The following is a 56,408-nucleotide window of genomic DNA, read 5'->3' as shown; positions in this document are numbered from 1 at the left end:
ATAGAAGCTGAAGACGCCACATCGGCTAAGACTTCCTACTCGTCGGCCCTTGTACTCGGCACCATGTGCTTCAGCGGCATCCTCAATCAACGAGATTCCGTTTGCGTCGGCAATTGCAGCGAGCGAATCCATGTCCGCAGGATGCCCATAGAGGTGGACCGCAATGACCGCCTTCGTGCGTTTCGTGATCAATGAATTGACGGAGGATGGATCGATGCACAACGTAACTGGATCGATGTCAGCGAGCACCGGCTTTGCGCCCGTGTAGGCAACTGCGTTGGCAGTCGCAACGAACGTCAGGTCGGGAATGATCACCTCGTCTCCCGGACCGAGGTCCAGCGTCGCAAGGGCAAGGTGAAGTCCTGTCGTCCCATTGCTGACCGCGATTGCAAATTCTGTTCCACAATAGCGAGCGAAGACCGCCTCGAACTCATCGATGTACCGGCCCATTGAAGAGACCCATCCGGAGCGAACAGCATCCATGATGAGCTCCTCTTCGCGCTGCCCGATAGATGGCCTCGAAATTGGAATGAAGTTTTCTATCATGTTGTCCTCTAAATCGCGGCAACAAGCGCCTCGAAGCGTTGCCACTGCTCGCTTTTTGAATAACGGGTCGACACCATGTGGTAGCCGGCAGCAGCGATCGTCAGCCTAGTCTGCGGCGCCCCTTCCAACGCATCTCTGATTCGTTCTACGGCTTCGCCTGGTGACTTGTAAGTGACAATTGTCTCTCCATCACGCATTCCTTCAGGATATACTCCGTCGTCCGAAAGGAGCAACGCCGAGCTCCCCAAGGCCTCAAAGCACCGCATGTTCCCACGGTCAGGCCCCGCCATATCGATGGCACCGTTTAGCACAATCTTGGCTTTAGACATCAGATCATAGAGATCGAGGCCGAATGCAGGTGGGCGAGCGATTGCCGCCACCTTAGTCGGCCTTCGGTGCTTTCCGAGGGGTAGAAGATAGCCTAGTGGGGATTCCGCCAATCGACATAGGCGAGAGCGATCGAGGTGATAAACGATATTGTATTCACCAGACAAGGCCGCAACGGCTTCGAGCATCTTGGCGCGGCGCGCATGATGGCGCGAATACCCGCCCACGAACAGCACGTCGATGGGCCGATCCTGGCGCGCGGCGAACGAGGCAAGTTTCGGATCGTGCGCTGGCGTGAAATATTCTGTCCGATATCCTTGGTTACTTAGCTGTGCGAGAATTGACGGAAAATTGCACACCACAAGATCATAGCCTAAGAACGAAATACCCTTGAATGGGGCAGCGTGCCAAGCGACACGCTTCTTTACGCATCCGGGCAGTCGCTTAGCGAAATCTGCCTCCCAACTTGTTACGTCGAGATTGTAGAATACCTCTGTACAGTGTTCTTCAATCTGCGATCTCAAAATCTCGCTTAGAGGCGTTCGTGAACTCAAGCCATGTTCAACCGCCCAGACCCGCTGAGCCTCAGCATCAGTACCGTTGGCGAAAAATGCACATTCTAGCCTTTGATCAACCGGCAAGAGAACGTGAGCTGCTGATTCCCGAAAAGAAAGAAAAGCATCCATCATTCCTTCGAAGCCTGAACGGTGAGAGGTGAAGTCACGCAAGCGCCGGCGCAACGCTGGGTAGTAGCGGTTATTTTGGAAGATTCTCACGATGATCAGTCCAGTCTCATGGTGCGCGCAAGTCCGTTCTCTCGGTGGAGCAGCAAACTTGCCACCGCAACGGCAGTCCACAGTAAGCACTTGAGTGCCACTTGATAGCGCGGTTCACCAGCACCAAGCGGAGGCAGATTCCCCATTTGGATAATACTATCATGACGGCTGCGACCATGGCTATATAGGCAACTCCTGGAATAAGCGGGGCAAACGTCCAGCAATGCGGCAGCTCGCCAGAGAAACCGAGGTCGGACGACGCGTCTCGAGCAGCAGATCGGGGGCAAATGATGCATCGCGCTGCCCTGATGCCGCGTTGGTAGACGTCAATGCGGAATGCTCGCAATGAGCTTGTTCCGTATGCCGCTGCTTGCCAACGGAGAGCAGATTAGCGTCATGCTGGCGAGCCAGACGCTGCATTGCAGGACGAGACCGACAAAGCCAGTTATAGGCACCGCATAGCGCGCGAGCATCCCCATCCCCAACCCGGTAGTGACAACTGCTAGCATCATTCCGAACAGAAGCATCGCATGTCGAAGCGGCTGCTGCAGCGTCTGGATCAGCAGCAGCGAGAAAAGGACCCCGAGTTGCCCCACCGTATCACCGGACGTTAGGCTGATCGCGGCGCCTAGCGGACCGAGAGCCGGGATCAGGAACATCGCGAGGCCAAAGAAGATCGCAATTTGCAGCGACTTGGTCCAAAGCAGCAGCGTGCCCCTATCGCTGTAGCTTGCGTAACTCATAGCAAACGTTGCCGGCGTCACGAGACAAGTTCCGCCGATCAGCACGATTGCAAGCGTCGCGTCATATGGAATAGCTCCTGCAGTCCAGAGCTCAAAGAATTCCCGCCAGAACGACAGTAGGCCGCCCGTGATCAAGCTGACCGTAAAGGTCACGATGAACAGTCCCCTCGCATATAGGGTCCGCAGGCTGTCCCGCGCACCCACGGCGTGATCATGGCCGAGCTCCGCTGCGATCGGCAACGAGAATTGATAGCAGAGGCCGCGCAGAAAATTGGCGACGGTTCTGGTGAGCACCCATTGGGCGATCGCGGCCCGATCAGACACGAGGGCTCCGACCAGCAGAACCGAAAGATACGACATTCCGACTTCGGCGAAATTCATCACGCCGAACGGAAATGCGCCCGCGAGTTGAGCCCTGGCCCACCGCCAGGAAACGCGGCGCGGGAGGCCGCTGATAAACGGGAATTGCCGTTTCAAGTCGGAAAACAGGATGTACGCGGAGACTCCAACCTGCCCGGCAACGTACGCCAATGCCACGACCAGCAAGTTACTGGTGAGGAAAACCGCAATCACCTGTGCAAGCTGGCCAAGACCCGTCCCCCATGCTTGCACAGCGACGATGCGACCGTACAGACCGCGTGCGCGAAAGAGGGAGCTAGCGAGGTTCACCGGCAGGGTGGTCGCAAGGCCGAGCGTCACAATCGCGAACGTCAGGTCGAACCCAGGCTCTTCGCGAAAACCGAGGACACTGGCCGGATCCACCAGCATCAGCAGGATCCCGATGATGGCGATCAGACCAGCAACGACAGCGATGAAAAGTAGGAGACTGCCGGCGAAGTACCGACGCGTACGACGATCCGAGTCTGCTCGGGACTTGAACGAGAGAAATCGGTTTAGGCTCCATGCATGGAGGCCGGGATCGGCAGCCTGCACCAGACTCCCGGCTGCGAAGATGGTGAGCCACGCCGAGAGCGTTTCATGTCCCAAATATCTCAAGAAGAACGGAATGAGAACGACCTGCTGCGTGAGCGCAAGCAGAACGATCATCGAATTCGCCGACCACCCACCAAGGATGCGGCGAACGCGGTTTAGACCTATTACCGTCACGTCGCGCACGAGTGGGATAATGCGATCCGCTGGAAGCGATAAATTTGGCCAATCATTGTCCCGCTCCGAATGTGCTGTTGTTCCATCGCCGCTTAAGCCTTAGTATTACGATTGTCCCCACACAAGCGGCGAGGTGCTGATTCCAGCTTGGACGACCAAGTGTAATTGGGTAGTGACATCCGCTCTAAACGGGTAAGAGGGCTGAACGTGTCGAAGGTCGTTGCGCGAGTGGGCCACCGGGATATCACGCCGCGCGACCGCCCCGTCCGGCTCGCTGGCTACCCATCGAGGACCGCCCCCTGCCGCAATATCCTCGATCCCATCGAAGTCGGAGCAATTTTGTTCGAGGGCCTTGGCGGTCGAGTCCTTCTTCTTTCTTTTGACCTGCTGCAGGTCGGTTCGGAACTGCAGGATCTGGTCGTCGGCAAGCTGGAGAAACGGGGCTTCCGTCGCAACGAAATCTTTTTGCAGGCCACCCACACGCACGGGGCTCCGGCGACCGACAAGGCCTGCGCACCGCTCGGCATTCCGGACGAGCGCTATGTGGCCGAGCTTGGCGATGCCGTCGACGAGCTTGTTGGACACGTCCAGGAGCAGGAACCAGCGGAAGTCGTCTTCCAGATATTCGAAGGGCAACTCCGGCACGCGATCAATCGCCGGCGCTACTGGGCGTTTCCGACGATCGGCAGGATGCACGGTTTCAACTTGACAAGCGTCGCCTTCTCGCCGAACCCGAAGGGTCCGAAGAACGAGTTGGCGACCGTTCTGCTCCTGCGCGATGTCCGCAACGATCGGCCCGTTGCGGTGCTGTGGCACTACACCTGCCACCCGACCGCCGCCATTCCGACCGATGCGATTAGCGCCGACTATCCGGGCAAGATCCGCGAACGGCTTCGCCAGCGGTTCGGTCCGATTCCGTGTGTGTTCCTGAACGGCTTCTGCGGCAACATCAGGCCGCATATCGTGCCGGCACGGCGGCCCGTCCCGCTTCGCGAGCGGTTCCAACGGCTGGTGCGAATTGTGTTCTTCGGCAATCTCTTTCCATCGCTGTCTGCGGAGGACTGGCAGCGCTGGAGCGATAGCCTCGCGAGCGAACTGGACGCGACCACACAGCGGCCCGCGGCGAAAAACTTCAGCCCGCAGGAACTGCGGATCGGTTCGGCCAGCGTCCCGCTGAGCAGCTTCTTTCACGGCACAGCGCCCCAAAAGCCCCTGTGCGTGCAGGTTCTCGGCTTCGATGATGCGCTCGAGATCGTCGCCATCTCGGCAGAACCGTCAGTCGAATGGGAAAGCGAGATCGGGCAAGCCGTGCCCAAGCCGCTGGGATGCATCCGACTTCACGCCGGATATCTAGGATCGCTTTGCGGATACCTGCCCACGAAAGCACAGGTTCCCGAAGGCGGATATGAGGTCGAGGGCTTTCAATCCCTGTTTGGATTTGCCGGCCAGTTCGATGCCGGCCAGATCGGCCCCGCGGTATTGTCCTGCGTGCAGCGCGCATTCGAAGCAGCTCGTGCAAGCCTTCAGCGCTCCAACTGACGGATGCGCCCTTAGACCGGCACAAATTCGCGCGAGGCGCCTTCGCTCTCGATCAGCTCGATGACGACGAATTCCCTGGTGAGAAAGAACTGCACCGGCGCGCCATCGAAGGCGACCGCCGACTTCGCCGCTCCCGTCGGAGTGGCGCCGCGCGCGCGGAAATATTTCGCGGCCTCTGCCAAATTCTCGACCCGATAGGCGACCTGATTAATCACGCCCTTCCCGGACACCGCGATCTTTGCAACCGGAGAATTGTCCCCGAGCGGCGCGATGAGTTCAAACATCACGCCGCCCGCATCGCGCAGAAACTGGACCGAGACGCCAAGCACCTGATCGTCATAGACCCGTGTGGCCGAAACGATCGGCAGCAGAGAGCAGACATTGGTGAGGCCGGACTTCAGGTCCCGCACGACCAGGCCGACATGGTCGAAGATCAACTCGGGGCGCGCGGGGGTCGACATCAGTTCAGTCTTGCGACGATGCAGGCGGAAATCGTGAGCTTGTGCTTCCGCGCCTGCTCCATCGTGTGGTTGGTCATGGGGAAGAACTCCGCCCGTTCGATCTCGAAGCCGGCCGCACGGACCGCCTCAACCGCCTCTTCCGGCGAGCGCAATAGATAGAGATGATCCGGCGCAGGGCTGTTGATCGGGACGTTCACGAACAGCCGGCCAGTCGGCTTGAGCAGCGAGCGCAACTTGACGAGGGCCCCCTTCGGATCTTCCAGATGCTCGAGGACCTCCGAGAAAGTGAGGCAATCGAACTTCGCGCTGTCATCCGGGACAGCGTACAGATCCTGCAGGACGAGCTCGGGCTTCTTGCCCGACATGCCCATGACCGTTAATGCGTCCCATGTTTGGCCGATGCTCGCCTTGCTGACGTCCCAGCCCTTCACGCTGCCCGATCTCTCGTCCTTGAGAGCCTGATAGATCAGCAGTCCGTGTCCCGGACCGATTTCCAGATAGTCATAACCAGCCGGCGCCTGCTTCAGGAACACGTTGCGGTAGAACTGATAGCAGGCCGTGTGGTTCGACCAGTAGATCTGGGTCAGAAGCAGGCCATCCATGTAGTGGCCCATATATTCGGGATTGCTGTAGACGAGACGATTGGCCTCCTCGAAAGTCTGGAGCCTGTATCGCCCTTTCCGTCGGAAGAAGATCTCTTCCTCGCGCACGATCTTGCAGATGAAATCGTAGCCGTCGCAAATTTCGTCGAGGCGTGGACCGGCGATCTGGCGAATCTGGCTGGCCAGCTCTTCGAGCGTTGCGAAATCTTCGGCGGATGCGTGAGAGAACCGGGTCTCGAGATAGCCACGATGTGCCGGCGTCCGTTCATACTGGGTGCGCATCAGCGCAGCGAGCTGCGGAAAACGCTGTTCATCGATCAGGCTTGATGCCGTGCTCAAAGTCTGTCTCCCTCAATGCGCGCCAACGGCATCGCGAATGCGGATGGGCGGCTTCTTGTCCTGATAGCCGTGCACGGAGAGCTCCCAGGCGGTCTCGCCGCCGGGACGCTTGCCGGTCAATTCGAACCCGAGATTACGATAGTGATCTGCGACCATCATGTTCTTCTTGGTCGGGATGTAGACGCCGCGCACGAACCCCTTGCCCAGCTCCCGCGCGCGAGCAACGAGCAAATCCAGTGTCGCCTCGGGAACGCCGCGTCCAAGGACGCGGCACGACATCAGCCACGTGTCGATCTCGAGTGCATCCGTGCCGATGTCAGCAATGACGACGCCAATCATGCCGTTGTCGCCAAAGGTGTCGGTGAGGCGCATCTGCATGGTGATGCGGCGCGGATCGGCCTCGGCCGACGCCACATCAGCTTCGGAATAGCGTCTGGTCGTCAAATTGAACTGGTTGGATTTCGAGATCAATTGCGCGATCCGCTTGCGCCCGACCGCATCGAACGGATTAACCTGCAATTCCATATCGAGCGACTGGAGATAGTCCTCCTGCCGCGCGAACGACTTCAGCTGGGCCGTCCGCCGGGCATCGGCCCGATAGTAGGACGCCCGGTCGCGATCCTCTGCCGTGAATCCGGTGGCCTCGAAGTAGCAGGCGGATTGGAAGACCGGGATCCACTCCGTCACATCCTTGGGAAGCTCGGGCACGGCAACCTGGGGCAGCGCAAAGCGGATCTGCGCGCGTTCCGCAGGGTTGTCGTCCAGAAAGACGAAGCTATCGAGACCAAGGCTGAGAATCTCAGACAGCGCCTGCAGGTTGGCCGCCTTGTCGGTCCAGTTGATCTGGAAGGCGGCGATGTCCTCCTCGACCAGAACCATCTCGGGGTGCGTGCGAAACGCGTCCAGGGCAACGCTCTCCTCATTCTTGGAGGAGACGCAGAGCACGATGCCGCGGTCGCGCAATTCCTTCGCCATGGCCTGGAGCGCGCAGTGAGCCTCCCCAACCGGACTTCCGGGGCCGAGCAGCAGATTCTCCTTGCCGTCGTCGCCGACGATCCCACCCCACATGGTGTTGTCGAGGTCGAGCACCAGAACCCGGCGCGACTTGCCGAACTTCAGCGCGACCAGTCTGACGAGGTGCTCCGCATAGAGCGGCGCATTCTCCGGCGCGAACGGATACTTGGCCAAGGCCCAGTGCCGCGCGGAGTACCAGACCTCCTGGCCGATCCTTTCGGACAGCATCGCCACGTCCAGCACCAGGTCGCCGCTGGACTTCACAAATTCGGACAGTCCCGCGTTGAACCGGCCGACGAGGTCGGCGTGCGAGCCCGGTATCAACCGGTCGACGTGCAAGCGGACGTGCGCGGGATCCGGCGTCAAGGTCTGGAAAACGACGGGCTTCTTGAGCGATGAAGCGATGCTCTCGCGGATGACACGCAGGCGATCGATCGCCCGCTCCGCGATTGCCGCCGCAACCTCGGGATTCCCGGGGGCCGGCCGCAAGCCGAAGGCATGCACGTCCATCGCGAGAACGACAATATCGGGACCGAAAGCGGCAATGCCATCGCGATCGCGCTCCAGCAAGACCTCGGGATCTTCGTATTCCGAGATCATGACGTCGACCCGCAGGCCATGCCGGAGCCCGGTGCCGATCAGCGTCTCCTTCAGATGTCGCGCCGTCGAGTTCGAGAGCAGCAGCACGCGAACCGCCTGCAGGCCGGCCTGTCCCGTCGAGTCTTGAATCTCGACGAGGCCCGCCGCGAGGCGGCGCAGGCCGCCTGCATCCCATTCATACTGCGCCAGGCGAACCAGGTCCGCGACATTGCTTCCGCCGAGGCTGCGGGTTCGCTCGACGTCACTTGCCGTCGGCTGTGGCAACCACCTCATCATCGGCTTGATCACAACAGGCTCGCTCGTACCGAGAAGAACTGGCCAACGTCACGCGGCGATCATCGAGATCAAATCGCTCACTGAGCGAATGCTCTCGATCTGCGCAGCTTCGAACTCGCGATCGAACTCTCTTTCGACCGCAGCGACGATGCGGATCGTCGCGAGGCTATCCCATCCATCCACATCGTCAGGGGTTGACTGCGGCGAAATCTGCAAATTCGGGAGATCGAGTTCCTCCCGGAAAATTGCCTGCAATCGGCCAATGACGTCTGCCTGCTTATCCACTGATCGAGCCCTTCGTGGTTGAGAAACGCCTTCATATACTCCGGCCTGCATCGCTTCAACCGGAGTTTTCCCTTTTGATTTCAAGGCAATAGCATCAGGCCAGAAAGCGCCTGTGCCACGGCATCCGATACATGCTGATACCACGCCGACCGAGGGAAACACCCGTCATGATCGCGTCGCGCGCCGGAATTGACCACATCCACAGGTTCGACAGGCGAAACTCGACGTATTGGTCGCGGGGATAATGCCGGCCGAGCCAGGCCGCGTCGAAAGCGCCGTTTCGGTTGAGGTAGGTGTGCGTCCCCTCATCCCCATCGCGGGTCCGCCAGCGATATGTGGTCGAGCCGTGAAAAATGGCTGCAAAATCTGGATTCTCGTGCCGAAGGATGCTTTCCACGGCGTGCAGTGGCGTCAGGGTTGCCAGAAACCTCCCGACCCCCAGGCCGACGCAGAGAGCATCGAGCTCCATCAGCCTTTGATAAGGAGAATCGGGATCCCAGGGCGTTTCCGTGGTCTGGTGGTCCTTGACGAGAAACTCGGCCTGCGGCCCCAACGCGATCACCGAGGACGAATTGTGAATGCTGCGTTTGACGCCTCGATAGCGCCTGAATGTCTCGGCGATCAGGCCTGTAGACACCGGCTCCCGATGGATTTCCAGAATCTTCCGATCGTCGACCACGAGGGGAATCGCGGACATGACCAGCGTGCCCTCGGAACCGATCAGGTCGAGAAGCAAATCGATCACCGATGACGGCTTGCCCGGGAAATTGTAGAATTCATTCCAGGACGACTGGACCCATACGGTCCTGCCGGTCTTGATGCCCAGCCTCTCGAATGCCGAGCGCAACTCGGGAACCGAAATCGGATCCTTGAAGAAGCGCTTATCGAGCGCAAGCCGGCGCAGCCGGAGATAAGACCGCAGATCCTCGCGGCCCAGGGCGTGCCGCAGCGTGGAGATTACGAATTGGCGAACTGAGGCTGACATTTCTGGCGGTAGCAGCTTGGGGGCCTTGGTGCAGATCGTGAGCTATCAGGCAGCCCCTGCGATGTCGACAAAATCCTGACAATTCGGATTGTTCGATGGCTTCCGGACATCCCTTCAACGTGGCGGCAGTCCTCTGCCCGTTTGCTTCGGACTTCGCATTGCGGTAGCAAAACTGGCACGCGTCATACACATCCGCTAGAAGCTCCCCGTCTGCCGTCCGGCAGGCCTGGCCATCGCCCGCCATTCGTCGAGGAAGACGATTGTGAAAACAATCAGCGTTATCACGCCCTGCTACAACGAAGAGCTGAACGTGCGGGATTGCTACGAGGCGATCCGGCGGATCTTCGACAACGACCTCAAAGGCTATCAGCGCGAACACATCTTCTGCGACAACGCCTCCGACGATCGCACCGTCGAAATCCTGCGCGAGATCGCCGCGCAGGACCCGGCGGTCAAGGTCATCGTCAACGCGCGCAACTTCGGACCGCTGCGCAATACCTATAATGGGGTGATGGCGAGCACGGGCGATGCCGTGCTGCTGTTCATGCCGGCGGATCTCCAGGACCCGCCCGAGCTGCTCCCGCAATTCGTCAAGCTGTGGGAAGCCGGCAACGAGATCGTCTACGGCATCCGCGCCTTCCGGGAGGAAGGCCGCCTGATGCGCTCCCTCCGTGACGCCTATTACCGCGTGCTGACCCGATTCTCCGAGCTCAAGGTGCCGCCGGGGGTCGGTGACTTCCAGCTCGTCGACAGGCGCGTCGTCGAGGCGATGCGGCACGTCCGCGACGCCTATCCGTTCATGCGCATGATGACGTTCGAGTGCGGCGGTCGCATGGTCGGCGTGCCCTACACCTGGCGCGAGCGCAAGAAGGGCTTTTCGAAGAACCGCGCCAGCGCGCTGATCGATCAGGGGCTCAACGGGCTGGTGTCCTTCACCACGGCACCGGTGCGCTTCGGCTTGTTCGCAGGCTTCCTGATCTCGGCCATGAGCATCGCTTACGCGATCGTCAACTTCATCATCGGCCTCGTGCTCTATCAGAAGCTCGCCGAGCCGGGCATCCTCACGCTGATCGTCGCCATGTTCTTCTTCGGCGGCGTGCAGCTGTTCTTCATGGGCATGATTGGCGAATACGTGCTCGCGATCTACGGTCAGGTGCGCGAAAAGCCCGTGGTGTTCGAGCGCGAGCGCGTCAATTTCGGCCCGCCGCCGTCAGGAACGTGACGCCTCAGCGCGTCGGCAGCGATTGCTCGATCCGCGCGACGATCGCCTGAACCGACAGGCCGGCGCCATCGAGCAGTGCCTCGCGCGAACCTGCACTGGAGGTCTTGCCGCCCTGCTCGGGAATGCCGATGCCGGTGACCTGTGGCCGCTTGGCATCACCGGCAAACGCGCAGGCCACCAGGCTGAACAGGCCGCCGCGCAGGATATGCTCTTCGAGCGTCACGACGAGCGATGCGCCGTGCACCGCATCACGGATCGCGGCCTCGTCAAGCGGCTTCAGGCAGGACACGCTGACCACGCCGACATCCTGGCCACGCCCGGCAAGCTCGCCGGCGGCCTCTACCGCACGCGAAGCGATCGGTCCCGACGCAAGGATGACGACATCCCGTCCCTCACGCAGGATCCGCGGCTTGCGCAGGTCAGTCACGGCTGCGCCGAGATTCGGCTCCCCTTGCCGGCTGAGCCGCAAGTAAGACGGCTTGCCGCTGCCCGCGATCAGGCGCGTCGCAGCACGGACCTCCATGGGATCGCAGGGCACGAACATCTCGATGCCAGGCAGCATCGACATAATGCCCGCGTCTTCCAACGCATGGTGCGTGTAGCCCTGGCTGCCATAGGCATAGCCGGCGCCCACTGCCACGACCTTGACGTCCGCGCCGTGATAGCAGACGTCGTTGCGGAGCTGCTCGAGACAGCGCAAGGTCGGGAAGTTGCCGATCGAATAGATGAAGACGGTCTTGCCCGACAGCGCGATGCCGGCGGCGATGCCCGCCATGTTCTGCTCGGCGACGCCGACGTTGAGATAGCGCTCGGGGAATTTCGCCGCGAACGGCTCCAGCACGGAATAGCCGAGATCGCCGCAGAGCAGCCAGATATCAGGGTTTTCGCTCGCCGCCTGCGACAGGCTTTCGATGAACGTCGTCCTCATGCGCCGACCTCCGCGAGCGCCTGCGCCAGCAGTTCATCCGAGGGCGAACGGTAGTGCCATTCGAGCTTGTTCTCCATGAAGCTCACGCCTTTGCCCTTCACGGTGTGGGCGATCACGACGGTCGGCCGGCCCGATGGCGACGGCACGCCGCCGAGCACCCGCTCGAGCGCGATGACATCATGACCGTCGATCTCCTCGACATGCCAGCCGAACGCCTTCCACTTCTCGGCGAATGGATTGAGGTTCAGCACCTCATCGACCGAGCCAAAGCTCTGGATCTTGTTGAAGTCGACGATGACGCAGAGATTGTCGAGCTTGTGATGGGGTGCAAACAGGATGCCTTCCCAATTGGAACCCTCGTCGCATTCGCCATCGCTGAGCAAACAGAACACGCGGCTGCCGTGGCTGGCTGAACGCGCGGCGAGCGCCATGCCGATCGCGATCGGCAAGCCGTGGCCGAGCGAACCGGTCGAGACCTCGACGCCGGGCACGGCATGGCTGACATGACCGGTGAAGATCGATCCGTCGCGGCAATAGGTGTCGAGCTCGGCCAGCGGGAAGAAGCCAGATTCGGCGAGCGTGGCGTACATGATCGCCGTGGCATGGCCCTTGCTGAGCACGAAGCGATCGCGGTTTGCGAATTGCGGCTCGGCAGGATCAATGCGCAGGATCCGCGTGTAGAGCACGGCCAGGATATCCGCCATCGAGAGGCATCCGCCGATATGCGAGGCCTTGGCGGCATGCACCATCCGCAGCGCATGCGCGCGAATGCGCCGGGCAAACTCTGTCGGCTCAGGAAGATTTGGTCGCGTCATGCCAGTCAACCGTTTCGCGTAATCCCTCATCCAACGGCACTTCGGGCTTCCAGCCCAATGCGAGCATGCGCGAAACGTCCGCCGCCAGGACCATAACCTGATCGGGCCGGTAGGCCAACTCGCCGAAGCCGAGGCTTGCGCGGGGATCGACGAGATCGCGCAGCTTCGTCACCGTCTCGCGCAGTGGCGGCGCATCCGGACTACCAACGTTGAAGATTCCCCGCGCAGCGTCGTGCGTGGCCGCAATCCGGAAGGCCGCGGCCGCGTCGCGTGCGTGCAAAAAGCCCCAGCGCTGCTCGCAAACCGTCAGCGCCATGTGCTGTCCGGAGCGCAGGTTCCGGATCATGCTGGGGATCAACCAATAATCGGCATCCTTCGGACCGTAGGTCGAGAAGATCCGCAGCCACGCCGCGCGCAGCTCACGCTCCTCGCAAAGGCGTAGCACCATTGATCCCGCCCCGAGCTTGGCCATGCCGTACAGCGTCGTCGGCCGGGCGATATCGTCCTCGCGAATCGCGCGATCATAGGGGCCGTACTCGGCCTGCGATCCGGCCCCCACGAAGATTTTGGCGCCGAGGCTGGCAGCGAGCTCGGCCAACCGGACCGTATCGGCGACATTGACGGCCTGGTCAGGGCCGTTGCGGTCGCTGCCGGCGACGCCGCGCCAGGCCATATGAACGACCGCCTCGGGCGCGAACGCCTCAAGAGGCCGGCGCAGCCCGTCCAGATGCTCTAGGGCGCCCGGAATCACATTCAGGCGGCCAATGGCCTCTTGAAGGCGCCAGGGAGCCCTGTCGGGGCGCAGCAGGACCGCCACCTCGTGCCCCCGCTCCAGCAGGTCCGCAACGAGATAGGAGCCCAGGAACCCGCTCGCGCCGGTCACGAAAATACGCATGGCGCCCCGGGTAGATCAGCCGCAGAGGCCCGTCAATGTCCGTATCGGAAGTGCCGGGGGTGCCGGGTTGGGGCTGGGGACGGGCTTCCAGGGCACCATCTGAGCTTGATTATCCGGCCCATGCAGCTAAACGGGGGCCAGAATTGACTTCGACGATACAGGGTAGGTGAATGAGCGACTTCAGGCTGGCCATGATCTCCGCGGGCTTCGAGCACGGCGGCAACGTCACCCACCGTCACTTCGACGGCCACCCCGACCTGCTCGTCTACCCCTTCGAGTCGCAGCTCGGGAACCGCAACTTCAACGACTTCCTCGCCTCGGTCGAGCGCGTTCAGTACCGCTATCCCGAATTCCCAGAAGGCCTGACCGCGATCGAGCTCTATGAGCAGATGATCGACGAGGAGCTGAAGACGTTCCTGCGCAAGCGCAACGGCTCCAAGTTCCGCGATGCCGACTGCGTGCTGGACGAGAAGAACCGCGTCGCCGAATTCGTCCGGCTGTGCGGCGAGGCCCCGATCCCCCGCCGCAAGGTCATCGAGGCCTTCTTCCGTTCGACCTTCACGGCCTGGGAGAACTATTACACCAAGCCGCGCGAGGGCATGGTCCATGTCGGCTACTCGCCGGCCATCGGCATTGACGCCGACCGCATAGTGCGCGACTTCCCGAACATCCGTATCCTACACATTGTGCGCAATCCGTTCTCGGCCTATCGCGACACCAAGCGCCGCCCGTTCCCGCAGCCGCTGACCAAGTACCTGATCACCTGGAACATCTATCACTCGACGGTCGAGATGTTCGCCAAGATGTATCCGCGGAACGTGCGGATCTTCCGCTACGAGGACCTCGTCGAGGACAAGCGCAAGTTCATGACCGAGGCGGCCGGCTTCATCGGCGTGCCCTTTGCCGACAGCATGCTCTATCCGAGCTGGAACGGCGTCGAGATCAAGGATTCGATCGCGCCCTGGGGCACCGTGCTCAAGAGCACCAAGGACTACAACAAGGCCGTCATCGACGAGCTCTCGGATGACGAGCGCAAGCAGATCGCACAGGGCAGCGCGGCGCTGGCCCTTCATTTCGGCTACGACCAGATCGACTATCTGAGCCCGCTCTATCGTGCTGGGTAAGATCGCGTACTTCGAAAGCGACGACCGCCCCGACATCATCGCCGATCGGGCGCGCATCCTGCCCGCGCTGCAGCGGCATCTGCAATCATCCAGCCGCGACATCAGCGTGACGCCGGCGCTCGGCGGCACGCTCGGCCTCTGCTTCGATGCGGAGATTTCCGGCGAGAAGCGATTTCTGAAGACCCATCTTCCGGGCACAGAAGCTCGCGCCAGCCTTGCCAGGGAAGCCGACATCCTCGCCCGGCTCTACGACGGACGGATCTTGCTTGATCGCTTCGAGGCCTTGCCGGCGGATGGAACCACGCGTCTGTGCGTCCTGATGCCCGCGCTCGTCCCGCCCGCCGGCCCGATGCAGCCCGCGCAGGCGGCTGCGATGGCTGATGCGTGCAGCCGACACCTCGGCGATTGGCGACCGGACAATCTCCCTTCGTTTGCGCAATATCTGGCGTCGGCCGCTCGCGCGCTGGACATGCTTACGGATCGTGACCTGCTCGCGCCGGCGACCGCGGCCGAGACGCGCCGGCTCGTCGCGCTGCTGGCAGATCGTCTCGGCGTCCTGCCCGAGGCGCTCTGTCACGGCGATTTCGGGCCGAAAAACATCATGCTCGATGGCACTGAGCCGCGCCTCATCGACTGGGAAGACGCCTTCCTCGGCATCGCCGGCTACGACTATCTCTACTGGCTGACCTTCATGGAGAACCGGCCGTTCCTGCAAACGGCCGCGTTCGGTCGGACCGGGCTTTCGCGCGAGATCGAGCGCGCGATCCTCGCGCTCGTCGTTCTGCTCAAATCATATCTTGCGGTCTGCTCGGGGGCATATCTGAAGCACGCGGTCGCGCCGCACGCGCGCATCGCCGAGATTTTGGAGCTACGCTGATCAGACCGGTTGCGCGGCGCCGACGACCTGTTCGAGCTGGTCGAGCGAGAATGTGCGCAGGTCCCTGCCCTCGCGCAGCGCCTTGTACCAGTCGACGGTCAGCCGCAGGCCCTGTGCCAAATCCAGCCGCGGGGTCCAGCCGAGCTCGCTGCGCGCCTTGGTGCAATCCAGCTTGAGATAGGCCGCTTCGTGCGGATGCGGACCGGCATCGGCCGTCCAGCGCGCGCCCTCACCCCATAGCGCGATCAGACGCTCGACCACCGTTCCGACCGGCACCTCGCTCGCCGCCTCGGGCCCGAAATTCCAGCCGCCGATGAAGCGTGCGTCACCGGCGAGCCGCTCGACCAGCGTGAGATAGCCGAGCACGGGATCGAGCGCATGCTGCCAGGGCCGCACCGAATTGGGATTGCGGAGGCGCAGCGCCTGCCCGTCGAGGAACGCCTGCATCGCGTCGGGCACTAGGCGGTCGCGCGCCCAGTCGCCACCGCCGAACACGTTGCCGGCGCGTGCGGTCGCGACGCGCGCCGCTCCCTCGGCATTGTAGAAGCTGTGGCGATAGGACTGCGTCACGAGCTCGGCGCAGGCCTTGCTGTTGCTGTAGGGATCATCGCCGCCGAGACGATCGCCCTCGCGGAAGGCCGTGCCGGCGCCGTTGTTCTCGTAACACTTGTCGCTAGTGACATTCAGGATCACCCGCACTGTGCGGAGTTGCCGTGCCGCCTCCAGCACGTGAACCGTGCCCATCACGTTGGTCGCAAAGGTCTCGACCGGCTCTTCATAAGAGGGCCGCACCAGGGCCTGCGCGGCCATGTGGATGACGATGTCGGGCGCAGCCTCCGCCATCGCGGCGCGCAAGGTGGCGAGATCGCGGATGTCGGCGATGCGGTGCCTGATGTCGTCAGCGACGCGGGCGGTGACGAACAGCGAGGATGCGTGCGTCGGCGCCAGCGCATAGCCGTAGACCTCGGCGCCGAGGCGGCGCAGCAGCAGCGAGGCCCATGCACCCTTGAATCCGGTGTGGCCGGTCAGAAAGACCTTCTTGCCGCGCCAGAACGCCGGATCCGTCACCAGACCCTCCATTTGGCGCGCTTGCTCGCCCACTCGTTCTCGAGGAAGTTGCGATCGCGCAGCGAATCCATCGGATGCCAGAAGCCCGGATGCACAAAGGCGCGCAGATCGTCGCCGCGGGCGAGCTGCTCCATCGGCTCGCGCTCCCAGATCGTCTTATCGCCCGCGATGAGATCGCCGACCGACGGTGACAACAGGAAAAAGCCGCCGTTGATCCAGCCGCCGTCGTCGTTCGGCTTCTCCTCGAAATTGACCACTCGGTCGCCCTCGATTGCGACCGCGCCGAAGCGCTTGGCCGGCCGCACCACCGAGACGGTTGCCCGGCGCCCATGCGCCTTGTGGAACGCGATCTCGGCAGCGAGATCGATGTCGGCGACGCCGTCGCCATAGGTCAGCGCAAAGAACGGTTCGTCGGCGACATAAGGCAGCACCCGCTTCAATCGACCGCCGGTCTGCGTCTCCTCACCGGTGTCGACCAGCGTGACCCGCCAGGGCTCGGCGGTCTCGCGATGCACTTCCATCCGGTTCTCGGCGAGATGGAAGGTCACGTCGGACATGTGCAGGAAGTAGTTCGCGAAGTACTCCTTTATCATGTAGCCCTTGTAGCCAAGGCAGATCACGAAGTCGTTGAAGCCGTAATGGCTGTAGGTCTTCATGATGTGCCAGAGGATGGGCCGTCCGCCGATCTCGACCATCGGCTTCGGCCGCGTGCTGGTCTCCTCGGCGATGCGAGTGCCGAGGCCTCCCGCGAGAATGACGACTTTCATGGAAACCCTGCCGAGATCGGGAAATTACGTCCAATTGAGCACTGGTTACTTCAGGCATTTTAGGCCGTCAATTGGGGCGCGAGCGAGCGCCAGGCCCCACCGGCTGCCTCCCAGCGAACGCACGTCCGTGGCGGCGATGTCGACATCTGGCGGCCAACACCGCTATGGTCCGACTCGACGACCAACCTTGATCGCCAGCTACAGACCCAGTTCATGCAAAAGCAGCCCACTCGCGCGCTCACCATCCTTTTTGCGACCGTCCTTGCCGGTCTGTTCATCTTGCAATTCGGAACCTTCATCGACCGCGCCAGCCCAGCGCTGATCGACGATCACGATATCCTCCGTCCGCTGGGTGAGAACCCGACCGCCACGCTGCACGAGGTCTGGACCGACCTGAAAAACACCGACGAATACCAGGAACTGGCGAACACCGGAAAGGCGACGAGATTTCGCCCTGCCTTCTACCCTCTGAAGTCGATCCAGACCTATCTGTGGGGAAGCAACATTCGGCTGTGGTACATTGCCAATTTTCTGCTGTACCTCGGCACCACGACACTGCTCTTTTCTCTCGTTCTTCGGACTTTCGGCATTCCAAGCGCACTGGTCTTCGCCGCACTCTATCTGGGCCACAAATCGTGGGCCGATATCTTTCCCCGGCTTGGTCCGGTGGAAATTGAATGCATCCTGGTCGGAACGGTTCTGATCTGGCTGCTCTGGTGGTGGATCGAAACCGGAAGGGCCTCCGCGCTTTGGCTCGCGATACCGACGGCCCTGCTGTTCGGGGCAACGAAAGAAGCCGATTCACCCTTGTTGATTGCGGTCGGTGGCTTGCTGCTGGTTTGCGGCTACCTGAGCGGCACCAGGCGAATGATATCCGCCGGCGTCGTCCTGATCGTCACAGGCGCGATCGTGTTCGCGATCATGTTGCGTATCACTGCGACGGCAGGGACCGGACTGGTGGCGCCGTGGGGTCCATTGTGGTCCTACCGGCATCATCACAGCAGGGATGAGCTCGCCTGGCTCGCCCTTCTCCCGATCCCCATTCTGGCGGCCGCTGCGATCGCTCGTCGCTATGGCTGGCTCAAGATGAGCTGGGGCGAACTTGCCGCGCTCATGCTCGCGGCGGCTTCGGTCGAAATCCTCAGATTGACGCTCTACTACATCAGCTTCTCGATGACATATGGCGGGGTGAACGACGCCATCGGCATGCGATACGGGTATCCACTGGCTTTGATGCAAGCCATGGTCGCAGCGTTGGTGTTCGGCCGGCTTGCGAAGGACGACGATCGCATCGTCGCCTCACTCTCGGGAGCCGCAGCGATCGCCTGTTTTTTTGCGGTGCTTGTTCTCAACCGAGGCTTCTTCTCGCCTTACACGTTCAAGACGCGGGACTGGTGGCTCCAGTTTAACACGGATGCGAACACGACCGTGAGCGAAGCGGCGAGGCTGATTTATGAAGCGCGCAAGGAGAACAAGGATCCGGTGCTGATTGCGACGGGTCCTGCCATTGAATGGGAGCCGAAGCTTTCTCTCATCCTGTTCTTGAAGCGAAAAATGCCGGACATGGTCGTGTACTTCGACCCGAACGAGCCATCCTCGAATGCGCCATATTACAGCAAGACGTCGATCAAGCTCGGCGGGACCCCGCTGCCGCCCGAGATGCGGACAGCGCTGGCCGCACGAGGGTGCATCCTCGTTCACGTCGACGAGCGCGAATCTACAAACCGGGATTGCAAGGTGCTGAACATCACGACCATCAACGGGCGCCCTGCGCCCTGAACCAGCCGTTCGTGACGGCAGTTGTCGGGGCCCTGCTCCTGGGAATATATGTCGTGATGGAAAAAATCCGGGAACTCGACGGGCTGAGGGCCATTGCTGCTCTGCTTGTTATCGCGTGGCACTACATAGGAGCCGCCGATGGGCCAAACTTTTGGCTCTGGAACGTCCTCTATATAGGTCATTTCGGCGTCGACCTTTTCTTTGTGCTCTCCGGATTTCTCATCACGACGATCTTGCTTGAAAACCGCGATGCGCCGTCTTTCTTTTCATCGTTCTACGGGAGACGCGCCTTTCGCATTTGGCCGATTTACTATCTGATGGTCGCTATCTGCTTCTTCGGATGGCTCAGTGGTACAAATCCTGTGCTCTTCAACGGTGATGTCCCGGGATGGACATACCTCTTCGGCATCCAGAATTTCTGGATGGCCAAACTTCAGACCACCGGCGTCTATTGGCTCGGGGGCACCTGGTCGCTCGCAATCGAAGAGCAATTCTATCTGGTATTTCCTCTCGTGGTGCGGTTGGTCCCGCCCGACATCCTTCCCCGGGTGCTCATCGCCGTCATCCTCGTCTGCCCGATCGGTCGACTGATCGACAGCTTTACACCCGACACCTATGGCTATTACGTATTGCCGCAATTCAGGGCAGACGTCATCGCGATCGGGGCACTCATCGCCTGCTATCGGCTGAGCCGAGCACGAAGCGTCGCTGTGACACGGCAGGTCAAGCGCGTTCTGCTGGGAGCGTCCTGTTTCGTCCCCGTGATCATGATCTCGGGGAGCGCGACGTTCCATGCGGCGGCCTGGCAGCATACGCTGGCCGCGATCTTCTTCGGCGCGGTCGTCTTCATGGTCCTCGAAAATCAGGGGGCATCCTACCTGGCCCCACTTCGTAGCGAGACCGGCGCGCGCTTTGCACGCTGGTCCTACACGTCGTACATGATTCATCACTGGGTCGCGTATCTGGTTTTCTCACAACTTGGCGTGACGAGAACCGTGACGACTCTGTCAGGAATCGCAGCGACCGGACTGGCGTTCGTGACAACCTTCACGCTCTGCGCAATCAGCTACAGCTTCTTGGAAAAGCCGCTGAACCAGTATGCACATCGAAAATTCACGTTCGGACGCGAGCAAAAATTCGCAGTCCAACCCGCGAGAGAAGCCTCGACGCTCAACTTATGATGAAATGGTCCAGCGTGGACGCAGCATGAACGCCTATCGTCCCGTCGCCATTCAGATCCTGATGAAAGACAGTCTCAGCCTGCTGCAACGTTGCACTGGTGCCGGCAATCGCTCCCGTGTTGCTGGCAAAGTTGCCGTTGTTGTCGGTGGTCCAGATAGTGAATTGGTCGGTGCCCGGAATCCGCCAGGCCACCTCATAGCCGGATGATACCTGCTCGGCGGCGATCGGAGCCCAGGCGCCGAACTGCCCTGCCACCGCCGGCGATCCAGCGTATTTCAACTCGGGCCCCGTTCCACCCGCAACCGGGTTCAGGTAAAAGTTGGAGCTGTTGCTCTCGACCAGGCTGGTCGAACCGACCGCCTCAATCGTTAAGGACGGAATGCCCGTCGTCCCGTCGCCATTGAGATCCTGATGAAGAATGATCTCGGCCTGCTCAAGCGTCGTGCTCGAACCAGCGATGGCTCCGGTATTGCTCGTAAAGTTTCCGTTGCTATCGGTGGTCCAGACGGTGAATTGGTTCGTGCCGGGGATTTGCCAGGCAACCTCGAAACCGGATGAAGTCTGCTCCGCGGCGATCGGCGTCCAGGCCCCGAACTGTCCCGCCACCACTGGCGATCCGGCGTATTTCAGCTCCACACCAGAGCCGCCGCCAATGGGGTTCATGTAAAAGTTGTTGCTGTTCTGAACCAGGCTGGTCGAACCGGCGACCTCAATCGTCTGGACCGGGATGCCTATCCTTTCGTCGCCGTTCAGATCCTGTTGAAGAACGGTCTCGGCTTGCTGCAGTGTCGTGCTGGAGCCGGCGACGGCTCCGGTATTACTTGTAAAGTTGCCGTTGCTGTCGGTCGTCCAGACGGTGAATTGGTCAGTGCCGGGGATCTGCCAGGCAACCTCGTAGCCGGACGCGATATGTTCGGCGCCGATAGGCGTCCAGGCTCCGAACTGCCCCACCACCACGGGCGATCCGGCGTATTTCAGCTCCACACCAGAGCCGCCGCCAACGGGGTTCATGAAAAAATTGCCACCCGTCTGGATCAGGCTCGTGCTGCTAGCCGACTCGATCGTCGTCGGCGCGACCGGGACGCCGATCGTTCCATCTCCGTTCAGATCCTGATGGAAGGTGCTCTCCGCTTGCTTGAGCGCGGTGCTGCCGCCCGAAAGCACATCGGTGCAGCTCAGATAATTACCATTGCTGTCGGTGTGCCAGATGATGAACTGACTGGTACCGGGCACTTGCCACGCAATGTCATATCCGCTTGCGGTCTGCTCCGCGCCAATCGGCGTCCAGACATTGAACTGACCGGCTGTCACCAGTGAACCGCTGAATTTCAGGTCTACGTGCGCACCGCCGCCAACCGGGGCCATGTAGAAGTTGCTGCCACTCTGAAAAAGCCTTGTGGCGCCGATCGCCTCGATCGACACGGGTGGGTTGGCGAGAGAGCTGCTCGAGACGGCACCATCGGCAAACTGGAAATACTCGACGTTCGTGACGGTGTCGGTGGCGTCAGGTGAACCGGATCGCAGATCGGCGATGGTGAAGGTTTGCGTCGCCGAATTGTACGTAACGGCATAGTTGGCCCGGTTACCCGAATACACCGCGGTATCGGTGCCCGCCCCCCCGATGATGGTGTCGTTGTCCGCACCGCCGGTGATCTTGTCGTTGCCGCCGGCGCCGTTCAACGTGTTGGCGATGGCGTTGCCGACGATTGTGTCGTTGCCGGATCCGCCGGTGGCGTTGTCGATGTAGGAGCGCGCGTCGTTGTTGTAGAGGTAGGCGTTGTAGACGTTGCCCGAGGCGTAGTGGCCGTTGCCGAGATAGGCCAGCTGCACGGAGGAGAACACCGAGGAGGCGCCGGGATTGAGATTGATGCTCAGGTTCGTCGTGTAGTTCGACAGGTCGTAGGTATCGATGCCGCCGCCGTCCCAAACCGTCTCGTAGATGCGGTTGGCCGAGCCGCCGGCGCCGCCGCCGGGTGCGAGCTGGCCGACGCCGTTGATGAACTCCTGCCCCGTGGTCGGATTCCAGGTGTAGACGGTGTTGCTGCTCTGGGTCGTGTAGTCCGCACCGTACATGGTCTGGAGCGCGAGGATATCGTTGGCCATGTAGGTCTGCGAATATCCGTACGCTTCGTTGGTGTAGCCGCCTGTCGTCGAGGCGCCGACATAGCTGCGATAGCTCATGACGGTGTATTCGCTGTCGTCGTGCGCGCTCGGCACCGCGACGTTGGCGGGGCCGCCGGCCTCCTGGCTGTGCTTGAGGCCGAAGGCGTGGCCGAGCTCGTGCAGCGCGGTGGTGAAGTAGTAATTACCGAGCTTGGCCAGCGAGAAATTGTATTGCGTGCCGAACCAGACGTCGCCGCCGGACGAATAATTGCCCGGGTAGTAGGCGTAGGCGGTCGGATTGGCGGCCGGCGACTGCGCAACCATGATGTCGGCGCCGTTCGTGCCCGCATATTGGATGTCGGCGTTGGTATAGCCGAGGATCAATCCGATCGCGTAGTTGATCGCGGTCTGGATCTGCGTGGGTGCCGAGGCAAAACCCGACGTAGTCGGCTCGCTGCCGCCGCCGTAATAGGGATTGGAATAGTCGCTCGGCGCGTCAGGAAAGCTGTAGGTGATCGTGCCCGACCATTTGACGCCCGACAACAGGCCGTCAATCTCGGCGTTGTTGGTGGCACTGACATTAACAGCGGTAGCCAATTGAATCTCCAAAGCAACGCGTCGTGTGATTCGCCGCGGGGGCACATGATTCTAGCTAGAGAGTTAAACGTTTGGTTTAAATGGGGCAGCGGCGTTTGCGCTGCTCCCATAAGGCTGTGTTAGCCATTAAATACCGTAGAGATACGGAACGCGAGCATAGAGTTTGTTCCCGGAACGCCCGTAATTTGCAGGGTTTCATGAAACGACGCACACTCCCGGCCGGCCTGTTTGGCGCCTTGATTGCGCTAGCCGGACTGTCCCATCAACGTCTCGGAGGACTGCCTGTTATGGTGGAGAAGGCCAAAGCAGAGGACAGCAGCAAGGCAAGGCGCGCGCCCTCCATGCCGATGGCGCGCGATCCTGCCGCTGCGGTGGCAGAGGAATATGAAGCTGCCCGCCGGAAGGGAACGCGGGAGGCCCTTGAGCTCTTCATTGCGCGCCACGGCGATGATCCCCTCGCCGCGCAGGCGCGCGCCGAATTGAAGCGCCTGTCGCGCTGATCTCGCAGCCCTCAGGCAAGGCATTTCGGCAGGCGGCATCGGCGCCGGCCCGGCTTGTCGCGTGATCTCTGGGCACTATGGTAGGCCCGCAACTGTCCTGGAGCCTTTCACGATGCCCTTCCCGCATGCCTCGGAAGCCTTGTCGCGCTTCACCGTGCTCGATCTGACCCGCGTCCGCTCCGGGCCGACCTGCGTGCGCCAGCTCGCCGATTGGGGCGCCAACGTCGTCAAGATCGATGCACTGACCGAGGATGCCGGCGGCGAGCAGCCGGGCGGGCCGCGACGCGGTTCCGACTTCCAGAATTTGCACCGCAACAAGCGGGCGATGACGCTAAACCTGAAGGACGAGCGCGGGCTCGCCTTGTTCAAGCGCCTCGCCGCCAAGGCCGACGTCGTGGTCGAGAACTTCCGGCCCGACGTGAAGAAGAAGCTCGGCATCGACTACGACAGCCTCGCCGCGATCAACCCGCGCATCGTCTATGGCAGCATCTCCGGCTTCGGCCAGGACGGCCCCTACCACAAGCGGCCGGGTTTCGATCAGATCGCGCAAGGCATGGGCGGGCTGATGTCGATCACCGGCACGCCGGGCGAGGGGCCGATGCGGGTCGGCATTCCCGTCGCCGACCTGACGGCCGGCCTGTTCTGCGCCATGGGCATCCTCACCGCGCTGCTCGAGCGCGAGGTTTCGGGCAAAGGACAGTGGGTGCAGACCTCGCTGCTGCAGGCTCAGATCTTCATGCTCGACTTCCAGGCCGCGCGCTGGCTGATGGAGAAGGAGGTCGCCAAGCAGGCCGGCAACAACCATCCGACCAGCATTCCGACCGGCGTGTTCAAGACCTCCGACGGCTACATCAACATCGCCACCACGGGCGGGCGGATCTGGGAGCGCTGCGCGCAGGCGATCGGTGCACCGGAGCTCTATGCCCATCCCGACTATGCGACCGCCCCTGCCCGCTCCAAGAACCGCGACGCGCTCAACGCCGAGATCGAGAAGCGCACGGTGACGAAGTCGACCGAGACCTGGGTCCGCGAGCTCAACGAGGCCGGCGTGCCCTGCGGGCCGATCTACGCCATCGACCAGATGTTCGAGGACGCGCAGGTCAAGCATCTCGGCATTGCGCAGGACGTGCCGAACGACGAAGGCCGGCCTATCCGTCTGGTCGGCCAGCCCGTGACGCTGTCGCGCACGCCGAGCAGGATGGTGGCACGGCCGCCGGAATTCGGCGAGCAGACCGACGAGGTCTTGAAAGAATTCGGTTTCGGCTCTGAGGAGATTGCGAGGCTCAGGGACGCCAAGGTGGTGTGACCCCGGTTGGAAACGACAATGCCCGGCGGGACCCCGGGCATCGAAGGCGGCTCGCGTTGGACAGCAGCACGATGGCCACTGTTGTGATCGAGCCGGCCAGGCCGCTCGACCAGAACCCTTCAAAGTGCCTCCGGAGCCGATCTCGCAAGCGGAAGGCATCCGAGGCACGGTTGCCGAGCACGGGCGGCATCGGCAGAAGAGGCATGCGCCGCCGTCTCCGGCACGAACACGCCCTCGATACGGCCCTTGCCGAAGCTCTCGCAGCCCGGCGAGCCGTAGATCGTGCGCAGATTGCCCGAACGGTGTCCATGCCAATGCCGGCGAGCAGCGCCCCAGCGATGACCGTCTTACGGGTGGCCTAGACACCGACGAACGTGAACAGATTGGCCGTAAAAATCGCGACGTTAAGCTAGAAATCAGGCTTACGGGCTGGCGGCCGGCCGGGCGGCGGTTCGTTCAAATCTCGCGCCCAAGGAGCACCTGTTACGGCTCTTGACCTTGAAGACGTTTCGTCAGAGCTGACACAGGAAGAAATCAGAAAACTTGCGCTCACTGCAGCAGCGGCCCCCACCATCTTCATACTGGAGGTCAACACCGAACGGCTCGATCGAGTTGGAGCTTCCTGCATCACAAGCACCCGGCTGAATCGATAAAGCTAAACTAGCAGAATGGTGCAGGATCAGCGAGTCAGGGGCTGTCCGGCAACCACTTGGAGCAACAGGACAATCGAACCTGCTCGAACGAAGAGTTCCCCGATAGCCCTCTAGCTGTGCCTTCCGGCACGCCGAGCAGGATGGTGGCGCGGGCGCCGGAATTGGGTGAGCAGACCGACGAGGTGCTGAAGGAGTTCGGCTTCGGGGCCGACGAGATCGCAAGGCTCCGCGACGCCAAGGTGGTGTGACCTCACGCGCCCCGTCTGCAACGACAAAGCCCGGCGCGAGGCCGGGCTTTGCTTGTTGTTGACGCCTTGGTTGATCTCAGTACTTCGCTTAGTACTTGGCGACGACCGGGCCGTCGAACTGGTAGTTGATGCCGGCGCGCAGGATGTGGTCGGTGAAGCGCGACGAGACATTGGCGCTGATCGGCAAGGCGGGCGACAGCGTGAACGGGCCGGACGAGAAGCGCCCGAGATCCATGTAGAGATATTCGAGCTTGGCACTCCAGTTCCGGGTGATCTTGCCCTCGACGCCCACGCCGGCAGTCCAGCCCACGCGCGTGGTCGAGTTGGAGCCGACCGACGTTATCGGAGCGCCAAAGGGCGCAATGCCGCTGAAGCTGGTCATCGTGCCTGTGGTCTTGATTTCGCCGAAGGCCAGACCGCCGGTGCCGTAGAACAGCACCTTCGGAGTCGCCAGGATGCCAACGCGGCCCCGAACCGTGCCGAACCACTGGAGCTTCTGGTCGACCGTCAGGGTCGTGCCAGCCAGACCGCCGGGCGGCAAGAACGTCAGACCGGGAAGACAGGGTCCGGCGACCGGCGCGACGGCAGTACCGACGCAGCTGAAGCCGGCGCTGCCCTTCTCGCCCGACCACTGGAGGTCGCCCTCGATGCCATAGACCCAGTTTGCATTTTGCCAATTGTAGCCGGCTTGGCCGCCCGCGATACCGCCGTTCATGTCGAACGCCCCACTGGTGATGGAGCCGGCCGGAGGCGCGATCGGTATGCCAGTCGGCGTGTTAAAATAGGTGACGTCGGTGCGAGAACGTCCCCAGCTGTAGCCGCCGTTGACGCCGACATAGAAGCCCGTCCAGCTCCAGACCGGATCGACGATCGGCGCCTTGACATAGGGCTTTGCCGCGAGATCGGCGGCCAGCGCGCCGGTCGCAAACAGCGACATCGCGGCCGCCATTCCAATCACTATCCGCTTCATGGAGAATTCCCCCTTGCACGATCTTGTGATCGAACATACCCGCATGCTCGCCCAAGGGCTGTGTCGCAGCGGCAACATTCGGAAACAATCGAAATCGCGGTCGTATCCGGGTCGAAACGCTGCTTTCGTCTAAGCTATTGATTTTAAGAGAATAGCTGCCGCGTCCTAGGGGCGATGTCGTCCTGGTCCCATGCGTCAACCCGACACGGGCGAAGAGATTGTCGATCACCGGCCAGAACAGCAGCAGAATCGCCAAGGTTGTGATCGAGCCGACCAGGCCGTTCGACCAGAACAACCTTCAAAGTGCCCCCGGAACCGATCCATCGAGAAGGCGGAAGGCATCCTCGGCTTGGTTGCCGAGCACGACCGGAAGGGTGAACCGCGCCAGCGGAATGCAGCAGCTTGATCTCGCGAGCGCGCGGCATCGGGAGCGGCGGCAGATGCAACGAACGCCATTCGCAGCGCCCGTCCGACTTGACGGTTCAAGCTGTCGCTGCTCTTAGAGACTCAGCGTCGAAGGACATGGTGAAGAAGATGATGCAAAATTGGCTTCTTGCCCTGTTTACTGGCTTGATGGTTGTCGCCTGCTTATTGGCTGCTGTCCTTGTTGATAGTATCTGCTGCAGACTAAGGGAGCGAGGATCCCGCTTCGCTGCTTCCGGTCGCGCACTTTCGGGACTCAAATAGCTGCCCGTGAAAACGAGGCCAGTTCTGATCCGACGGCCGATCGCCCGCCAATCCCGACATTCTCCTTTCCCAACGGTGAGCCCGAGATAATTCCCATTGCTCAGCAATCCCGGAGGACAACGATATGACTAAGGTAGTCAATGCTATGGTTCGCGATGCCAACCATCCGTGCAGTAAATAGGAAATCAGATGATTTTGAGTACGCATGCGATCGTCGGTGGCGCGATCGCCAGCCTGTTTCAATTGCACCCGGCAGCCGCGGCCATCGCGGGATTCGCAAGTCATTTTGCAATTGATGCAATTCCGCATTGGGACTATCCGCTTCGCTCAATAAGTCTGGGCAAAGGCGCCAACAATCGCCGCCTGTCCTTCAGCCGTGCGACACTGAGGGATTTTGCAATCATCGGAATTGATGCTTGCGCCGGACTTGGCCTTGCGCTCTGGATGTTTGCAGCGGAAGGATCAATTTGGATAATTGCGATCGGCGCCTCAACCGCGATGTTGCCAGACGCGTTGCAATTCGTTCACACCCTTTACCCGCGGGGCTTGCTTCACATCCTCCAACGCTTTCATTGGTGGATACACTCTAAGCGCGCGCTGACAGGACTATTTGGCGTGGGCTCGCAACTCGCATTCGCCGGAACCGTTGCCGTACTCGCAAGAAGCATCCATTGAATCCGGCAGCATAACCCGGACATGCATCGAAGGCCGACGAGATCTCGCGCTCAACCTTTCGCAAACCAACTTCGACGCTAGCCCGAGACAATCGCGAATGTTATTGCCTAAGACTTGGTGGCCTTAGCGCCGTTACCTTCATCTTGAGCGCTTGAGAAGCCCGTCGATCACCGGCCAGAACAGCAGCAGAATCGCCAGCGTCGTGATGGAGCCAACGAGGCCGTTCGACCAAAAGACCCCAAGGTTTCCACCCGAGCCGATCATCGACAGGCGGAAGGCATCCTCGGCACGGTTGCCGAGCACGAGCGCCAGGGTGAACGGCGCCAGCGGAATGCCGATCTTCTTGAAGACGTAGCCGACCACGCCGAAGCCGAGCATCAGCCAGATGTCGAACATCGCGTTCTGGATGGCATAGGCGCCGATCGCGCAGGACACCACGATCATCGGCGCCACCGCCGCGAACGGCACGCGCAGGATCGAGGCGAAGATCGGCACCGTCGTCAGCACCAGCACGAGGCCGACGACGTTGCCGAGATACATCGAGGCGATCAGCCCCCAGACGAAGTCCTTGTGCTCGACGAACAGCAGCGGCCCCGGATTGAGCCCCCACACCATCAATCCGCCGAGCAGAATCGCGGCGGTGCCCGAGCCGGGAATGCCGAGCGCCAGCATCGGCAGCAGCGCCGAGGTGCCGGAGGCATGCGCCGCCGTCTCCGGCGCGAACACGCCCTCGATGCGTCCCTTGCCAAAACCCTCGGGCTCCTTGGCGAAGCGCTTTGCCAGATTGTAGCCCATGAAGGAGGCCGCGATCGCACCGCCCGGGGTGATGCCGAGCCAGCAGCCGATGAAGGAGGAGCGCAGCAGCGTCACCCAATATTTCGGCAGGTCCTTCCAGACGCCGAGCACGACGCGCAGCGAGATGCTAGCGGCATGTCCGCGCAGCGCAAGGCGCTCCTCCATCGTCAGCAGGATCTCGCTGATGCCGAACAGGCCGATGACGGCGACCAGGAAGTTGATGCCGCGCAAGAGTTCCGGCGAGCCGAAGGTCATGCGCAGACTGCCGGAGACCGTATCCATGCCGATGCCGGCGAGCAGCAGCCCCAGCGACATCGAGATGACGGTCTTGTGCTTGGCCTCGCGCCCGAGGCCGACAAAGGAGCAGAAGGTCAAGAGATACACCGCGAAGAACTCGGGCGGGCCGAATTTCAGCGCAAAGGACGAGATCATCGGCGCGAGGAAGGTGATCAGCAGCACCGCGACCAGCGAGCCGACGAAGGAGGAGGTGAACGCCGCGGTCAGCGCCTCCGCCGCCCTGCCCTGCTGCGCCATCGGATAGCCGTCGAAAGTGGTCGCGACCGACCAGGCTTCGCCCGGGATGTTGAACAGGATCGAGGTGATGGCGCCGCCGAACAAGGCGCCCCAATAGATGCAGGACAGCATCACGATGGCCGAGGTCGGGTCCATCGTGAAGGTGAGCGGCAACAGGATCGCAACGCCGTTGGGGCCGCCGAGCCCGGGCAGCACGCCGACGAAGATGCCGAGCACCAGCCCGACCATCATCAGCACGAGCGTCTTCCACGTCAGCAGGACGGCAAAGCCGTGGAGCAGGAGACCGAGAGCTTCCATCGCGCGGCGCCCCTAGCGGCCGAGGGCCGCTTCGAGCGGCCCCTTCGGCATGATGACGTCGAAGGCGACGTCGAAGGTGACGAACATGAGCGCCGTGAACGCGAACGCGGTGAGCAGCGACTTCCACAGCGCGATCTTTCCGACGAGCCGCATGAAGCCTGCGATCAGGAGAAAGCTCGCGACATAGAGGCCGAGGAACTGGGTCGCCAGGCAGAACAGCAGCGTCGGCACGAACACCGCCAGCACGCGGCGGCCTTGCGCGCGCGTGACGAAAGTCCCCGACGAGGCGCGCCGTGCCAGCAGCGCCGCGATCAGCCCGTAGAGGCTGCCGCCGGCGAGAATGACGGACAGATAGAACGGGAAATAGCCGGGCTCGGGCCCGGTCGCATCCCAGGATGCGCCGGTGCGCCAATTGTCGTAGCCGAGCGTGACCGCGAGCGCGAGCAGCAGGAGGCAGACGACGATCTCGATCGTGCCGGACGAGACGACGGAAGGGGAATCGTCTTCGGGCGCGGTGGGATCCTCGACGACGATTTCGATATCGGTTTGGGACATGCTGAAACAACAACGCTGTGGCCAATCCCCTCTCCCGGCTTGCGGGGCCGCGACGAGCTTCGCTCGCGCTGAGAGGGTTGGGGTGAGGGGGAGTCTCCGCGCAGACGGTGAAAGTTGGACTCGTGGAGAGTCCCCCTCACCCGGATCGCATCTTCGATGCGATCCGACCTCTCCCCGCAAGCGGGGCGAGGTGAAGGAAACCGGCTACTTCGCGACGAAACCGGCTTCCGTCATCAGCGACTTGTTCAGCGCATCGTCTTCCTCGAGGAACTGCACCATGTCCTTGCCGGTGAGGAAGATCGGCTTCAGGGCCTGCTTCTCCATGTACTCCTTGTACTCCGCCGTCTGCGTCACCTTGTGGAACAGATCGACGTAGAACGCCTGCTGCTCCGGGGTGACCTTGCCGGGCAGGAACATCGCGCGCAGCATCAGATATTGCACGTCGACGCCCTCCTCCTTGCAGGTCGGGATGTCGGCCCAGGACTGCGTGTCGGTCACCTTGGTCGTGTAGGAAATACGCTCCCTGTCGAACACGCAGAGCGGCCGCACCTGGCCGGCGCGCCAGACTTCGAGATTTTCGGAGGGGTTGTTGACGTTGGCCTCGGTGTGGTTGCCGACCAGCTGGGTCGCGGCCTCGCCGCCGGACTTGTAGGGCAGATAGGAGAATTTCGCGCCGGTCTTCTGCTCCAGGAACACGGTGAGCACATGGTCCTCGCGCTTGGAGCCGGTGCCGCCCATCTTGAACGGCGCGCTCGCGGCCTTCGCCGCCGCGACGAAGTCCTTCACCGTCTTGGGGCCCGCGCTGTTGTCCCACAGCACGAACTGGTCGAGCGCGACCACGGAGACCGGCGTCAGATCGCGCCAGTTGAACGGGATCTTCGCCGACAGCGGCAGCATGTAAATCAGCGAATAGGCGATCAGCACCTTGTTCGGATCGCCCTCGCTGGACTTCATGTACATCAGCGCTTCCGCACCCGAGGCGCCGCCCTTGAGCGAGACCACGATCGGCTGCTTCATCAGATTGTTCTTCTGGATCGCGGCCTGCATCATCCGCGCCATCTGGTCGGAGGCGCCACCCGCGCCCGCCGCCACCACGATCTCCACCGGTTTCGTCGGCTCCCAGCCCGCAACAGCCGGCGTGCCACAAAGCGCCATTGCGAGCGCAATTGCGGCCTTCATTCCATGTCCCACGTGCGTCTTCCCTATCTTATTGTTTGCGTTGGAAATTCGGCGATGAATTCAGCGCCCATTGTGCTGGCGAATCCAGCCGAGTTCAAGCCATCCAAAGTCATCCCCCTTATGACTTTGGAATGAGACAAGTCTCGCGGGATCGGAGCTACAAAGAGCCCGTTGGTCCTTTGGACGAGCGAAAAAGATCAGTGGCCCGGCCTCAGGCTTGACTTATCAAGCCTCCGACGTTTTCTGAGTTAGCGAAATGTATTTTGAAGTGCTGAAGTGATGCCGCGCCTGCTCTACATCAACGAGAAATTTGGCCATGACGCAACGATCATCCTGGACAGCGGGGACGCCTGTTGGATCTCCGTTGGCAGCAGGGGTGTCTTGGTACGCTCCCACAAGCACAGCTTCTGGGGTGGATTGTTGGGAAGTCTGCTTGGTCTGAAGCTCTATCGGGAGCGGGATGTCTACCGCGCACTCAGTGTGGCTCAAGCCCTCGCCGCGACATTTCGGCCGGTTCCACAAATTCAATGCCGAGACGTGATCCTCAAGGCATTCTGCACAGCGGTCTGGCACAGCTCTTCACCCGCACGCGTTAAGGACGTTCTGAATGACCCGGCTTTGCTCGAAGGGTAACATTGCTAGCTGCAAGCACGGCTCCTAACGGGCATATCTGCTTCGTCTGTGCTTGCAATTTTGTTTTCCAACCCTATTCCTGAAAATATGAGTACCAGTAGAAAACTGAATTTGAACCCCGGCCACGCGCGGAAGAGAACGCGGTGGAAAGTGAATTGGGGAGTTCCCGCCCGAGCCGCTGGCGGCACAGCTAGAGCTGCCGCCCTATCCGGTGACGAGCGACGGGAAATTGCGCGGAAGGCCGCCAAGGCCCGTTGGGCGAGATACCTGCCGCGGGCGACGCATGAAGGCGTCATCCGGTTTGGCGGCATCGAGATTGATGTTGCCGTTCTCGATGACGGACGGCGCCTGGTGACTCAGAGTGGCTTCATGGTGGGCCTAGGTCGCATTCGCCCCCCCAAGGGACGTCAGTATTACAGGAGTGGCGCCAATCTCCCTGCTTTTTTGACAGTCCAGAACCTAAAGCCCTTTATCGGCGAAGAGTTGATTCTGGTCGCTAACCAGATCGAATTCCGTACCAAACAGGGCCTCAAGGCGTTCGGGTACGCGGCCGACTTCCTGTCGGAGGTCTGCGATGTCTTTGCGCGCGCCCAACGAGCCGGAGTCTTAAAGACAACCCAACGCAATATTGCTCACCGCGCCGGAATTATCGCCGAGCACCTCGAAGGCTCAGGTGCGATGCGCATCATCGACGAAGCGACGGGCTATCACGAAACACGCGAAGCGTAGACGCGCGAGGAGCATGTGTAATGCCGGCCATTTGAGAACCTTAGGGGCAGACTAGCGAAGTGCGCTTGATCACTGACCAGGTCAGCGGGTGTACCATGAGCAAGTCTCCAACGGAGTCGCATTGACCGCTTGTGATAGGTCAAGCCAAGATCGGAACATCAGACATGCCAAAGCGATCGCAGCAGCGCGGCTCTGAGCAGAGAGCGAATGTAAGGGTGACTACATTCGATGCTGCGGACTATCTGAAGACGCCGACAGCGATTGCCGCTTATCTGACTGAAGCCTTCGAGACGAATGACCACGCTTACATTTGTAACGCACTCGACACCGCAGCGCGCGCCAAGGGGATGGGTGACATCTCGAAAGCGACCGGCCTCTCTCGTGAGAGTCTCTACAAGACGTTCAAAGCGACCGCAAAACCTGAATTCGAGACGGTCCGAAAGCTCATGAACTCGATCGGCGTCAAATTGGTTGCCAAGCCAATCGATGATCAGCAGGTGAGCTCGACCGGGCCGTCTTTTTCCCCGCATGCCGCCGGCCGGAGACGCCCAGGATCACGCTGACGCGGCCGCGCGCGCATCTCCAACCTGAATTAAATTCGCGCCGGCTGAAGTTTGATGTCGCGTTAGCTCGTCGCAACTATGCCTTTGACACGGCGCAGGCCGGACTGACGCGGGACTACTTGCCCTTCCAGACTGGCGCCCGCTTGTTGAGGAAGGCGTCCATGCCCTCGCGGAAATCTTCGCTCATATAAGCCTTGAGGATCAGGTCCTCGCCTTCCTCGCGCGACAGCGTGCGGCGGATGCGACGCACTGCTTCCTTGGTCGCTTCCAGCGTCAGCGGCGCGTGGCTGGCGACGAGCTTTGCAGTCTCGTCGGCGCGGCGCTGCAGCGTCTCCACGTCAGGCACGACCTCATTGAGCAGGCCGAGCGCCAGAGCCTCCGGCGCCTCGACCAGGCGCGCCTTGAAGATCAGGTCCTTGGTGCGGGCAGGACCGACCAGCGCGACCACGCGGCTGACGTTCGACATCGACAGGCAATTGCCGAGCGTGCGCGCGATCGGAAAACCGATCCGCGTCGTCTCGGTGCCGATGCGAAGATCGCAGCAGGCCGCAATGCCCGCGCCGCCGCCGGTGCAGGCGCCGGCGATCGCCGCGATCACCGGCACGCGGCACTGCTCCAGCGTGCCGAGCACGCGGTCGATGCGCGCCTCGTAGTCGAGCGCATCCTGCGCGGTCTTGAAGGCGCGGAATTGCGAGATGTCCGTGCCGGAAGCGAACGCCTTGTCGCCCGCGCCGGTCAGGATCAGCGCCTTGATCGAACGGTCGGCGTCGATCTCCTCGCAGATCTCCGCCATGCGGTCATACATGGCGAAGGTCATGGCGTTGCGCGCCTGCGGGCGGTTGAAGGTGATCCGCGCGATGCCGTCCGTGACGGAGTAGAGCAGGTCTTCGTTGGTCGTCGTCGGTGCGTTCATCGCGCGCTCACTTTCTTCACTAGTTCAGTCAGGCTGCCTTTAGGCAACCTGAGCCTTGGTCATCGGCACCACGTCGCGTCCCTTCAGGACGTCCATGGCCGCCAGCACGCCGCCGCTTCGGTGCGGGATCTTTGCAAGGTCGAGGCCCATCTCGACGCCTGCGAGCGTGCCCATCAGCATCAGATCGTTGAAATGGCCGATATGGCCGATGCGGAACACCTTGCCCTTGACCTTGTTCAGGCCGGTGCCGAGCGACATGTCGAAGTTTTCCAGCACAACTTTGCGGAAGGCGTCGGCATCAAAGCCCTCGGGCACGCGAACGCCGGTCAGCGCCGGAGAATGCGCGGTGGGATCGGCACATTGCGTCTCCAGGCCCCAAACCTTGACCGCAGCGCGCGTCGCGGCGCTGTGGCGCTTGTGGCGGGTCCAGACGTTCTCCAGCCCCTCCTCCTCCAGCATCTTCACCGCCTCGCGCAGGCCGTAGAGCAGGTTCGTCGCTGGCGTGTAGGGGAAGGTGCCGAGCTTGTTGAAGCTGATGACCTCCTGCCAGTCCCAGTAGGAGCGCATGCCCGGATTGGCCTTGGCGACCGCGAGTGCCTTCTCCGAGACGGCGTTGAAGCCGAGGCCCGGCGGCAGCATCAGGCCCTTCTGCGAGCCGGCGACCGAAACGTCGATGCCCCAGGCATCGTGCTCATATTCCATCGAGCCGAGGCCGGAGATGGTGTCGGCCATCAACAGCGCCGGATGTTTGACACGGTCGAGGATCTTGCGCACCTCCAAGGGAGGAGTCACGCAGCCGGTCGAGGTCTCGTTGTGCACGACGCAGACCGCCTTGATCGCGTGCTGCTTGTCGGCGGCAAGGCGCTTCTCGATCTCGGCGAGGTCGGCGCCATGGCGCCAGTCGCTCGGGATGAAGTCGACGTCGAGCTTGAACTTGTCGGCAATGCCGCGCCAGAGCACGGCGAACTGGCCGGTCTCGCACATCAGGACCTTGTCGCCAGGCGCAAACACGTTGACCATCGCCGCTTCCCAGGCGCCGGTACCGGACGAGGGGAAGATGATCACGGGCTGCTTGGTGCGGAACACGCGCTGCATCGCGGCAAGCACGGCAAAGCCGAGCTCGGCGAACTCCGGACCGCGATGGTCCAAAGTCGGCATGTCCATCGCCCGCAGCACCCGATCGGGCACATTGGTCGGTCCTGGAATCTGTAGGAAATGCCTTCCAGTATGCACGGTCATCGGCGTCCTTCCCGGTCTTGCCCTAGATTTGATGGGCGCCGAATAGCACCATTTGACCGGCTTGTCCCCTCCTCCAAAGGGCCGTTCGGGGATGGCGGACCACCTTTAGGTGCCGACGATCTTCAGGTGCGGGCCGGCATTGCCCTGCGGGCGCTGCTCCAGCAGCTTCATGGCGACATCGACGCCGCCGGAGCGGTGCGGCACGCCGGCCACCGACAGGCCCATCTCGACACCGGTGAGCGCGCCGAGCAGCGTCAGCGCATTGCATTCGCCGAGATGGCCGATGCGGAAGACTTTTCCGGCAACTTTCGACAGGCCCGAGCCGAGCGACATGTTGTAATTGTCGAGCACGACTTTCCGGAACTGATCGGCATCATGCCCCGGCGGCATCAGCACCGCGGTCAGCACCGGCGAGAACTCCGAAGGCTCCTGGCAGAGCACTTCGAGGCCCCAATGATTGACGGCGGCCCGCGTCGCGGCGGCGAGCCGCTGATGCCGCGCAAAAACATTGTCGAGCCCCTCCTCGAGCAGCATCGCGATCGCCTCGCGCAGGCCGTAGAGCAGATTGGTCGCGGGTGTATAGGGGAAGAAGCCCTTGGCGTTGGGCTTGAGCATCTCCTCCCAGTCGAAATAGGAGCGCGGCATCTTGTTGGTCTTGGATGCAGCCAGCGCCTTCTCCGAGATCGCGTTGAAGCCGAGGCCGGGCGGCAGCATGAAACCCTTTTGCGAGCAGCTGACGCTGACGTCGACCTTCCACTCGTCATGACGATAGTCGACCGAGCCGAGCGAGGAGATGGTGTCGACCATCAAGAGCGCCGGATGCGACGCGCGGTCGATAGCGGCGCGGATCTCGGCGATGCGGCTGGTCGCGCCGGTCGAGGTCTCGTTGTGCACGACCATGACGGCCTTGATGGTGCGCGCGGTGTCCTCGGAGAGCTTGGCCTCGATCACCGCCGGATCGGCGCCGCGGCGCCAGTCGCCCGGGACGAAATCGACCTCGATGCCGAAGCGGCCGGCCATCTGCCGCCACATCGTGGCGAAGTGGCCGGTCTCGACCATCAGCACCTTGTCGCCTGGCGACAGCGTGTTGACGATCGCAGCCTCCCAGGCGCCGGTCCCTGACGAAGGGAAGATCACCACCGGCCCCTTGGTCTGAAAGATCTTCTGGCTGCCTTCGAGCACGGTCCGGCCGAGCTCGCCGAATTCGGCGCTGCGGTGGTCGATGACGGGCATGTCCATCGCGCGCAGGACGCGCTCGGGGACCGGGCTCGGGCCCGGAATCTGCAGGAAATGGCGTCCCTGAGGCATGAAAAGCTCCCTTTCGGCGGGTTATGGCCGGCTCTATCGGCTATTTTGCATTCATTCTTTGTCCATTCAATCGAAATCTGGTATTCGATTGCGAAGCGTCGACGCGACCCATCGGGCAAACTACTGTGCTGCAAATGAAATCCACGATTCCCGACACCGGGGTTCCGATCACCCCGCCCGCCGGCACCGGCGATCGCCAGGAAAACCGTCACGAGGCCTCGCTGCATGGCGAGATCCTGCTGCGGCTGCGCGACTACGTGGTCGAAGGCAATATTCCCGAAGGCGCGCGCGTTCCCGAGCGGCAGCTCTGCCAGATGCTCGGCATCTCCCGCACGCCGTTGCGCGAGGCGCTCAAGGTGCTCGCCGCCGAGGGCCTGATCGAGCTACTACCCAACCGCGGCGCACGGGTGCGCCAGCTCAGCCAGCGCGATCTGGAAGAACTGTTCGACGTCATGGCGGGACTGGAAAGCCTGGCTGGGCGCCTCGCCTGCGAAGCCATCACGGATGCGGAAATCACGGCGATCGAGCAGCTGCATTACGAGATGTATGGCCATTATCTGCATCGCGACATGCACGGCTATTTCCAGGCCAACCAGCGCATCCACGAGAGCATTGTCGCGGCCGCGCGCAACGAGACGCTGAAGATTGCCTACGCCAATTTCGCCGGCCGGATCCGACGCGTCCGCTATTCCGCCAATTTCGCCCGCAAGCGGCAGCGCTGGGCGGAAGCCATGCGCGAGCACGAGGCCATCCTCGATGCACTGCGCCGGCGCGCCGGTAGCGAGCTCAGCGACATCCTGTTCCAGCATCTGCGCAACAAGCGGACGGCCGCGATCGAGCACCTGACCGAGCCCCAAGAGGGCGCGCCGGCGTCGCCTTGAAGGCGCCCGGCTTGCTCATTTTGCATTCACAATATAAGCGGTCAGGAATCGTAATGAATAACTCAGCGAGGCTGAGCCTCGCCGGGTCAGTCCGGGATCAGGGATGACGAACGCCTCCTCGCTCGAACGGCGCCTGCGGTCGGAATTGACCGGCGACGTCCTGTTCGACGGCTTCAGCCGAGGCCGCTACGCCACCGACGCCTCGTTCTACCAGATCATGCCATCCGGCGTGGTGGTCCCCAAGTCCATGGACGAGGCCTTGCGGGCCCTGGCGATCGCGCGCGACGAGGGACTGAAGGTCACCCCGCGCGGCGGCGGCACCTCGCAATGCGGCCAGACCGTCAACGACGGCCTCGTGGTCGATCTCTCAAAACACCTCAACCAGATCCTGTCGCTCGATGTCGAAGGCCGCACCTGCGTGGTCGAGCCGGGCATCGTGCTCGACGACCTCAACCGTCAGCTCAAAAAGCACGGCCTGTGGTTTCCGGTCGACGTCTCCACGGCCTCGCGCGCCACCATCGGCGGCATGGCCGGCAACAATTCCTGCGGCGGCCGCAGCCTGCGCTACGGCACCATGCGCGACAACACGCTGTCGATGGAGGCATCGCTCGCCGACGGCACGCTGAGCCGCTTTGGCGAGGTCTCGCGCGATCTCTCCGATCTCGACGCCGGCGACAGCACCCGTGCGCTGTTCCGCGACATGCTCGACCTCGGCACCCGCGAGGCCGACGAGATCGCCGCGCGCTTTCCCAAGGTGCAGCGGCGCGTCGGCGGCTACAATCTCGATGCGCTGGTGCCGCGCAATGCGCCGAACAACATGGCGCATCTCCTAGTCGGCTCGGAAGGCACCCTCGCCTTCACCACCAAGGTCGAGCTGAGGCTGTGGCCCGTGATCCGCAACAAGGCGCTCGGCGTCTGCCATTTCGGCAGCTTCTACGAGGCGATGGACGCGGCCCAGCACCTGGTCAAGCTCAAGCCCATTGCCGTCGAGCTGGTCGATCGCACCATGATCGCGCTCGGCCGCGACATTGCGATGTTTCGCCCGATCATCTCCGCGGCGATCAAGGGCGATCCGGATGCCGTGCTGGTGGTCGAATTCGCCGAAGAAGATCAGGCCGACAATCTGGTGCGCCTCAGGCAGCTCGGTGAACTGATGGGCGATCTCGGCTTTGGCTGGAACAACGCCACGCGCAAATGGGGCGGCGTGGTGGAGATCACCGAGCCGGCGCTGCAGAGCGGCATCGCCGATTTCCGCGCGGCCGGCCTCAACGTCATGATGTCGATGAAGCAGGAAGGCAAGCCCGTCTCCTTCGTCGAGGACTGCGCCGTGCCGCTGCCGCACCTTGCCGACTACACCGCGCGGCTGAACGAGGTGTTTGCCAAGCACGGCACCAGCGGCACGATGTACGCGCACGCCTCGGAGGGCTGCCTGCATGTGCGCCCCGTGCTGAACCTGAAGCTGGAGAAGGACGTCAAGGCGATGCGCGCCATCGCCGAGGAGGCTTTTGCGCTGGTGCGCGAGTACAAGGGCTCGCATTCCGGCGAGCACGGCGACGGCCTGGTGCGCTCGGAATTCCACGAGAGCATGTTCGGCAAGCGTCTCGTCGCCGACTTCAGGGAGGTGAAGCAGCGCTTCGACCCCGCCGGCGTGCTCAATCCCGGCAAGATCGTCGATGCGCCCAGGATGGACGACCGCTCGCTGTTCCGCTTCAAGCCGGATTATCGCGTCGCGGAGCTCAAGACAAAACTCGACTGGTCCGCCTATCCCGGCGCCGGCGGCGGCTTCCAGGGCGCGGTCGAGATGTGCAACAACAATGGCGCCTGTCGCAAGCTCGAGGGCGGCGTGATGTGCCCGTCCTACCGCGCCACGCGCAACGAGAAAGACGTCACCCGCGGCCGCGCCAACACGCTGCGCCTTGCGATCTCCGGCCAGCTCGGCCCCGATGCGCTGTCGTCGGACGAGATGATGGAGACGTTAAAACTCTGCGTCTCCTGTAAGGCCTGCCGCCACGAATGCCCGACCGGTGTCGACATGGCCAAGATGAAGATCGAGGTGCTCGCGGCGCGCGCCGCCTCGCACGGCCTGACACTGCGCGACCGGCTGGTCGGATATCTGCCGCGCTATGCCGGCCTTGCCGCGCGTTTCGCGCCAATCGCGAATTTGCGCAACGGCAGCCCGCTGCTGCGAAAGCTGTTCGAGCGCTTTGCCGGCATCAGCGCGCGTCGGGCGCTCCCCGCCTTCCGCCGCGATGTGTTCGTGCCGCCCTCCGAAAGTGTTGGCCCGGAGACGGGGCGCGAGGTCGTGCTGTTCGCTGACACTTTCAACCGCATCTATGAGCGCGAGAACCTGGACGCGGCGCTGCGCGTGCTCGCGGCTGGCGGCTATCGCGTGCATCTACCAAGACCTGCGAGCGGCAGCCGTCCACTGTGCTGCGGCCGCACGTTCCTCTCGGCTGGTCTCGTCGACGAAGCCAGAGCCGAGCTCGACCGGCTGGTCTCGGCTTTCGCGCCCTACGCGGCGCGTGGCGTGCCGATCGTCGGCCTCGAGCCGAGCTGCCTCCTGACGCTGCGCGACGAGCTCGCATCGCTGCGCAAGGACAGCGACGCCAAGGCGGTCGGCGCCCATGCGCTGACCTTTGAGGAGTTTCTGGTGCGCGAGGCCGAGGCCGGCCGGCTGCAGCTGCCGCTCGGCGGCGTAGCCGACAAAGCCGTCGTGCATGGCCATTGCCATCAAAAATCCTTCGGCGCCTTCAAGCCGGTCGAGCAGGTGCTGCGCCTCGTCCCGGGGCTTGAGGTCGAGACCATCGAGTCGAGCTGTTGCGGCATGGCGGGCGCGTTCGGCTATGGTGCGGATACCTACGATGCCTCGATCGAGATGGCCGAGCTGTCGCTGCTGCCCGCCGTGCGGAAGGCTGACCGGAATACGCTCATCGTCGCCGATGGCACCTCATGCCGACATCAGATCCACGACGGCACGAAGCGCGAGGCGCTTCACGTCGCGCGCGTGCTGGCCATGAGCCTCGATCGCGCCAAAACCAATGCCACCTCTCCAGCTGCAAAGGAAACCAGCCATGGCTGACCTCACCCTCGACACCGCCCGCAAGGTCCTCGACGCCGCCTTCGCGAAGGCCGGCGAGCTGAAGCTGAAGCCGCTGGTCGTCACCATCCTGGACGCGCGCGGCGTGCTCAAGCTCGCAGCCGCGCAGGACGGGACCAGCCTGATGCGCGCCGAGATCGCGCATGGCAAGGCCTATGGCGCCCTCGCGATGGGCATGGGCTCGCGCGCCTTGTTCCAGCGCGCGCAGGAGCAGGCCTATTTCATCGATGCCGTGAACACGATCGCCAAGGGCGCACTGGTGCCGGTCCCCGGCGGCGTGCTGATCATGGACGGCACGACCTTGCTCGGCGCGGTCGGTGTCTCCGGCGACACGTCCGACAATGACGAGACCTGCGCCGTGGCGGGCATCCAGGCGGCGGGGCTGAAGGCGAACGCGGGGTGAGGTGCCGTAGGGTGGGTTAGCACTGTGGGCGCGCAAAGCGCGGCCCGCAGGGCGTAACCCACCGCTTCTGCCTCGACGGAAACAGACAGTGGTGGGTTACGCTGACGCTAACCCACCCTACAAACTGATGGTCGCACACTCTCGTGCCCCGGACGCAGCGCAGCGCCCTTCGCGGTGCGCTGCAGAGCCGGGGCCCATGTCGCTGCACGGGTCCGTGCCGCCCTGGGTCCCGGCTCTGCGCAGCAACGCTGATGCGTTGCAGCGCGTCCGGGACACAAGAGCGGTGCCTCCTACCTCCCCGTCCAGACCGGCTTCCGCTTCTCGCTGAACGCCTTCAGGCCTTCCTTGGCGTCCTCGGTCATCGCGAGCAGCGCGATCTGGCTTTCGGTGTAGGCAATGCTCTCGTCGAACGACATCGAGGCGATCGCGCGCATGGCGTATTTGCCGCGGCGGATCGCGGTCGGGGATTTGTCGACGATGCGGCCGATCAGCCAGTCGACCTTGGCATCGAGCTCGGCGGCAGGCGCGACATAGTTGAGCAGCCCCGCCGCCTGCGCGGCCTTGGCGTCGAACGGCTCGCCCGTGAGCGCCCATTCGTTGACGAGACGAGGCGGAGCGATACGCTGCAGCAGGCTCAGCACTTGCATCGGGAACACGCCGACCTTCACCTCCGGCAGACCGAAGACGACGTGATCGGCCGCAACCGCCATGTCGGTCATGCACAGCAGGCCCATGCCGCCGGCCATGCAGACGCCGCCCACCCGCGCAATCGCCGGCTTGGTGGCGTTCTGTGACAAACGTAACAGATCGGCATAGTCGACATTTGGTTTGGAATGGTCCATCGCGAAAGCCGCGCCGGAATTCTGCAAGTCGGCGCCCGCGCAGAACGCCTTGTCGCCCGCGCCCGTCAGCACGATGACGCGGACGTCCTTGTCGTCATGCGCATCGCGATAGGCTCTTGTGATGCCGGCGATGACCTCGCCGTTCAGCGCGTTGCGTTTCTCCGGCCGGTTGATGGTGATCCAGAACGCCTGCCCGCGCTTCTCGGTGATGACAGCTGTGGGGTCGGTCATGGCATGCTCGCTTGCTTGGTCCCGTTTTGCAGCCATTTGCGGCAGGTCGGGCCGCGCGCGCAAGGGCAATCTGCAAGGTCGCGTCACCATAGCGTGTGGGCGCAACTTCGCTTCGCGATTGAATTGGGGCTTGCGCGCGCTATCCTGACCGGAGATTTGATCACCGATGAGCCATTTCATGCGTGCCGCATTCATGTTGTTGCTGGCAGGACTGGTCGTGCTGAGCGGCGGTGCCGCATGTCCTGCGGCCGACGCCGCGAAGATCGCGCTGGTGATCGGGAACGCGAAATATCCCGACAATGAGTTCGTCCTCAGCGACGTCGCCAACGATGCCCAGGACGTCGCCGAGGAGTTGAAGCGCAGCGGCTTTGTCGTCGACAGGCAGAGCAATATCACCGGCGATGCCATGCGGCAGATGCTGGGCCGCTTCTATGACCGCATCGAGCGCGGCGCGGTGGCGCTGATCTTTTTCGACGGCTTTGCCATCCAGTCCAATCGTCAGACCTATCTGCTGCCGGTCGACGCCCAGATCTGGACCGAGCCGGACGTCTCGCGCGACGGCTTCGGCCTCGACGCCATCCTCGCCGAGATGAACACGCGCGGTGCCGCGATCAAGATCGCGCTGATCGACGCCTCCCGCCGCAACCCGTTCGAGCGGCGCTTCCGCCGCTATTCGGCCGGCCTGGCACCGGCGATCGCACCGAGCAATTCGCTGGTGCTCTACTCCGCCGCGCTCGGCGCGGTCACGGCGAGCGGCAAGACCGATCGCAGCCTGTTCGTCGCCGAGCTGCTGCGCGAAATGCGCGCGCCGAACATCAGCGCCGAGCAGGCCCTGACCAACACCAAGAACGGCGTCGTTGCCGCCACCAACCGCGAGCAAGTGCCCTGGCTGTCCTCCTCGCTGACGACGGACTTCTCGTTCGCAAGCCCGGCGACGCGGCCGCGGGACGACACGGCTCCGGCCAAGCCGGAGGCGCAGACAATCGAGCCGCAGAAGCCGGTCTGCGAGGTGGCCCAGGCGGAGCCTGCTCCGAATGCGGACGAGCTGGCACGAGATCCCGTCCTCGCCGATCTCAGCCGCAAGATCACCGCCAACGCCAACGATGCCATCTCGCGCTACAAGCGCGGCCAAGTCTACGCGATCAAGCGCGCCTATGCGCTCGCCATGCAGGATTTCGACGCGGTGCTCCGCCGCGCGCCCAAGGACGCGGAAGCCTTGAACAATCGCTGCTGGACCCGGGCTGCGACCGGCGACCTGCAAGGCGCGCTCGCCGACTGCAATCTGGCGCTCCAGATCGATCCCGGCTTGAGCGACGCGCTCGACAGCCGCGGGCTCGTCAACCTCAAGCTCGGACGCAATGCCGAAGCGATCAAGGATTATACCGACGCGATCCAGCGCAACCCGCGCTCCTCATCCTCGCTGTTCGGCCGTGGCATCGCCGCGCGCAGAAGCGGTGGCGACGGCGCCACCGACATCGCGCAGGCGAAGTCGATGAACCCGAACATCGCGAAGGAATTCGCAGGCTACGGCGTGACGGAATGCGCGCCCTGAGCTGAGGCCGCCTTCCTGATCCAGACCTTGTTGTCGTGGAACGCCGCGCCGCCGATCGGCGCGATGGTGTCCGCGCCCGTCAGCACGTTGATGCCGCGCCCGCCGATGTGATTACTGTTGGGATGAACGGATTCGGCGATCAGGATGCCGCGCCGCACGCCCTCGAACAGCGTCGCGATCAGCGTGGTCTCGCCGCGGCCGTTGCCGAGCGTCACCGCATCACCATCGGCGATGCCGAGCGCGGCCGCGTCGAGCGGGTGGATCATCACGCTGGCCCTGCCCTCGCGTGCCTGCGAGGACGGCGTCTCGTTGAAGGTGGTGTTGAGGAAGCTGCGCGACGGGCTGGTCGCGAGCCGGAACGGATGGGCCTGGTCGGTGTGCTCGATCACCGCCCAATGATCCGGCAGATCGGGCATCTTGTCGACATCGCCCATGAGCTGGCCGAACGGCGGATGCGCCCAGTCGGCTTTGAAATGGAATTTGCCGTCGGCGTGAGCGAAGCCGTCGAGATAATGCGAGGTGCGGAAATCCGGCTGCAGATCGCGCCAGAGGTCGGCTTCGAGGCCGGCGATGTCGCCGTGATTGCTCAGCTGCAGCGTGGCGTCGATCAATTCGCGCGGGCTCATCTCGAAGCCCGGATGCCTGGCGCCGAGCCGCGGCGCCAGGGCCTGCAACACCTCGTGGTTGGAGCGGCATTCGCCGGGTGGGTCGATCAGCTTCGGCCCGACCGAGATGTGCTGGTGGCCGCCGCCGTAATAGAGGTCGTCATGCTCCATGAACATGGTCGCCGGCAGCACGATGTCGGCCATCTGCGCCGTCTCGGTCATGAACTGCTCATGCACCGCCACGAACAGATCCTCGCGCGCAAAGCCCTGCCGGACCAGCGCCTGCTCTGGCGCCACCGTCATCGGGTTGGTGTTCTGGATCAGCATTGCCTTGACCGGGCCCTTGCCCTGCAGAGCTTCGGCATCGCCGGTAAGGATGCGTCCGATCTGCGACTGGTCGAGCGCGCGCGTCGACTTGTCGATGGCGTCGTGGCCCTCGATGATGGATTCGTTGAAATGCCACAGCGCATAATTGTTGAAGAAGGCGCCGCCGCCTTCATATTGCCAGGCGCCGGTCACCGCGGGAATGCATAGCGCCGCATGCATCTGCGTGGCGCCGTTGCGCGAGCGGGTGAAGCCGTAGCCGAGGCGCAGGAAGGTCCGCTTGGTCTCGCCGACGGCCTTGGCAAACGCCTCGATCTCCGACACCGGGACGCCGCAAATGGCCGAGGCCCATTCCGGCGTGCGCGTCTTGAGATGCGCCTCGAGCTCGGCCGGGCAATCGGTGTATTTGTCCATGTAGGCACGATCGGCATAGCCGTCGCGGAACAGGACATGCATGACGCCACAGGCGAAGGCGCCGTCGGTGCCGGGGCGCAGGATGATCTTGATGTCAGCCTGCTTCATGGTGTCGTTGTCGTAGATGTCGACCGCCGCGATTTTCGCGCCGCGCTCCTTGCGGGCGCGCGAGGCGTGCGTCATCACGTTGACCTGGGTGTTGACGGGATTGGTGCCCCAGATCACGATGAGATCGGACAGCGCCATCTCGCGCGGGTCGACGCCGGCGATCTTACCGGTGCCGATCGCAAAGCCGATGCGCGCGACATTGGCGCAGATGGTCTGATAGAAGCGCGAATATTTCTTCACATGGGTGAGACGGTTGAGCCCGTCGCGCATCACGAGACCCATCGTGCCCGCGTAGTAATAGGGCCAGATCGACTCCGCGCCGAACTCGCGCTCGGCCGCATTGAAGCGGTGTCCGATCTCGTCCAGCGCCTCATCCCAGGAGATCCGCGCGAACTGCCCCGAGCCCTTCGGGCCCGTTCGGCGCAGCGGATAGATCAGCCGCTCGGGGTGATGGATACGCTCGGCGTAGCGGGCGACCTTGGCGCAGACGACGCCGGCGGTGTAGGTCTGCTTCTTCGAACCGCGGACGCGGCCGATGCTGCGGCCGTCGACCACCTCGACATCGAGGGCGCAGGCCGAGGGGCAATCATGCGGGCAGGTCGAATGGCGGATCTCGATCTTCGTGTCGATCTTGGCGTGCTGGTTCATGTCCCAGTTCGTAACACCAAAATACCGCCCAGCCGAGCGCATTTATCCGGCAAGCCCCATGCGATTTGATCAAGGCGCGCGCCGGAGCTTCCTGCTGCGGTTGCGAAGGAAGCCCAGCCAATTGGCCGCGCTACGTACAACCCGAGCTGCGCCTTTCGCTATTTGTGCAACTGGGTGAGACCGGTCGGCGGGCCGTCGACGGCGGTCCAGCCGCCGTCGACGAACAGCGTGCTGCCGCTGACATAGCTCGCGGCGTCCGAGGCGAGATAGGCGACGGCGGTCGCGACCTCGTCGGCGCTGCTCCAGCGGTTGAACACGGTGTGGCCGGCGTAGAGATTGTAGATGTCGGGGCGCTGCTTGAACGGGCCGGTCAGCGCGGTCTCGGCGATGCTCGGCGCGATCGCGTTGACGCGCACGCCGGCGTGCCCGACCTCGGAGGCAAAGCCCTTCACCAGGAGGCCGATCGCCGCCTTGGTGGAGCCGTAGACGCCGAGGCCCGGCTCGATGGTCACCGCGCGCACCGAGGAGCAGGCGATGATGCTGCCGCCCTTCTGCGCGACCATGATGCGGCCGAAGGCCTGGAAGAAAAAGACCGTGCCCTTGACGTTGAGGTTGAGGACGCGGTCGAGATCCTCCTCGGTGTAGTCGAGGATGGTCTTGCGGATGTTGAGCCCCGGCGTCGTCACGGCGATGTCGAGCCGCGGAAATTTCTGCATCACGGTTTTCGCGAGTGCGTCGACGTCCGCGGCGCTCGCGGCGTCGCAAGCCGCTGCCTCCGCCCAGCCGCCCTTGTCGCGAATGCCGGCGGCGGTCGCCTCCGCTGCGTCGAGCGCACGATCGGCGCAGACGACGCGGGCACCGAGATCCGCAAGCGCTTCGGCCGACGACTTGCCGATGCCGGATGCGGCGCCGAGAACGAGCGCGGTCTTGCCGGTGAGATCGAAGAGCTTGCGATAGTCCGTCACTGACAATGTCTCCCTGGTGCTGCTAGCCCTTGTAGCCCATCAAGAGGCGCGGCAGCCACAGCGAGAATGCAGGGACGTAGGTCACGAACATCAGTGCTGCGATGAGCGCGGCATAGAACGGCAGGATGGTGCGCATCACCGCGCCGACCGAGATGCCGCCGATGGCGCAGCCGACGAATTGCGTGGTGCCGACCGGCGGCGTGTTGAGCCCGAGCGCGCAATTGATCAGCATCAGCATGCCGAACTGCACCGGGTCCATGCCCGCCTTCATCGCGATCGGCAGGAAGATCGGGGTGCAGATCAGGATGGTCGCCGCCATGTCCATGAACGTGCCGAGCACGAACAGGATGACGTTGATGAGCAGGAAGATCACCCAGGGCTGCGTCGACACCTTGCTCATCATCGCGCCGGCGAGATCCGCCACCTCGTAAAGTCCCATCAGGTACTGGAACATGGTGGAGACGCCGATCAGCAGCAGCACCACCCCCGTCGTCTTCACCGCCTTGGCGGCGGCGCGCAGGAAGTTGCCCCAGGTCATGGTGCGGTAGATGAAGAAGGTCAGCAGGATCGTGTAGGTGACGGCGATGGCCGCCGATTCGGTTGCCGTGAAGACGCCGGACAGGATGCCGGCCAGGATGATGCCGACGATCAAGAGCCCCGGCAGCGCGGCCGCCAGCGAGCGGACGACCTCGGCCCAGCCCGGGAACTTGCCGGCCGGATAGCCGCGCCTCACCGCGACCGCGTAGGCGGCGACCAGCATGCAGACCATCAGCACCAGGGCCGGCAGGAGACCGGCGGCGATCAGCGCGCCGATCGAGACCTTGCCGCCAGCCGCCAGGGCATAGATGATCATGTTGTGGCTGGTCGGCATCAAGGCGCCCACGAGCGAGGCGTGGGTGGTGACGTTGACGGCGTAGTCGGTGTCGAAGCCTTCCTTCTTCATCATCGGGATCATCACCGCGCCCATCGCCGACACGTCGGCCACGGGGGAGCCCGAGACGCCGCCGAACAACGTGCAGGCGACCACGTTCGACATGCCGAGACCGCCGCGGATGTGCCCGACGAGGTTCTTGGCGAGCTGCACGATCTTATCGGCGACGCCGCCGTGCAGCATCAGCTCACCGCTGAAGACGAAGAACGGAATGGCGAGGAAGGAGAAGATGTTCATCCCCGACATCATCTGCTGGAAGATGACGGCGACCGGCAGGCCCTCGTAGAGGATGGTGCAGATGGCCGACAGGCCGATCGCGAAGGCGACCGGCACGCCGAGGATGAGGAAGCCGAAGAAGGTGGCGCCGAGGATGATCAGTTCCATGACGGGACGACCTCTTCGCCGCGCAGGAGCGCAATGATGTGCTCGATGGAGAATGAGACGATCAGGATGCCGGAGGCGATCAGCGGCACATAGCGGATCACCTCGGGCAGACCGAGATTGGGGATCTTCACGGTGCCGACCGACGCACCGAGGATCCAGCCGTTATAGGCCATGGCAAGGCCGAACACGGCGACCAGAACGTGGATCACGATCTCGATCTTCTCCCGTACGTGATCCGAGAGCATGACCAGCAGGCTGTCCATGCCGATATGCCCGGCATCGCGTACGCCGACGGCGGCGCCGATCAGCGTGACGTAGAGGATCAGGACCAGTGCCAAATTCTCGGTCCAGGTCGGGCTGGAGTTGAGCACGTAACGTCCGAACACCTGGTAGAAGACGATGGCGACGATGACAAGCAGGCCGGTCACCGACAGGTACATGCCAAGGCGCGCGATGGGGGCATTGATCCGCGACAGCAAGCCGGTGGACGGGCGTGCCGCTACGGCCCCCTGCTCGTGACTTGCGACGTGTGGGTCTGTCATCCCGCGCCTCCTTCCGGGGGTCCGGTGCCGCCTCGCGGCGACGCCGGACCCGATCCCCTGACTTGTCTTACTTCGTGTCCTGGATGCGCTTGACGAGGTTCTGCAGCTTCTCGTCGCCGGCGAACTTCTGGTAGACCGGCTTCATCGCATCGACGAACTCCGCCTTGTTGCCGATCGTGATCACCTGGACGCCGGCGGCCTCGACGGTCTTGCGGGCGGCCTGCTCGCGCGCGTCCCAGAGCTTGCGCATCACGGGCACCGATTCCTTGGCGGCCTTGCGGACCATCGCCTGGTCCTCCTTGCTCAGCGTGTCCCAGACCTTTTTCGAGATTACGAGAACTTCGGGCGCGAGGGAGTGCTCGGTGATGTTGTAGAACTTGGCAGCTTCGAAGTGACGGGAGGATTCGTAGGACGGCCAGTTGTTCTCGGCGGCGTCCACGAGGCCGGTCTTGAGGGCGGTATAGACCTCGCCATAGGGCATCGGCGTCGGGTTGGCCCCGAGGCTCTGGATCATGCCGACCCACAGGTCGGATTGCTGGACACGGATCTTCAGGCCCTTCAGGTCGGCCAGCGATTTGACCGGCCCCTTGACGGTGTAGATCGAGCGCGCGCCGCTGTCGTAATAGGCAAGGCCGACCAGACCCGCGGGCTCCATGGCTGCCAGGATCTCATCGCCGATCGGACCGTCGAGCACGGTGCGCATGTGCTGCGTATCCCGGAAGACGAAGGGCAGGCACAAGGCGATGGTCTCGGGCACGAAATTGTTCAGCGGCGATGCGTTGATCCGCATCATGTCGAGCGCGCCGATCTTGAGTTGCTCGATCGTGTCCTTCTCCGAGCCAAGGGCGCCGTTCGGAAACACCTTCACGCCAAGCTTGCCGCCGCTCGCTGCCGCGAGCTGCTGGCCCATGAACTTGACCGCCTCGACGGTCGGATAATCGGCGGGGTGAACGTCGGCGGAGCGGAAATCGCGCGCGGTGGCCAGGGGTGCTGAGACCGCCAGTGCAACGGCTGTGATGATACCGGTGAGCGTCTTCATTTGGGCTTTCCTCCTGGGTTGATTGGATTGATTGTATCGTTGTCGGCCCGGCTGCAGGCCGCCTTGGGTCGCTCCGCTTCAGGTGTGAAGTCAAGCGCCAATGTCGTCCCTAGGGCGGGCGGCATTCTCTGTCCAAGCCAAATCCGGCATCGATCGATGCAAGACTTGCATCGATCGATTTCTGGCGCAATTCGCACTATGGTGGGTATGGCGGGCGGGCTCGACGTCGCTGGCCCGGGCCTCCGAGGGCTGGACCCGCCCGGTCGCCATCATCGACATTTAGGCCCGAGGCATCACTCGCCGTCGAGGCCGCTCTCGGCGAGCTCGCGCAGCGCGTCGGTATCCAGCACGACGATGGCGCCATGCTCGAGGCGGACCCAGTTGCGGCCGGCCCAGGCGCGCAATTGCTTGTTGATGCTCTCGCGCGTCATCCCGACCATCTCGCTGATCTCCTGCTGCGTGATGGCGAGCGTGCCGCTGCCGGAATCGAGCTTGCGCTCTTCGGTGAGACCTAGCAGCGCACTGGCAAGCCGGCCCGGCAAATTCTGCAGGATCACCTGCTCGACCTGCTGACTGGTCCAGCGCAGACGCGCGCACAGCAGCTCGATGAATTTCATCGCCAGCGCCGGCTGGCTCTTCACGAACGGCAGGAAGTCCCGGCGATCGATGACGTAGAGCTCGCAATTGGTATTGGCGGTCGCATCCGCCGACCTGGGCGCGCCGTCGAGCACGGCGATCTCGCCAAAGATCTCTCCCGGACCGATCAGATTGAGGATCGCGTTCCGTCCGTCAGGCGAGGAGGAGGAAATCTTCACCGTGCCAGAAATCACCGCGAACAGATTGTTGCCGGGATCGCCCTTGGCTGCGATCGTCGCGCCACGCTTGACGTTGGTGTGCTTGGCGTAGCGGCAAAGCTGATCGAGCGCCTCCGGCTCCAGATCCGCGAAGATCGGGTGCTTGCGCAGGACCGATAGTTTGTTGCCCGCCTGTTGTCGGGGGTCGCCGGTCTTGTCCTGAGGCACGCCGGAGCTCCTAAGACTACGAGGCATCGAGTTCCTGCGTAGTCAACGTTACCAGGCATTTCAACCGGAAAGCACGCGCTCGATTTGAGCCAAATGCCACGAAAAGGCCGGTAACGTCGGAAGTCAGCAGCCGAAAGCTGCGGCGATGCGTCTTCTTCGACGCAGAGTTGCGGATTACGCAAACCGCGATTGCGTCGAGACGCTGCCGAGGGCCAGCGGCCGCCTGCGCAAGTATCGGCCCTGGCGCGCTGGACTCGGACCTAGACCTGAAGAAGCTTCAGAGCCTGGAATCCGGATCGAGCCGGCCCGCGCCGGTTTGCCGGTCGGCCCAAGCCAAAGCTACGGCGAACGCGACGAAGATCGCGACGACGATAACGGTCACCAGCAACGCGTCAGCAGGCATCATCCCCTCCCGGATTTGTCTCCGGCATTATTTTGCGGGGCATGGCCGCCGTCATTGATCGGGATCAAATTGCCGCGAGCGTCGCGGACAGGAGGTCAGGCTGCGGCGATGGCCTCGACGCGAGCGGGATCGAGCAGTCTGATGCCGCCGTGAATGATCTCGATCACGCCGAGACGCTCCAGCTTGGTAAAGGTGCGGCTGACGGTCTCAATGGTCAGGCCGAGATAATCGGCAATGTCCTGGCGGCTCATCGGAAGCGCGACGATGTCGGACGGACCCTTGAGCGCGACCAGCCGCTCACGCCAGCCGAGCAAAAAAGTCGCGACCTTCTCGTCGGCCGAGCGGCGGCCGAGCAGAACCATATGGTCGCGCGCCTGACTCAACTCGCGAATGGCCAGCTCGTTGATGCGCCTGAGCAATTGCGGCCGCTCTTCGGTGAAGCGGCCGAATGGCCCTTTTGGGAATTGGCACACGTTCACCACGCCGATCGCATCGGCCGAAAAATTGTGCCGGCCGGACAGATTCATCCCCAGGAAATCACCGGGCAAGGCAAAGCCGACGATTTGCCGCCGGCCGTCGGGCAGCAGCTTGTAAAGCCGCATGACGCCTTCGAGGACGTTGTAGAACGAGGTCGTGATGTCCTCCTCGGAAAACACGGTCTCGCCCGAATCGAAATGGACGCGGCGGCCGAGATGCTCGAACTCCCGGAGTTCGGCTGCATCGAGCGACGAGCAGACCGCCGCTCCGCGCACGGCACAATCGTCGCAAAAATGCCCGTTCGGCTCACTCATGACCACGGAAGGCTTCATCCACCGCTCCCCCGCGCCGGCCGCTCCCGACGTCAGGCCGAGTCCACCGCGCGGCTGCATTTTACTGCACCGTGCCGCAGCCGATTGACCCAGATCAAATTTGAGCGGCATCGCCGTCATATTCTGCTTCCACGGTTCGACGGGATGATGTTTCCATGCTGCAAAGCGCACTGCGCCACGGCCTGATTGGGCTGCTTCTGATCACGCCTGCGCTAGCGGCCCCGACCGCCGAACAACGCGGCAAGGCTTTTGCCCGAGCCAATTGCGCACGCTGTCACGCGATCGACCGTGCCTCCAAGAGCCCACTCGAGATCGCACCTCCGCTACGCAACCTGCATAGGCGCTATCCGATCAACAGCCTTGGCGAAGCGCTGGCCGAGGGGATCTCCACCGGACATTCCGACATGCCGGCCTTCGAGCTCAGCCCGGACCAGATCCACGACCTGCTGTCCTACCTGAAGACGCTGGAATAGTCGGCCTCAGACCGCCTGCACGGTCCACCCGATCAGTTCCTTCGCGATGCGTGCGAAGGCCGCATCGAAGGCGGCGACTGAAGCGGCCGGATCGACCTTGTCGAGCTTTTCGCTGGTCTCGATGAGCCGCGATGCGATCACCTTGCCGTTCTTGTCGACGATCCGCGCCGACAATCCGATCTCGGCCCGAGCCTCCCCATCCGTCGCGATCCGAAAGCGCCGGATGTCGATCAGGAGCTGGTAATCCGCCGGCCCGAGATCCGTCGTGCGCAGCGGGGCGTGGGCGATGTCGTAGTTCTCGAAACTGTCGATCAGGCGTGCCTGCACCAGCTTCGGAATGCTGTCAGCCCAGAGGAAGTCCGCAAAGCCCGGCCTGTCCCCGCTGGGCGCGAACAGCATGCGCTGGGTCTGCAGCATCGCCACCGCCGTCGGCTCGGGAATTGCCAGTGAGGCGGACAGCGTCTTGCCGGCTGGCCCGAGATTCTGCGGCGTGCGCAGGTCGTAGGTGACCTTCTGCGCGGGCGTGCCGCCTCCGGTCATCTTGTCGAGGCCCGCCAGGATGCCGTCGATCTTGCCGGTGTTGCGCGCGAGGCCGTCGGAGAAGGTCTTGAAATTGGCGATGGTGTCCTTCAGCGGGCCGGAATTGTCCTGAAGCACCGTGTCGACCCGCCGCAGCGCATCCCGCGCCGCTTGCGTCATGCTCTGGCCGGCTCCGGCCTCCGCGATCAAGGTCGGCAGCTCGCCGGACCTGGCGACGATCACGCCGCCCTCCAACGTCACCACGGGAACGCCGGTCAGGCCCTGGAATTCGAGCCCGACCTTGGTGTCGGCACGAACCGGCGTCGCCGTTGCAACCGAGATCGTGGCATTGACGAAGCGCGGGTTATCGGGCGCGAGCCCGAGCTGGGTGACCTCCCCGACCCGAATGCCGTTGAACAGCACGCCGGCGCCGACCAGGAGGCCAGGCACCGGACCCTGGAATTGCACATGATAGTTCGTGCGCGGCCCGATGCCGCCGGTGTTGTTCAGCCAATAGACGAAGCCGAACACCGCGACGATCGCGGCCAGCACGAAACTGCCGATCAGCACATAGGGAGCGCGGGTTTCCATCTCTCATCTCATCTCGTGTTGCAGCATCTGCGAGCGCTTGCCGTGGAAATAGGCGCGCACCCAGGGATGCTCGGATTGCAGCAATTCGCGCATCGGGCCGATCGCCACGATCTTGCCGTCGGCGAGCGCGGCGACGCGGTCGCAGACCGTGGTCAGGCTCGCGAGGTCATGGGTCACCATGAACACGGTGAGCTCCAGGGTCTTTTGCAGCGTCTTGATCAGCGCGTCGAACTCGCCGGCGGCGATCGGGTCGAGGCCCGAGGTCGGCTCGTCCAGGAACAGGATCGGCGGATCGAGTGCGAGCGCGCGCGCCAGCGCCACGCGCTTGGTCATGCCGCCGGACAGCTCCGCCGGATATTTGTCGGCGTCCTCGGCACGCAGACCGACCATTTCGAGCTTGGCGATCGCGATCTCGTCCATCAGCTCCTGCGACAGGACGAGATTTTCGCGCAAGGGAAACTGGACGTTCTGGCGCACCGTCAGCGAGGAGAACAGCGCGCCCTGCTGGAACAGGATGCCCCAGGCCATCGCCGCGCCTCGGCCGTGGCCGCCGGTGGGTTGTCCCATGACCTCGATGGTCCCGCTCCGGCGCGGGATGAGGCCGATGATGGTCCGCATCAAGACCGACTTGCCGCCGCCGGATGCGCCCACCAGCCCGAGAATCTCGCCGCGGCGGACGTCGAGCGACAGATGGTCGAGCACGGTCTGACGACCGAAGCCGACCACGAGATCGCGGACGCGGATCGCGAACTGATCTTGCGATTCTTCCATCGTCACATTCCGATCGAGGCAAAGAAGATAGCGAACAGGCCGTCGAGCACGATCACCAGGAAGATCGATTTCACCACCGACGTCGTGGTCTGCCGCCCCAGCGACTCCGCGCTGCCCTTGACGCGCAATCCCTCGCTGCAGGCCACGATCCCGATCACCAGCGCCATGAACGGCGCCTTCAGGATGCCCACCTCGAAATGCGCAACGGAAATGGCCTCGTGCAGCCGCGCGATGTAGATCGCCGGCCCCATGTCGCCGTAGAATTGCGCGACCAGCCCGCCGCCATAGAGCGCGGCAATCGATCCGATGAAGGTGAGGATGGGCAGTGCAATGACCAGCGCTGCGACGCGCGGCAGGATCAGGACGTCGATGGGATCGAGCCCCATGGTCGAGAGCGCGTCGATCTCCTCGCGCATCTTCATCGAGCCGAGCTCGGCGGTGTAGGCGCTGCCTGACCTGCCGGCGACCATGATGGCGACGATCAGCACGCCGAGCTCGCGCAGCACCAGGATGCCGACCATGTCGACCGTATACGACTCCGCGCCGAATCTGCGGAAGTGGAAGAAGCCCTGCTGCGCGATAATGGCGCCGATCAGGAAGGTGATGAGCGTGACGATAGGGATCGCCTGCCAGCCGATCCGATAGAGCTGATACACCAGGGAGGTCAGCCGCAGCGAACGCGGCCGGCGCAGCACGCCGACGACGGCCATGAACAAGGCGCCGAGCATCTGAAGGAAGATCGTGATGTCTTCCCGCGCCCCGACCGTGGACTTGCCGAGCTCGCCTAACCTCGCCAGAACCGGATTGGGCGCGACGCTTGGAGCCGGCGTGCGACGGTTGACCTGGCGCACCTCGTCCATCAGCCCGCTGAAATGATCGGCGACGCCGACGAACTCGGCCAACCTGCCTGACGATGCGGCCCTGCGCGACAGCTTCTCCAGGACCCAGGCGCCGAGCGTATCGAGCGCGCTGATCCCCGACATGTCCAGCGTTACGACGCGCGAGCGATCGACGTCGGCCCCGACCGACCGCGACAGCGTCTCGAGCGTCACCACGTTCGCGGCGGTCCATGGCCCCTCGGGGCGCAATTTCAGCACGTCGCCGGACGGCGTCGCGTGCAGCAGCGGTTCGTGGTTCACGCTTTCCACCTCGTCGGGACAATTGGTCCCATTCAGCCGGCATTTCTAGGCCGGCATGTGGCGGCCGGATTGACCTGTCTCAAGACCCCGAACGGGCTCCGCCTCTTGACGCAAATCAAGCGCGATCGCGCGGGCGGGTCTTAGGCTCGCTCGGATGCAATGAGGACACCAATCCATGTTCGACAGTGACAGGATGAGCGAGGAATTACGGGCGCTGAAGGTCGACGTCACGCGCCTGTTGAGCACCGCCGGCGAGGAGATGTTCGAGAGCTCGAAAGCTCGCACCGAAGCGCTCGCCGATCAGATCAGGGCCGCGCTCGCCGAGCTCGGCGAGACCGTCGAACAAGAGGGGGAGCAGCTCCAGGGCCTCGTTGCGGAGCGCCCGATCACCTCGCTCGCCTCCGCTTTCGCGCTGGGCGTGGTCGTCGGCTTCATGCTGAGGAGACACTAGGTGAATACCGAGAATGTCATCAAACATCTGCGCGTGCTGTGGCGCACCGACAGGATCATCGCGGACATCAGGCTGCGCCATTTGCTGATCGGCCTCGGCCTGCGCGCCTTCGCGGCGCTGATCGCCGCGTTCGGGCTCCTGATGCTGGAGCTGTCCGCCTATTTCGCGCTGGTGCAGATCTGGAGCGCGATTGCCGCGGCCGCCATCCTCGGCGCCGTCAATTTCGTCATCGCGGCCGCTCTCTTCCTGATCGCTGGCCGCGCCCCGTCGGGACGCGACATCGAGCTCGCCAGCGAAATTCATGACACGTCCATCGAAGCCCTCCAGCTCGAGGCACGAGCGCTCCAGGCCCAGGTGTCAGGCGCGGTGCATCATCCGCTCAGCACCATCGTGCCGGTGCTGCTGCCGCTGATCGCGGTCATCATCAAGACTCTGCGGACGACGGCCAGGACGCCAAACGACGCAAGTTCGGCCGAAGCGCAATCGTAGCTGAACGCGCTCAGAGCTTCAGCCTGACGTCGCA

53 protein-coding genes and 2 pseudogenes (2 of these 55 running past the window's edge) are annotated in these 56,408 nt (G+C 63.0%); 20 read left to right on the top strand and 35 right to left on the bottom strand.

All coding sequences use genetic code 11. The features are described 5' to 3' along the window. The 3 genes from ACNJYD_RS12855 to ACNJYD_RS12845 all read right to left on the bottom strand — a co-directional run. On the bottom strand, positions 1-483 hold the beginning of the coding sequence (locus ACNJYD_RS12855; RefSeq protein ID WP_439366561.1) for a DegT/DnrJ/EryC1/StrS family aminotransferase. Its footprint begins 564 nt before the window's first position; only the first 483 of its 1,047 coding nucleotides appear in the window; the start codon lies at positions 481-483; its stop codon lies beyond the left edge, outside the window. Positions 484-554: 71 nt separating this feature from the next. Continuing rightward, a complete protein-coding gene (locus tag ACNJYD_RS12850) occupies positions 555-1,649 on the bottom strand; it encodes a glycosyltransferase family protein (RefSeq protein WP_172785368.1) in 1,095 nt (364 codons plus the stop codon). 326 nt (positions 1,650-1,975) lie between these two features. Beyond that, a complete protein-coding gene (locus ACNJYD_RS12845) occupies positions 1,976-3,439 on the bottom strand; it encodes a hypothetical protein (RefSeq protein ID WP_172785369.1) in 1,464 nt (487 codons plus the stop codon). 267 nt (positions 3,440-3,706) lie between these two features. Between ACNJYD_RS12845 and ACNJYD_RS12840 the strand changes: the two genes are divergently transcribed. Continuing rightward, complete coding sequence (locus tag ACNJYD_RS12840; protein WP_172785370.1) at positions 3,707-5,038, top strand: hypothetical protein; 1,332 nt, start codon at positions 3,707-3,709, stop codon at positions 5,036-5,038. Positions 5,039-5,049: 11 nt separating this feature from the next. Here the strand turns inward: ACNJYD_RS12840 and ACNJYD_RS12835 are convergent, their stop codons facing one another. From ACNJYD_RS12835 to ACNJYD_RS12815, 5 genes are all read right to left on the bottom strand, one after another. After that, positions 5,050-5,499, bottom strand: coding sequence for a VOC family protein (locus tag ACNJYD_RS12835; protein WP_172785371.1), 450 nt, complete (start codon positions 5,497-5,499; stop codon positions 5,050-5,052). Continuing rightward, a complete protein-coding gene (locus tag ACNJYD_RS12830; RefSeq protein WP_172785372.1) occupies positions 5,499-6,440 on the bottom strand; it encodes a class I SAM-dependent methyltransferase in 942 nt (313 codons plus the stop codon). The genes ACNJYD_RS12835 and ACNJYD_RS12830 overlap by 1 nt, the downstream gene beginning before the upstream one ends. A 12-nt stretch (positions 6,441-6,452) precedes the next feature. Next, positions 6,453-8,327, bottom strand: a complete 1,875-nt coding sequence (locus tag ACNJYD_RS12825; RefSeq protein ID WP_439366560.1) for an HAD-IIIC family phosphatase — start codon at positions 8,325-8,327, stop codon at positions 6,453-6,455. 51 nt (positions 8,328-8,378) lie between these two features. After that, positions 8,379-8,615 carry an acyl carrier protein gene (locus ACNJYD_RS12820; RefSeq protein WP_172785374.1) on the bottom strand — a complete coding sequence of 79 codons (237 nt, stop codon included), beginning with the start codon at positions 8,613-8,615 and terminating at the stop codon, positions 8,379-8,381. A 94-nt stretch (positions 8,616-8,709) separates the two neighbouring features. Further along, entirely contained in the window at positions 8,710-9,600 is an 891-nt protein-coding gene (locus tag ACNJYD_RS12815; RefSeq protein ID WP_439366559.1) for an AAC(3) family N-acetyltransferase, read from the bottom strand. A gap of 262 nt (positions 9,601-9,862) precedes the next feature. On the opposite strand from ACNJYD_RS12815, the gene ACNJYD_RS12810 reads away from it, so the two are divergent. Then, positions 9,863-10,822 carry a glycosyltransferase family 2 protein gene (locus ACNJYD_RS12810; RefSeq protein ID WP_439366558.1) on the top strand — a complete coding sequence of 320 codons (960 nt, stop codon included), beginning with the start codon at positions 9,863-9,865 and terminating at the stop codon, positions 10,820-10,822. A 4-nt stretch (positions 10,823-10,826) separates the two neighbouring features. Here the strand turns inward: ACNJYD_RS12810 and ACNJYD_RS12805 are convergent, their stop codons facing one another. Genes ACNJYD_RS12805 through ACNJYD_RS12795 form a run of 3 tightly spaced genes read right to left on the bottom strand, consistent with a single transcriptional unit; the run spans position 10,827 to position 13,460 of the window. Beyond that, complete coding sequence (locus tag ACNJYD_RS12805; RefSeq protein ID WP_439366557.1) at positions 10,827-11,750, bottom strand: transketolase family protein; 924 nt, start codon at positions 11,748-11,750, stop codon at positions 10,827-10,829. Further along, entirely contained in the window at positions 11,747-12,565 is an 819-nt protein-coding gene (locus ACNJYD_RS12800; protein ID WP_172785378.1) for a transketolase, read from the bottom strand. Before ACNJYD_RS12800 ends, ACNJYD_RS12805 begins: the two co-directional genes overlap by 4 nt. After that, positions 12,543-13,460 (bottom strand): NAD-dependent epimerase/dehydratase family protein, encoded by a 918-nt coding sequence (locus tag ACNJYD_RS12795; protein ID WP_172785379.1) that lies wholly within the window; start codon positions 13,458-13,460, stop codon positions 12,543-12,545. The genes ACNJYD_RS12800 and ACNJYD_RS12795 overlap by 23 nt, the downstream gene beginning before the upstream one ends. A gap of 170 nt (positions 13,461-13,630) precedes the next feature. Between ACNJYD_RS12795 and ACNJYD_RS12790 the strand changes: the two genes are divergently transcribed. Both ACNJYD_RS12790 and ACNJYD_RS12785 read left to right on the top strand, forming a co-directional pair. Next, positions 13,631-14,584 (top strand): sulfotransferase family protein, encoded by a 954-nt coding sequence (locus ACNJYD_RS12790; RefSeq protein WP_439366556.1) that lies wholly within the window; start codon positions 13,631-13,633, stop codon positions 14,582-14,584. After that, positions 14,574-15,461 carry a phosphotransferase family protein gene (locus tag ACNJYD_RS12785; protein WP_172785381.1) on the top strand — a complete coding sequence of 296 codons (888 nt, stop codon included), beginning with the start codon at positions 14,574-14,576 and terminating at the stop codon, positions 15,459-15,461. Before ACNJYD_RS12790 ends, ACNJYD_RS12785 begins: the two co-directional genes overlap by 11 nt. Here ACNJYD_RS12785 and rfbG read toward each other — a convergent pair whose 3' ends face one another. Both rfbG and rfbF read right to left on the bottom strand, forming a co-directional pair. Next, positions 15,462-16,529, bottom strand: a complete 1,068-nt coding sequence (gene rfbG / locus ACNJYD_RS12780) for a CDP-glucose 4,6-dehydratase (protein WP_172785382.1) — start codon at positions 16,527-16,529, stop codon at positions 15,462-15,464. Then, complete coding sequence (rfbF, locus tag ACNJYD_RS12775; RefSeq protein WP_172785383.1) at positions 16,526-17,296, bottom strand: glucose-1-phosphate cytidylyltransferase; 771 nt, start codon at positions 17,294-17,296, stop codon at positions 16,526-16,528. Before rfbF ends, rfbG begins: the two co-directional genes overlap by 4 nt. A gap of 213 nt (positions 17,297-17,509) precedes the next feature. On the opposite strand from rfbF, the gene ACNJYD_RS12770 reads away from it, so the two are divergent. Both ACNJYD_RS12770 and ACNJYD_RS12765 read left to right on the top strand, forming a co-directional pair. Beyond that, entirely contained in the window at positions 17,510-19,075 is a 1,566-nt protein-coding gene (locus ACNJYD_RS12770; protein WP_439366555.1) for a hypothetical protein, read from the top strand. A 56-nt stretch (positions 19,076-19,131) separates the two neighbouring features. Next, positions 19,132-20,256, top strand: coding sequence for an acyltransferase family protein (locus tag ACNJYD_RS12765; RefSeq protein ID WP_246708825.1), 1,125 nt, complete (start codon positions 19,132-19,134; stop codon positions 20,254-20,256). Here the strand turns inward: ACNJYD_RS12765 and ACNJYD_RS12760 are convergent. Next, positions 20,246-22,957 carry a M10 family metallopeptidase C-terminal domain-containing protein gene (locus tag ACNJYD_RS12760; protein WP_439366554.1) on the bottom strand — a complete coding sequence of 904 codons (2,712 nt, stop codon included), beginning with the start codon at positions 22,955-22,957 and terminating at the stop codon, positions 20,246-20,248. The genes ACNJYD_RS12765 and ACNJYD_RS12760 overlap by 11 nt on opposite strands. Before the next feature lie 197 nt (positions 22,958-23,154). Here ACNJYD_RS12760 and ACNJYD_RS12755 point away from each other — a divergent pair, with 197 nt between their 5' ends. From ACNJYD_RS12755 to ACNJYD_RS12745, 3 genes and pseudogenes are all read left to right on the top strand, one after another. Next, positions 23,155-23,457, top strand: a complete 303-nt coding sequence (locus ACNJYD_RS12755; RefSeq protein ID WP_172785387.1) for a hypothetical protein — start codon at positions 23,155-23,157, stop codon at positions 23,455-23,457. Between the two features lie 112 nt (positions 23,458-23,569). Next, complete coding sequence (locus ACNJYD_RS12750) at positions 23,570-24,763, top strand: CaiB/BaiF CoA transferase family protein (RefSeq protein ID WP_439366553.1); 1,194 nt, start codon at positions 23,570-23,572, stop codon at positions 24,761-24,763. 775 nt (positions 24,764-25,538) lie between these two features. Beyond that, a pseudogene (locus ACNJYD_RS12745) lies at positions 25,539-25,664 on the top strand (CoA transferase); the annotation flags it as partial. Between the two features lie 88 nt (positions 25,665-25,752). Here the strand turns inward: ACNJYD_RS12745 and ACNJYD_RS12740 are convergent. Further along, on the bottom strand, positions 25,753-26,634 hold the full coding sequence (locus ACNJYD_RS12740; protein ID WP_172785389.1) for an outer membrane protein: 882 nt from the start codon (positions 26,632-26,634) through the stop codon (positions 25,753-25,755). 199 nt (positions 26,635-26,833) lie between these two features. Beyond that, positions 26,834-27,028 (bottom strand): annotated as a pseudogene (locus ACNJYD_RS12735) (tripartite tricarboxylate transporter permease); the annotation flags it as partial. A 482-nt stretch (positions 27,029-27,510) separates the two neighbouring features. On the opposite strand from ACNJYD_RS12735, the gene ACNJYD_RS12730 reads away from it, so the two are divergent. After that, positions 27,511-27,996: a hypothetical protein gene (locus ACNJYD_RS12730; RefSeq protein ID WP_172785390.1), complete on the top strand. Its 486-nt coding sequence runs from the start codon at positions 27,511-27,513 to the stop codon at positions 27,994-27,996. Positions 27,997-28,134: 138 nt separating this feature from the next. Here the strand turns inward: ACNJYD_RS12730 and ACNJYD_RS12725 are convergent, their stop codons facing one another. The 3 genes from ACNJYD_RS12725 to ACNJYD_RS12715 form a co-directional block, all read right to left on the bottom strand. Continuing rightward, entirely contained in the window at positions 28,135-29,622 is a 1,488-nt protein-coding gene (locus ACNJYD_RS12725; protein WP_439366552.1) for a tripartite tricarboxylate transporter permease, read from the bottom strand. Positions 29,623-29,634: 12 nt separating this feature from the next. Next, positions 29,635-30,177: a tripartite tricarboxylate transporter TctB family protein gene (locus ACNJYD_RS12720; RefSeq protein WP_212255478.1), complete on the bottom strand. Its 543-nt coding sequence runs from the start codon at positions 30,175-30,177 to the stop codon at positions 29,635-29,637. A gap of 204 nt (positions 30,178-30,381) precedes the next feature. After that, positions 30,382-31,356 (bottom strand): Bug family tripartite tricarboxylate transporter substrate binding protein, encoded by a 975-nt coding sequence (locus ACNJYD_RS12715; RefSeq protein WP_172785393.1) that lies wholly within the window; start codon positions 31,354-31,356, stop codon positions 30,382-30,384. Between the two features lie 279 nt (positions 31,357-31,635). On the opposite strand from ACNJYD_RS12715, the gene ACNJYD_RS12710 reads away from it, so the two are divergent. The 3 genes from ACNJYD_RS12710 to ACNJYD_RS12700 all read left to right on the top strand — a co-directional run bounded on the left by ACNJYD_RS12710 (position 31,636) and on the right by ACNJYD_RS12700 (position 33,281). Further along, positions 31,636-31,989 (top strand): hypothetical protein, encoded by a 354-nt coding sequence (locus ACNJYD_RS12710; protein ID WP_439366551.1) that lies wholly within the window; start codon positions 31,636-31,638, stop codon positions 31,987-31,989. 150 nt (positions 31,990-32,139) lie between these two features. Further along, positions 32,140-32,718 carry a hypothetical protein gene (locus ACNJYD_RS12705; protein ID WP_439366550.1) on the top strand — a complete coding sequence of 193 codons (579 nt, stop codon included), beginning with the start codon at positions 32,140-32,142 and terminating at the stop codon, positions 32,716-32,718. Positions 32,719-32,933: 215 nt separating this feature from the next. Then, the gene (locus tag ACNJYD_RS12700; protein ID WP_439366549.1) at positions 32,934-33,281 is read left to right on the top strand and encodes an addiction module antidote protein; all 348 of its coding nucleotides are present in this window, start codon (positions 32,934-32,936) and stop codon (positions 33,279-33,281) included. Between the two features lie 115 nt (positions 33,282-33,396). On the opposite strand, the gene ACNJYD_RS12695 is transcribed toward ACNJYD_RS12700, so the two are convergent. The 3 genes from ACNJYD_RS12695 to ACNJYD_RS12685 all read right to left on the bottom strand — a co-directional run bounded on the left by ACNJYD_RS12695 (position 33,397) and on the right by ACNJYD_RS12685 (position 36,741). Then, on the bottom strand, positions 33,397-34,194 hold the full coding sequence (locus ACNJYD_RS12695) for an enoyl-CoA hydratase/isomerase family protein (protein WP_439366548.1): 798 nt from the start codon (positions 34,192-34,194) through the stop codon (positions 33,397-33,399). Positions 34,195-34,233: 39 nt separating this feature from the next. Continuing rightward, on the bottom strand, positions 34,234-35,433 hold the full coding sequence (locus tag ACNJYD_RS12690; protein ID WP_439366547.1) for a pyridoxal-phosphate-dependent aminotransferase family protein: 1,200 nt from the start codon (positions 35,431-35,433) through the stop codon (positions 34,234-34,236). Between the two features lie 105 nt (positions 35,434-35,538). Beyond that, entirely contained in the window at positions 35,539-36,741 is a 1,203-nt protein-coding gene (locus ACNJYD_RS12685) for a pyridoxal-phosphate-dependent aminotransferase family protein (protein WP_172785399.1), read from the bottom strand. A 134-nt stretch (positions 36,742-36,875) separates the two neighbouring features. Between ACNJYD_RS12685 and ACNJYD_RS12680 the strand changes: the two genes are divergently transcribed. The 3 genes from ACNJYD_RS12680 (at position 36,876) to ACNJYD_RS12670 (ending at position 41,122) form a co-directional block, all read left to right on the top strand. Further along, entirely contained in the window at positions 36,876-37,622 is a 747-nt protein-coding gene (locus ACNJYD_RS12680) for a GntR family transcriptional regulator (RefSeq protein WP_212255471.1), read from the top strand. Between the two features lie 103 nt (positions 37,623-37,725). After that, entirely contained in the window at positions 37,726-40,701 is a 2,976-nt protein-coding gene (locus tag ACNJYD_RS12675; RefSeq protein ID WP_439366546.1) for an FAD-binding and (Fe-S)-binding domain-containing protein, read from the top strand. After that, complete coding sequence (locus ACNJYD_RS12670) at positions 40,694-41,122, top strand: GlcG/HbpS family heme-binding protein (protein ID WP_439366545.1); 429 nt, start codon at positions 40,694-40,696, stop codon at positions 41,120-41,122. The genes ACNJYD_RS12675 and ACNJYD_RS12670 overlap by 8 nt, the downstream gene beginning before the upstream one ends. 290 nt (positions 41,123-41,412) lie before the next feature. Here ACNJYD_RS12670 and ACNJYD_RS12665 read toward each other — a convergent pair whose 3' ends face one another. Continuing rightward, positions 41,413-42,195: an enoyl-CoA hydratase/isomerase family protein gene (locus ACNJYD_RS12665; protein ID WP_439366544.1), complete on the bottom strand. Its 783-nt coding sequence runs from the start codon at positions 42,193-42,195 to the stop codon at positions 41,413-41,415. A 178-nt stretch (positions 42,196-42,373) separates the two neighbouring features. Between ACNJYD_RS12665 and ACNJYD_RS12660 the strand changes: the two genes are divergently transcribed. Continuing rightward, positions 42,374-43,747: a caspase family protein gene (locus ACNJYD_RS12660; protein WP_439366543.1), complete on the top strand. Its 1,374-nt coding sequence runs from the start codon at positions 42,374-42,376 to the stop codon at positions 43,745-43,747. On the opposite strand, the gene ACNJYD_RS12655 is transcribed toward ACNJYD_RS12660, so the two are convergent. From ACNJYD_RS12655 to ACNJYD_RS12620, 8 genes are all read right to left on the bottom strand, one after another. Continuing rightward, entirely contained in the window at positions 43,720-45,846 is a 2,127-nt protein-coding gene (locus ACNJYD_RS12655) for a molybdopterin oxidoreductase family protein (RefSeq protein WP_439366542.1), read from the bottom strand. The two genes, ACNJYD_RS12660 and ACNJYD_RS12655, sit on opposite strands and share 28 nt — an antisense overlap. A 158-nt stretch (positions 45,847-46,004) precedes the next feature. Next, positions 46,005-46,811 carry an SDR family NAD(P)-dependent oxidoreductase gene (locus tag ACNJYD_RS12650; RefSeq protein WP_439366541.1) on the bottom strand — a complete coding sequence of 269 codons (807 nt, stop codon included), beginning with the start codon at positions 46,809-46,811 and terminating at the stop codon, positions 46,005-46,007. A 22-nt stretch (positions 46,812-46,833) separates the two neighbouring features. Next, a complete protein-coding gene (locus ACNJYD_RS12645) occupies positions 46,834-48,126 on the bottom strand; it encodes a TRAP transporter large permease (RefSeq protein WP_172785408.1) in 1,293 nt (430 codons plus the stop codon). Beyond that, a complete protein-coding gene (locus ACNJYD_RS12640; RefSeq protein WP_172785409.1) occupies positions 48,117-48,668 on the bottom strand; it encodes a TRAP transporter small permease in 552 nt (183 codons plus the stop codon). The genes ACNJYD_RS12645 and ACNJYD_RS12640 overlap by 10 nt, the downstream gene beginning before the upstream one ends. A gap of 67 nt (positions 48,669-48,735) precedes the next feature. Beyond that, positions 48,736-49,707, bottom strand: a complete 972-nt coding sequence (locus ACNJYD_RS12635; RefSeq protein WP_212255456.1) for a TRAP transporter substrate-binding protein — start codon at positions 49,705-49,707, stop codon at positions 48,736-48,738. Between the two features lie 293 nt (positions 49,708-50,000). Beyond that, a complete protein-coding gene (locus ACNJYD_RS12630; protein ID WP_172785411.1) occupies positions 50,001-50,729 on the bottom strand; it encodes a Crp/Fnr family transcriptional regulator in 729 nt (242 codons plus the stop codon). Between the two features lie 277 nt (positions 50,730-51,006). Then, entirely contained in the window at positions 51,007-51,132 is a 126-nt protein-coding gene (locus ACNJYD_RS12625; protein WP_260380053.1) for a hypothetical protein, read from the bottom strand. A gap of 95 nt (positions 51,133-51,227) precedes the next feature. After that, positions 51,228-51,941 carry a helix-turn-helix domain-containing protein gene (locus ACNJYD_RS12620; protein ID WP_439366540.1) on the bottom strand — a complete coding sequence of 238 codons (714 nt, stop codon included), beginning with the start codon at positions 51,939-51,941 and terminating at the stop codon, positions 51,228-51,230. 155 nt (positions 51,942-52,096) lie between these two features. Here ACNJYD_RS12620 and ACNJYD_RS12615 point away from each other — a divergent pair, with 155 nt between their 5' ends. Continuing rightward, on the top strand, positions 52,097-52,414 hold the full coding sequence (locus ACNJYD_RS12615; RefSeq protein ID WP_260380055.1) for a c-type cytochrome: 318 nt from the start codon (positions 52,097-52,099) through the stop codon (positions 52,412-52,414). A 6-nt stretch (positions 52,415-52,420) separates the two neighbouring features. On the opposite strand, the gene ACNJYD_RS12610 is transcribed toward ACNJYD_RS12615, so the two are convergent. The 3 genes from ACNJYD_RS12610 to ACNJYD_RS12600 are packed head-to-tail and all read right to left on the bottom strand — an operon-like array spanning position 52,421 to position 55,434. After that, positions 52,421-53,524, bottom strand: coding sequence for an ABC-type transport auxiliary lipoprotein family protein (locus ACNJYD_RS12610; protein ID WP_439366539.1), 1,104 nt, complete (start codon positions 53,522-53,524; stop codon positions 52,421-52,423). Positions 53,525-53,527: 3 nt separating this feature from the next. Beyond that, positions 53,528-54,295 carry an ABC transporter ATP-binding protein gene (locus tag ACNJYD_RS12605; protein ID WP_172785415.1) on the bottom strand — a complete coding sequence of 256 codons (768 nt, stop codon included), beginning with the start codon at positions 54,293-54,295 and terminating at the stop codon, positions 53,528-53,530. Positions 54,296-54,297: 2 nt separating this feature from the next. Then, complete coding sequence (locus ACNJYD_RS12600; protein WP_439366538.1) at positions 54,298-55,434, bottom strand: ABC transporter permease; 1,137 nt, start codon at positions 55,432-55,434, stop codon at positions 54,298-54,300. A gap of 175 nt (positions 55,435-55,609) precedes the next feature. Here ACNJYD_RS12600 and ACNJYD_RS12595 point away from each other — a divergent pair, with 175 nt between their 5' ends. Continuing rightward, positions 55,610-55,885: a hypothetical protein gene (locus tag ACNJYD_RS12595; protein WP_172785417.1), complete on the top strand. Its 276-nt coding sequence runs from the start codon at positions 55,610-55,612 to the stop codon at positions 55,883-55,885. Then, a complete protein-coding gene (locus ACNJYD_RS12590; protein ID WP_172785418.1) occupies positions 55,886-56,374 on the top strand; it encodes a phage holin family protein in 489 nt (162 codons plus the stop codon). It abuts the gene before it with no gap. A gap of 10 nt (positions 56,375-56,384) precedes the next feature. On the opposite strand, the gene ACNJYD_RS12585 is transcribed toward ACNJYD_RS12590, so the two are convergent. Beyond that, a protein-coding gene (locus ACNJYD_RS12585; RefSeq protein ID WP_439366537.1) for a bifunctional acetate--CoA ligase family protein/GNAT family N-acetyltransferase crosses the window boundary here: on the bottom strand, positions 56,385-56,408 show its final stretch. The gene runs 2,670 nt beyond the window's last position; only the last 24 of its 2,694 coding nucleotides appear in the window; its start codon lies beyond the right edge, outside the window; its stop codon occupies positions 56,385-56,387.

The organism is Bradyrhizobium sp. SPXBL-02, from assembly GCF_051853065.1.
Classification (GTDB): domain Bacteria; phylum Pseudomonadota; class Alphaproteobacteria; order Rhizobiales; family Xanthobacteraceae; genus Bradyrhizobium.
Note: the sequence above shows the minus strand (reverse complement) of the source record. Positions and strands in the feature narration are given on the sequence as shown.

What these genes read in the sequence shown, in the direction of transcription:
- ACNJYD_RS12845 (WP_172785369.1), bottom strand. Translation starts at nt 3,439, where the DNA reads ATGATCGTTCTGCTTGCGCTCACGCAGCAGGTCGTTCTCATTCCGTTC.
- ACNJYD_RS12835 (WP_172785371.1), bottom strand. Translation starts at nt 5,499, where the DNA reads ATGTCGACCCCCGCGCGCCCCGAGTTGATCTTCGACCATGTCGGCCTG.
- ACNJYD_RS12825 (WP_439366560.1), bottom strand. Translation starts at nt 8,327, where the DNA reads ATGAGGTGGTTGCCACAGCCGACGGCAAGTGACGTCGAGCGAACCCGC.
- ACNJYD_RS12815 (WP_439366559.1), bottom strand. Translation starts at nt 9,600, where the DNA reads ATGTCAGCCTCAGTTCGCCAATTCGTAATCTCCACGCTGCGGCACGCC.
- ACNJYD_RS12805 (WP_439366557.1), bottom strand. Translation starts at nt 11,750, where the DNA reads ATGAGGACGACGTTCATCGAAAGCCTGTCGCAGGCGGCGAGCGAAAAC.
- ACNJYD_RS12800 (WP_172785378.1), bottom strand. Translation starts at nt 12,565, where the DNA reads ATGACGCGACCAAATCTTCCTGAGCCGACAGAGTTTGCCCGGCGCATT.
- ACNJYD_RS12795 (WP_172785379.1), bottom strand. Translation starts at nt 13,460, where the DNA reads ATGCGTATTTTCGTGACCGGCGCGAGCGGGTTCCTGGGCTCCTATCTC.
- ACNJYD_RS12790 (WP_439366556.1), top strand. Translation starts at nt 13,631, where the DNA reads ATGAGCGACTTCAGGCTGGCCATGATCTCCGCGGGCTTCGAGCACGGC.
- rfbF (WP_172785383.1), bottom strand. Translation starts at nt 17,296, where the DNA reads ATGAAAGTCGTCATTCTCGCGGGAGGCCTCGGCACTCGCATCGCCGAG.
- ACNJYD_RS12770 (WP_439366555.1), top strand. Translation starts at nt 17,510, where the DNA reads ATGCAAAAGCAGCCCACTCGCGCGCTCACCATCCTTTTTGCGACCGTC.
- ACNJYD_RS12765 (WP_246708825.1), top strand. Translation starts at nt 19,132, where the DNA reads ATGGAAAAAATCCGGGAACTCGACGGGCTGAGGGCCATTGCTGCTCTG.
- ACNJYD_RS12755 (WP_172785387.1), top strand. Translation starts at nt 23,155, where the DNA reads ATGAAACGACGCACACTCCCGGCCGGCCTGTTTGGCGCCTTGATTGCG.
- ACNJYD_RS12750 (WP_439366553.1), top strand. Translation starts at nt 23,570, where the DNA reads ATGCCCTTCCCGCATGCCTCGGAAGCCTTGTCGCGCTTCACCGTGCTC.
- ACNJYD_RS12740 (WP_172785389.1), bottom strand. Translation starts at nt 26,634, where the DNA reads ATGAAGCGGATAGTGATTGGAATGGCGGCCGCGATGTCGCTGTTTGCG.
- ACNJYD_RS12730 (WP_172785390.1), top strand. Translation starts at nt 27,511, where the DNA reads ATGATTTTGAGTACGCATGCGATCGTCGGTGGCGCGATCGCCAGCCTG.
- ACNJYD_RS12725 (WP_439366552.1), bottom strand. Translation starts at nt 29,622, where the DNA reads ATGGAAGCTCTCGGTCTCCTGCTCCACGGCTTTGCCGTCCTGCTGACG.
- ACNJYD_RS12720 (WP_212255478.1), bottom strand. Translation starts at nt 30,177, where the DNA reads ATGTCCCAAACCGATATCGAAATCGTCGTCGAGGATCCCACCGCGCCC.
- ACNJYD_RS12715 (WP_172785393.1), bottom strand. Translation starts at nt 31,356, where the DNA reads ATGAAGGCCGCAATTGCGCTCGCAATGGCGCTTTGTGGCACGCCGGCT.
- ACNJYD_RS12710 (WP_439366551.1), top strand. Translation starts at nt 31,636, where the DNA reads ATGCCGCGCCTGCTCTACATCAACGAGAAATTTGGCCATGACGCAACG.
- ACNJYD_RS12695 (WP_439366548.1), bottom strand. Translation starts at nt 34,194, where the DNA reads ATGAACGCACCGACGACGACCAACGAAGACCTGCTCTACTCCGTCACG.
- ACNJYD_RS12690 (WP_439366547.1), bottom strand. Translation starts at nt 35,433, where the DNA reads ATGACCGTGCATACTGGAAGGCATTTCCTACAGATTCCAGGACCGACC.
- ACNJYD_RS12685 (WP_172785399.1), bottom strand. Translation starts at nt 36,741, where the DNA reads ATGCCTCAGGGACGCCATTTCCTGCAGATTCCGGGCCCGAGCCCGGTC.
- ACNJYD_RS12680 (WP_212255471.1), top strand. Translation starts at nt 36,876, where the DNA reads ATGAAATCCACGATTCCCGACACCGGGGTTCCGATCACCCCGCCCGCC.
- ACNJYD_RS12675 (WP_439366546.1), top strand. Translation starts at nt 37,726, where the DNA reads ATGACGAACGCCTCCTCGCTCGAACGGCGCCTGCGGTCGGAATTGACC.
- ACNJYD_RS12670 (WP_439366545.1), top strand. Translation starts at nt 40,694, where the DNA reads ATGGCTGACCTCACCCTCGACACCGCCCGCAAGGTCCTCGACGCCGCC.
- ACNJYD_RS12665 (WP_439366544.1), bottom strand. Translation starts at nt 42,195, where the DNA reads ATGACCGACCCCACAGCTGTCATCACCGAGAAGCGCGGGCAGGCGTTC.
- ACNJYD_RS12660 (WP_439366543.1), top strand. Translation starts at nt 42,374, where the DNA reads ATGCGTGCCGCATTCATGTTGTTGCTGGCAGGACTGGTCGTGCTGAGC.
- ACNJYD_RS12655 (WP_439366542.1), bottom strand. Translation starts at nt 45,846, where the DNA reads ATGAACCAGCACGCCAAGATCGACACGAAGATCGAGATCCGCCATTCG.
- ACNJYD_RS12645 (WP_172785408.1), bottom strand. Translation starts at nt 48,126, where the DNA reads ATGGAACTGATCATCCTCGGCGCCACCTTCTTCGGCTTCCTCATCCTC.
- ACNJYD_RS12640 (WP_172785409.1), bottom strand. Translation starts at nt 48,668, where the DNA reads ATGACAGACCCACACGTCGCAAGTCACGAGCAGGGGGCCGTAGCGGCA.
- ACNJYD_RS12635 (WP_212255456.1), bottom strand. Translation starts at nt 49,707, where the DNA reads ATGAAGACGCTCACCGGTATCATCACAGCCGTTGCACTGGCGGTCTCA.
- ACNJYD_RS12625 (WP_260380053.1), bottom strand. Translation starts at nt 51,132, where the DNA reads ATGCCTGCTGACGCGTTGCTGGTGACCGTTATCGTCGTCGCGATCTTC.
- ACNJYD_RS12620 (WP_439366540.1), bottom strand. Translation starts at nt 51,941, where the DNA reads ATGAAGCCTTCCGTGGTCATGAGTGAGCCGAACGGGCATTTTTGCGAC.
- ACNJYD_RS12615 (WP_260380055.1), top strand. Translation starts at nt 52,097, where the DNA reads ATGCTGCAAAGCGCACTGCGCCACGGCCTGATTGGGCTGCTTCTGATC.
- ACNJYD_RS12610 (WP_439366539.1), bottom strand. Translation starts at nt 53,524, where the DNA reads ATGGAAACCCGCGCTCCCTATGTGCTGATCGGCAGTTTCGTGCTGGCC.
- ACNJYD_RS12605 (WP_172785415.1), bottom strand. Translation starts at nt 54,295, where the DNA reads ATGGAAGAATCGCAAGATCAGTTCGCGATCCGCGTCCGCGATCTCGTG.
- ACNJYD_RS12595 (WP_172785417.1), top strand. Translation starts at nt 55,610, where the DNA reads ATGTTCGACAGTGACAGGATGAGCGAGGAATTACGGGCGCTGAAGGTC.